The sequence below is a fragment of the Kitasatospora sp. NPDC085464 genome, assembly GCF_044541955.1.
Classification (GTDB): Bacteria; Actinomycetota; Actinomycetes; order Streptomycetales; family Streptomycetaceae; genus Kitasatospora.
The window spans coordinates 57,672-113,689 of sequence record NZ_JBITTM010000016.1 but is presented as its reverse complement, the minus strand read 5'-3'; the positions used below and the strand labels follow the sequence as shown (position 1 = coordinate 113,689).

At 71.9% G+C, this 56,018-nt stretch carries 53 protein-coding genes and 1 pseudogene (2 of these 54 cut by a window edge); 26 read left to right on the top strand and 28 right to left on the bottom strand.

Going from position 1 to position 56,018, the window contains the following annotated elements; all coding sequences use genetic code 11:
• Nucleotides 1-1,177: the 5' portion of a hypothetical protein gene (locus tag ACIGG8_RS16530; protein WP_396548626.1), read on the bottom strand. Its footprint begins 446 nt before the window's first position; only the first 1,177 of its 1,623 coding nucleotides appear in the window; the start codon lies at nt 1,175-1,177; the stop codon falls past the left edge of the window.
• A gap of 270 nt (nt 1,178-1,447) precedes the next feature.
• Between ACIGG8_RS16530 and ACIGG8_RS16525 the strand changes: the two genes are divergently transcribed.
• Both ACIGG8_RS16525 and ACIGG8_RS16520 read left to right on the top strand, forming a co-directional pair.
• On the top strand, nt 1,448-1,639 hold the full coding sequence (locus tag ACIGG8_RS16525; RefSeq protein ID WP_396548625.1) for a hypothetical protein: 192 nt from the start codon (nt 1,448-1,450) through the stop codon (nt 1,637-1,639).
• A 51-nt stretch (nt 1,640-1,690) separates the two neighbouring features.
• Nucleotides 1,691-2,878: a cytochrome P450 gene (locus ACIGG8_RS16520; RefSeq protein WP_396548623.1), complete on the top strand. Its 1,188-nt coding sequence runs from the start codon at nt 1,691-1,693 to the stop codon at nt 2,876-2,878.
• Between the two features lie 54 nt (nt 2,879-2,932).
• Here ACIGG8_RS16520 and ACIGG8_RS16515 read toward each other — a convergent pair whose 3' ends face one another.
• A complete protein-coding gene (locus ACIGG8_RS16515) occupies nt 2,933-3,355 on the bottom strand; it encodes a RidA family protein (RefSeq protein WP_396548621.1) in 423 nt (140 codons plus the stop codon).
• A gap of 112 nt (nt 3,356-3,467) precedes the next feature.
• Entirely contained in the window at nt 3,468-4,076 is a 609-nt protein-coding gene (locus ACIGG8_RS16510; protein WP_396548620.1) for an HD domain-containing protein, read from the bottom strand.
• Nucleotides 4,077-4,147: 71 nt separating this feature from the next.
• On the opposite strand from ACIGG8_RS16510, the gene ACIGG8_RS16505 reads away from it, so the two are divergent.
• A complete protein-coding gene (locus ACIGG8_RS16505; protein WP_396548619.1) occupies nt 4,148-5,128 on the top strand; it encodes a GlxA family transcriptional regulator in 981 nt (326 codons plus the stop codon).
• 143 nt (nt 5,129-5,271) lie between these two features.
• On the opposite strand, the gene ACIGG8_RS16500 is transcribed toward ACIGG8_RS16505, so the two are convergent.
• Both ACIGG8_RS16500 and ACIGG8_RS16495 read right to left on the bottom strand, forming a co-directional pair.
• Nucleotides 5,272-5,997, bottom strand: a complete 726-nt coding sequence (locus ACIGG8_RS16500) for a DUF1326 domain-containing protein (protein WP_396548617.1) — start codon at nt 5,995-5,997, stop codon at nt 5,272-5,274.
• Nucleotides 5,998-6,123: 126 nt separating this feature from the next.
• The gene (locus tag ACIGG8_RS16495) at nt 6,124-6,876 is read right to left on the bottom strand and encodes a type IV toxin-antitoxin system AbiEi family antitoxin domain-containing protein (protein ID WP_396548616.1); all 753 of its coding nucleotides are present in this window, start codon (nt 6,874-6,876) and stop codon (nt 6,124-6,126) included.
• 325 nt (nt 6,877-7,201) lie between these two features.
• On the opposite strand from ACIGG8_RS16495, the gene ACIGG8_RS16490 reads away from it, so the two are divergent.
• Together ACIGG8_RS16490 and ACIGG8_RS16485 are read left to right on the top strand one after the other, a co-directional pair.
• Nucleotides 7,202-7,372, top strand: coding sequence for a hydrophobic protein (locus ACIGG8_RS16490; RefSeq protein ID WP_350524502.1), 171 nt, complete (start codon nt 7,202-7,204; stop codon nt 7,370-7,372).
• A gap of 325 nt (nt 7,373-7,697) precedes the next feature.
• Nucleotides 7,698-8,306 carry a hypothetical protein gene (locus ACIGG8_RS16485; RefSeq protein ID WP_396548614.1) on the top strand — a complete coding sequence of 203 codons (609 nt, stop codon included), beginning with the start codon at nt 7,698-7,700 and terminating at the stop codon, nt 8,304-8,306.
• A 175-nt stretch (nt 8,307-8,481) separates the two neighbouring features.
• Here ACIGG8_RS16485 and ACIGG8_RS16480 read toward each other — a convergent pair whose 3' ends face one another.
• Nucleotides 8,482-9,213, bottom strand: coding sequence for a hypothetical protein (locus ACIGG8_RS16480; RefSeq protein WP_396548613.1), 732 nt, complete (start codon nt 9,211-9,213; stop codon nt 8,482-8,484).
• Between the two features lie 167 nt (nt 9,214-9,380).
• Nucleotides 9,381-10,469, bottom strand: a complete 1,089-nt coding sequence (locus ACIGG8_RS16475; RefSeq protein WP_396548611.1) for a hypothetical protein — start codon at nt 10,467-10,469, stop codon at nt 9,381-9,383.
• Between the two features lie 290 nt (nt 10,470-10,759).
• Here ACIGG8_RS16475 and ACIGG8_RS16470 point away from each other — a divergent pair, with 290 nt between their 5' ends.
• The 4 genes from ACIGG8_RS16470 (at nt 10,760) to ACIGG8_RS16455 (ending at nt 14,322) form a co-directional block, all read left to right on the top strand.
• The gene (locus tag ACIGG8_RS16470) at nt 10,760-11,698 is read left to right on the top strand and encodes an oxygenase MpaB family protein (RefSeq protein WP_396548609.1); all 939 of its coding nucleotides are present in this window, start codon (nt 10,760-10,762) and stop codon (nt 11,696-11,698) included.
• Nucleotides 11,699-11,881: 183 nt separating this feature from the next.
• Entirely contained in the window at nt 11,882-12,313 is a 432-nt protein-coding gene (locus ACIGG8_RS16465; RefSeq protein WP_396548608.1) for an SRPBCC family protein, read from the top strand.
• 81 nt (nt 12,314-12,394) lie between these two features.
• Nucleotides 12,395-12,670 (top strand): hypothetical protein, encoded by a 276-nt coding sequence (locus tag ACIGG8_RS16460; protein WP_396548606.1) that lies wholly within the window; start codon nt 12,395-12,397, stop codon nt 12,668-12,670.
• Nucleotides 12,671-12,672: 2 nt separating this feature from the next.
• Nucleotides 12,673-14,322: a DHA2 family efflux MFS transporter permease subunit gene (locus tag ACIGG8_RS16455; protein WP_396548605.1), complete on the top strand. Its 1,650-nt coding sequence runs from the start codon at nt 12,673-12,675 to the stop codon at nt 14,320-14,322.
• 84 nt (nt 14,323-14,406) lie between these two features.
• On the opposite strand, the gene ACIGG8_RS16450 is transcribed toward ACIGG8_RS16455, so the two are convergent.
• From ACIGG8_RS16450 to ACIGG8_RS16435, 4 genes are all read right to left on the bottom strand, one after another.
• Nucleotides 14,407-14,805, bottom strand: a complete 399-nt coding sequence (locus ACIGG8_RS16450; protein WP_396548603.1) for a bleomycin resistance protein — start codon at nt 14,803-14,805, stop codon at nt 14,407-14,409.
• Between the two features lie 529 nt (nt 14,806-15,334).
• Nucleotides 15,335-16,225: a type I-E CRISPR-associated protein Cas6/Cse3/CasE gene (locus tag ACIGG8_RS16445; protein ID WP_396548718.1), complete on the bottom strand. Its 891-nt coding sequence runs from the start codon at nt 16,223-16,225 to the stop codon at nt 15,335-15,337.
• Between the two features lie 740 nt (nt 16,226-16,965).
• A complete protein-coding gene (locus ACIGG8_RS16440; protein ID WP_396548602.1) occupies nt 16,966-18,408 on the bottom strand; it encodes a hypothetical protein in 1,443 nt (480 codons plus the stop codon).
• 11 nt (nt 18,409-18,419) lie between these two features.
• Entirely contained in the window at nt 18,420-23,624 is a 5,205-nt protein-coding gene (locus ACIGG8_RS16435; RefSeq protein WP_396548600.1) for a hypothetical protein, read from the bottom strand.
• A 1,256-nt stretch (nt 23,625-24,880) separates the two neighbouring features.
• Here ACIGG8_RS16435 and ACIGG8_RS16430 point away from each other — a divergent pair.
• The 3 genes from ACIGG8_RS16430 to ACIGG8_RS16420 all read left to right on the top strand — a co-directional run bounded on the left by ACIGG8_RS16430 (nt 24,881) and on the right by ACIGG8_RS16420 (nt 26,368).
• The gene (locus tag ACIGG8_RS16430; protein ID WP_396548598.1) at nt 24,881-25,117 is read left to right on the top strand and encodes a hypothetical protein; all 237 of its coding nucleotides are present in this window, start codon (nt 24,881-24,883) and stop codon (nt 25,115-25,117) included.
• A gap of 256 nt (nt 25,118-25,373) precedes the next feature.
• Nucleotides 25,374-25,916 carry a hypothetical protein gene (locus ACIGG8_RS16425; RefSeq protein WP_396548597.1) on the top strand — a complete coding sequence of 181 codons (543 nt, stop codon included), beginning with the start codon at nt 25,374-25,376 and terminating at the stop codon, nt 25,914-25,916.
• A complete protein-coding gene (locus tag ACIGG8_RS16420; RefSeq protein ID WP_396548596.1) occupies nt 25,913-26,368 on the top strand; it encodes a hypothetical protein in 456 nt (151 codons plus the stop codon). The genes ACIGG8_RS16425 and ACIGG8_RS16420 overlap by 4 nt, the downstream gene beginning before the upstream one ends.
• A 47-nt stretch (nt 26,369-26,415) precedes the next feature.
• On the opposite strand, the gene ACIGG8_RS16415 is transcribed toward ACIGG8_RS16420, so the two are convergent.
• Entirely contained in the window at nt 26,416-26,832 is a 417-nt protein-coding gene (locus ACIGG8_RS16415; RefSeq protein WP_396548595.1) for a hypothetical protein, read from the bottom strand.
• A 201-nt stretch (nt 26,833-27,033) separates the two neighbouring features.
• On the opposite strand from ACIGG8_RS16415, the gene ACIGG8_RS16410 reads away from it, so the two are divergent.
• Complete coding sequence (locus tag ACIGG8_RS16410) at nt 27,034-27,555, top strand: GNAT family N-acetyltransferase (RefSeq protein ID WP_396548593.1); 522 nt, start codon at nt 27,034-27,036, stop codon at nt 27,553-27,555.
• A 40-nt stretch (nt 27,556-27,595) separates the two neighbouring features.
• Here ACIGG8_RS16410 and ACIGG8_RS16405 read toward each other — a convergent pair whose 3' ends face one another.
• Nucleotides 27,596-28,744 carry a Tim44-like domain-containing protein gene (locus tag ACIGG8_RS16405; protein ID WP_396548592.1) on the bottom strand — a complete coding sequence of 383 codons (1,149 nt, stop codon included), beginning with the start codon at nt 28,742-28,744 and terminating at the stop codon, nt 27,596-27,598.
• A gap of 830 nt (nt 28,745-29,574) precedes the next feature.
• Here ACIGG8_RS16405 and ACIGG8_RS16400 point away from each other — a divergent pair.
• Together ACIGG8_RS16400 and ACIGG8_RS16395 are read left to right on the top strand one after the other, a co-directional pair.
• Nucleotides 29,575-29,697, top strand: coding sequence for a hypothetical protein (locus tag ACIGG8_RS16400; RefSeq protein ID WP_396548590.1), 123 nt, complete (start codon nt 29,575-29,577; stop codon nt 29,695-29,697).
• Nucleotides 29,698-30,000: 303 nt separating this feature from the next.
• Nucleotides 30,001-30,465, top strand: a complete 465-nt coding sequence (locus ACIGG8_RS16395) for a hypothetical protein (protein ID WP_396548588.1) — start codon at nt 30,001-30,003, stop codon at nt 30,463-30,465.
• Between the two features lie 156 nt (nt 30,466-30,621).
• Here ACIGG8_RS16395 and ACIGG8_RS16390 read toward each other — a convergent pair whose 3' ends face one another.
• The 7 genes from ACIGG8_RS16390 to ACIGG8_RS16360 form a co-directional block, all read right to left on the bottom strand.
• The gene (locus ACIGG8_RS16390) at nt 30,622-31,050 is read right to left on the bottom strand and encodes a hypothetical protein (protein WP_396548587.1); all 429 of its coding nucleotides are present in this window, start codon (nt 31,048-31,050) and stop codon (nt 30,622-30,624) included.
• 215 nt (nt 31,051-31,265) lie between these two features.
• Entirely contained in the window at nt 31,266-32,288 is a 1,023-nt protein-coding gene (locus ACIGG8_RS16385) for a TolB-like translocation protein (protein ID WP_396548585.1), read from the bottom strand.
• Nucleotides 32,289-32,408: 120 nt separating this feature from the next.
• The gene (locus ACIGG8_RS16380; protein WP_396548584.1) at nt 32,409-33,677 is read right to left on the bottom strand and encodes an MFS transporter; all 1,269 of its coding nucleotides are present in this window, start codon (nt 33,675-33,677) and stop codon (nt 32,409-32,411) included.
• A gap of 3 nt (nt 33,678-33,680) precedes the next feature.
• The gene (locus tag ACIGG8_RS16375; protein WP_396548582.1) at nt 33,681-34,577 is read right to left on the bottom strand and encodes an alkaline phosphatase family protein; all 897 of its coding nucleotides are present in this window, start codon (nt 34,575-34,577) and stop codon (nt 33,681-33,683) included.
• Nucleotides 34,578-34,757: 180 nt separating this feature from the next.
• Complete coding sequence (locus ACIGG8_RS16370) at nt 34,758-36,095, bottom strand: S8 family peptidase (RefSeq protein WP_396548580.1); 1,338 nt, start codon at nt 36,093-36,095, stop codon at nt 34,758-34,760.
• Between the two features lie 289 nt (nt 36,096-36,384).
• Nucleotides 36,385-36,549, bottom strand: a complete 165-nt coding sequence (locus tag ACIGG8_RS16365) for a hypothetical protein (RefSeq protein ID WP_396548578.1) — start codon at nt 36,547-36,549, stop codon at nt 36,385-36,387.
• 290 nt (nt 36,550-36,839) lie between these two features.
• The gene (locus tag ACIGG8_RS16360) at nt 36,840-37,880 is read right to left on the bottom strand and encodes a helix-turn-helix domain-containing protein (RefSeq protein WP_396548576.1); all 1,041 of its coding nucleotides are present in this window, start codon (nt 37,878-37,880) and stop codon (nt 36,840-36,842) included.
• A gap of 269 nt (nt 37,881-38,149) precedes the next feature.
• On the opposite strand from ACIGG8_RS16360, the gene ACIGG8_RS16355 reads away from it, so the two are divergent.
• Together ACIGG8_RS16355 and ACIGG8_RS16350 are read left to right on the top strand one after the other, a co-directional pair.
• On the top strand, nt 38,150-38,899 hold the full coding sequence (locus ACIGG8_RS16355) for a TetR/AcrR family transcriptional regulator (RefSeq protein ID WP_396548575.1): 750 nt from the start codon (nt 38,150-38,152) through the stop codon (nt 38,897-38,899).
• Nucleotides 38,896-40,272, top strand: a complete 1,377-nt coding sequence (locus tag ACIGG8_RS16350) for a carotenoid oxygenase family protein (protein ID WP_396548574.1) — start codon at nt 38,896-38,898, stop codon at nt 40,270-40,272. Before ACIGG8_RS16355 ends, ACIGG8_RS16350 begins: the two co-directional genes overlap by 4 nt.
• Before the next feature lie 37 nt (nt 40,273-40,309).
• Here ACIGG8_RS16350 and ACIGG8_RS16345 read toward each other — a convergent pair whose 3' ends face one another.
• Complete coding sequence (locus ACIGG8_RS16345; protein ID WP_396548573.1) at nt 40,310-41,161, bottom strand: LysR family transcriptional regulator; 852 nt, start codon at nt 41,159-41,161, stop codon at nt 40,310-40,312.
• Between the two features lie 95 nt (nt 41,162-41,256).
• On the opposite strand from ACIGG8_RS16345, the gene ACIGG8_RS16340 reads away from it, so the two are divergent.
• Together ACIGG8_RS16340 and ACIGG8_RS16335 are read left to right on the top strand one after the other, a co-directional pair.
• Nucleotides 41,257-41,988, top strand: a complete 732-nt coding sequence (locus ACIGG8_RS16340) for an SDR family oxidoreductase (protein WP_396548572.1) — start codon at nt 41,257-41,259, stop codon at nt 41,986-41,988.
• 355 nt (nt 41,989-42,343) lie between these two features.
• A pseudogene (locus ACIGG8_RS16335) lies at nt 42,344-42,742 on the top strand (hypothetical protein); the annotation flags it as partial.
• A gap of 67 nt (nt 42,743-42,809) precedes the next feature.
• Here ACIGG8_RS16335 and ACIGG8_RS16330 read toward each other — a convergent pair.
• Entirely contained in the window at nt 42,810-43,481 is a 672-nt protein-coding gene (locus ACIGG8_RS16330) for a hypothetical protein (RefSeq protein WP_396548570.1), read from the bottom strand.
• Nucleotides 43,482-43,888: 407 nt separating this feature from the next.
• Complete coding sequence (locus tag ACIGG8_RS16325) at nt 43,889-44,314, bottom strand: hypothetical protein (RefSeq protein ID WP_396548568.1); 426 nt, start codon at nt 44,312-44,314, stop codon at nt 43,889-43,891.
• A gap of 534 nt (nt 44,315-44,848) precedes the next feature.
• On the opposite strand from ACIGG8_RS16325, the gene ACIGG8_RS16320 reads away from it, so the two are divergent.
• Complete coding sequence (locus ACIGG8_RS16320; protein WP_396548566.1) at nt 44,849-45,484, top strand: hypothetical protein; 636 nt, start codon at nt 44,849-44,851, stop codon at nt 45,482-45,484.
• Between the two features lie 178 nt (nt 45,485-45,662).
• Complete coding sequence (locus tag ACIGG8_RS16315) at nt 45,663-46,415, top strand: hypothetical protein (protein ID WP_396548565.1); 753 nt, start codon at nt 45,663-45,665, stop codon at nt 46,413-46,415.
• Nucleotides 46,416-46,722: 307 nt separating this feature from the next.
• Here the strand turns inward: ACIGG8_RS16315 and ACIGG8_RS16310 are convergent, their stop codons facing one another.
• The 4 genes from ACIGG8_RS16310 to ACIGG8_RS16295 all read right to left on the bottom strand — a co-directional run bounded on the left by ACIGG8_RS16310 (nt 46,723) and on the right by ACIGG8_RS16295 (nt 49,974).
• Nucleotides 46,723-47,307 (bottom strand): DUF4240 domain-containing protein, encoded by a 585-nt coding sequence (locus ACIGG8_RS16310; protein WP_396548563.1) that lies wholly within the window; start codon nt 47,305-47,307, stop codon nt 46,723-46,725.
• A 42-nt stretch (nt 47,308-47,349) separates the two neighbouring features.
• The gene (locus ACIGG8_RS16305) at nt 47,350-47,604 is read right to left on the bottom strand and encodes a hypothetical protein (RefSeq protein ID WP_396548562.1); all 255 of its coding nucleotides are present in this window, start codon (nt 47,602-47,604) and stop codon (nt 47,350-47,352) included.
• A gap of 54 nt (nt 47,605-47,658) precedes the next feature.
• Nucleotides 47,659-48,816 (bottom strand): glutamate--cysteine ligase, encoded by a 1,158-nt coding sequence (locus tag ACIGG8_RS16300; RefSeq protein WP_396548560.1) that lies wholly within the window; start codon nt 48,814-48,816, stop codon nt 47,659-47,661.
• A gap of 294 nt (nt 48,817-49,110) precedes the next feature.
• Nucleotides 49,111-49,974 (bottom strand): SDR family oxidoreductase, encoded by an 864-nt coding sequence (locus tag ACIGG8_RS16295; RefSeq protein ID WP_396548558.1) that lies wholly within the window; start codon nt 49,972-49,974, stop codon nt 49,111-49,113.
• Between the two features lie 87 nt (nt 49,975-50,061).
• Between ACIGG8_RS16295 and ACIGG8_RS16290 the strand changes: the two genes are divergently transcribed.
• Nucleotides 50,062-50,790, top strand: coding sequence for a TetR/AcrR family transcriptional regulator (locus ACIGG8_RS16290; protein WP_396548556.1), 729 nt, complete (start codon nt 50,062-50,064; stop codon nt 50,788-50,790).
• A gap of 141 nt (nt 50,791-50,931) precedes the next feature.
• Here ACIGG8_RS16290 and ACIGG8_RS16285 read toward each other — a convergent pair whose 3' ends face one another.
• On the bottom strand, nt 50,932-51,645 hold the full coding sequence (locus tag ACIGG8_RS16285) for a hypothetical protein (protein WP_396548555.1): 714 nt from the start codon (nt 51,643-51,645) through the stop codon (nt 50,932-50,934).
• Between the two features lie 177 nt (nt 51,646-51,822).
• On the opposite strand from ACIGG8_RS16285, the gene ACIGG8_RS16280 reads away from it, so the two are divergent.
• The 4 genes from ACIGG8_RS16280 to ACIGG8_RS16265 form a co-directional block, all read left to right on the top strand.
• A complete protein-coding gene (locus ACIGG8_RS16280) occupies nt 51,823-52,536 on the top strand; it encodes a TIGR00266 family protein (protein ID WP_396548554.1) in 714 nt (237 codons plus the stop codon).
• A gap of 413 nt (nt 52,537-52,949) precedes the next feature.
• Entirely contained in the window at nt 52,950-53,459 is a 510-nt protein-coding gene (locus tag ACIGG8_RS16275; RefSeq protein WP_396548552.1) for a hypothetical protein, read from the top strand.
• 106 nt (nt 53,460-53,565) lie between these two features.
• Entirely contained in the window at nt 53,566-53,799 is a 234-nt protein-coding gene (locus ACIGG8_RS16270) for a transposase (protein ID WP_396548551.1), read from the top strand.
• A 254-nt stretch (nt 53,800-54,053) separates the two neighbouring features.
• Nucleotides 54,054-56,018 carry the 5' portion of a bifunctional lysylphosphatidylglycerol flippase/synthetase MprF gene (locus ACIGG8_RS16265; protein WP_396548716.1) on the top strand. 168 nt of this gene lie beyond the right edge of the window, so 1,965 of the gene's 2,133 nt are visible here — the first part of the coding sequence; its start codon is at nt 54,054-54,056; its stop codon lies beyond the right edge, outside the window.

Below are 56,018 nucleotides of genomic sequence, written 5' to 3'. Positions count from 1 at the left end.
CAGCGACCGTGGTGGCGCCACAGGAATCGATTTCCTCGACCTTGCGGACGAATTCCCGCGGAGCTCCTCCCGCCAGCACGCACGCGGTGCGCACGGCTTCAGGGCTGCTCAGGCCTCCTCTCGCCCGGATTACCTCGACCGCCAGACTCGGTACGAAGACGTCCAGGCAGAACACCTGATCAAAGCAGTTGTCGCTGTCGAATCCGCCCGACGGTACGGCGGAGCCGTAGGCACCGGAGTATGCGGCGCCCTCCGATAGCGCCACGATGACGAAGGCCCGCGGGATCTCCAGAACCCCTTCGACATGGCGGATCAGATCGGCGACATCTGTAGGGTTTCTCATTTTGTCGAGTTCGTCGATACAGATGACCAGTTCTCCGACGACGCCACTGACTTCCGAGGCAAATCCGCGAAAGTTTTGGACGAGTCCGCTCAGTGTCGACGGCCGTTCGACGAGATCCATCTCAGAAGCGTGTCTGAATCTGGCGATCAGGCCTGCACGGCCCGCTTCCGCGCCGATTTCAGAAGTCTCCCTGAGACTGGTGACATATCTCATCTGGCGCCGCGTCTCCACCGCCCGGCACCGGACGCGGCCCGCACCGTCCCGGAACTCTCGTCGATAACGGAAGGCAACAATCAAGAGCCATGCGGCAATTCCCGCCGGAAAGAGCGCGAGAGCTATTCCGTCGTAGCCTATGTCCAGCCATGTGATCCCGGAAAAGAACGAGCCGTTTACGTTGAGCGCAACGAGCGCCAGGTAGAGAAGCAGCAACCCGAATGCTGTCAGGATGGCGATCCTCCGACGTACGAGACGAACCGGCCGTCCGGAGCGAGCGTCGTACCACTCCTCGAAGGCGGTCGCGAGGGTCTCCGTGAGAGACGCCACGAAGTCCATGGGGGGATGATCGCCCTGCCCTTGGAACGTGACCCCCAAGCCGCCCCTGTCGTTCGCCCATGCCGACGCCCTGAACATCATCCAGGTCTTTCCCGTGCCGCGAGGCCCGGCAATGGCGTAGTTCCCCCCGCCACCACGCTCCAGAACATCCGACAGACGCCGCCAAGCCGCATGCTCGACGAATGATCTCGGGTCGAACGAGGTGAGAACATTGCGCCCGCCCTGCCGGTCCAGCCGCCCCGGGTCTTCAGCGATATCCGTCGGCCGGTGTCTCACCGCCATGATGCCTCCCTATGGACCGGCTGCGGCCGCCCGAACCCGGCGCCGGCCCCGTCACACCTGTCTGCCAAGGCGAAACAGGCATCGGCAGTCGGGACTCTGGAAGGAGTGGGAATCCGTCGTCATGGCCACGTCCACTTCTACTGTCTCATCGTCCACCCCGGCCCCGAATGACTGCAAGACGTCGTCGACTGGGGGCGGCCTCCTGGGGCCGGGCAGACGGGAAGCGCCGCCCCGCTACCCGCGGTACCGGGTGGAGGCGTGGTGCCAGTCGTGGGCGCCGCGGACGGTGGTCTGCAGTGCATCCGTGCAGTAGCGCCGGAGCAGGTCGCGTTCGGCCGGGTCGAGGTGGCCCGTCACCGTGTCGCCGAGCAGGGCCCGGTGGGCACAGGTGAACAGTTCCAGGGCGTCGGCCTGGTGGCCGATCCGGTCATCCGCCAGAAATGGGGAGGCATCCCCGTTTGATAGGGTCGACCCACATCCGGGGATCCATCCCCGTTTCCAGAGGGGACGAACATGCCTGCTCCGACGCTCCAGGACCTGGCCCCCGCGGGCCTCGACGTCACCACCGACCCGTACCCCGTCTACGCGGCGCTCCGCGCGAAGGGGCCGGTGCACCGGGTGCTCGTCCCGGGGGCCGGCGAGGCGTGGCTGGTCGTCGCCCGTGACGAGGCCCGGGCCGCGCTCACCGATCCCCGGCTCAGCAACGACATCCGGCACTCCTCCTCGTGGGCCGACGACGGCGGCCACGCCATCGGCGTCAACATGCTCCAGAGCGACGCGCCCCGGCACACCCGACTGCGCGGGCTGGTCGCCCGGGAGTTCACGGCCGGCCGGATCCGGGCGCTGCGCCCGCGCATCCGGGAGATCGCCGACACGCTGCTCGGGGCGCTGCCCGCCGCCGCGGGCTCCGTCGACCTCGTCGCCTCGTACGCACTGCCGCTGCCGATGACCGTCATCTGCGAACTGCTCGGCGTACCGGAGACGGACCGCGACGGCTTCCACGTCTGGTCGACCGAGCTGGTCGCGCCCAGCTCCGCCGAGGCCGCCGGCGCCGCGGTCGGTGCCATGACCGACCGCCTCACGGCGCTCATCGAGGAACGCCGGAGCGACCCGCGCGGGGACCTGCTCAGTGCGCTCGTCTCCGCGCCGGCCGACGGACTGTCCGCCGAGGAACTGCTCGGGATGGCGTTCCTCCTCCTCGTCGCGGGCCACGAGACCACCGTGAACCTCATCTCGGGCACGGTCCTCGCCCTGCTCACCCACCCCGAGCAGTTCGCCGCCGTACGCGCCGATCCCGGCCTCGTCGACGCCGCCATCGAGGAGACGCTCCGCCACGACGGCCCGGTGGAGTCCACCGCGTTCCGGTTCGCCAACGAACCGGTGCGGATCGGCGACACCACCGTCCCGGCAGGTGACAGCGTCCTGGTCTCCCTCGCGGCGGCCTCGCGCGACCCGCGCCACTTCCCCGATCCGGACCGGTTCGACCTCCACCGCAAACCCGCCGGGCACCTCGCGTTCGGCCACGGGATCCACCACTGCCTCGGCGCCCCGCTCGCCCGCGTCGAAGCCGCCATCGCGCTCCGCACCCTGATCGAGCGACACCCCGGTCTCGCCCTCGACGCCGACCCGAACGACCTCGTGTGGCGGCCGAGCACCATGCTGCGGGGGCTGACGCGCCTGCCGGTGCGGCTCCGCGGCTGAGCGCGCAGGTCCGGCCGGGCTCCTGGGCCCGGAGGCGGGCCCAGGAGCGGCGGTCTACCGGGACGCGGCGGGATACGCGGCGGTCGCGCGGATCTCGACGAGGAGTCCCGGGCTGGCGAGGCCGCTGACCCCGATGATCGTCCAGGTCGGGTAGGGCGCCTTGACGAGGCGCTGTTTGGCCTCGACGAAGCCGGGCAGGTGCCGGCGGATGTCGACGTGGTAGCTGGTGACGTCGACGAGGGCGGACGTGTCGAGGTTCTCCAGTCGAAGGAGCTCCTCGATCTTCCGGATGGCGATCTCGGTCTGCTCTTCGATGGTGTCCGGGATGGTTCCGTCGGCTCGGCGACCGATCGTTCCGGCGATGAACAGGAGGCCGTGCGCGCGGACCGCGGCGGAATAGCCGAAGCTTGCGAAGGCGCTGGTGGTGTGCCCGAAGACCGGGTTGTCCTCGGGAACCGCGACGGTGTGGACGGTCATGTGCAGTGCTTCCTTGCTCTTGGTTGACGGGGTCGTGGAGTCCTGGGATCAGTTGCCCCAGCGGGACGAACGGCAGGCGTGCTCCAGCCGGGTCCGGCCGAAGGTCTCGCGTTCACGGAGGAATTCGCCGGGGCTGGTGTACCGGGGTGCGTTCTTCGGGTTTTTCGCGGCCTGCGACGATCGCGTCGGTGAGCGAGCGGATCATGTCCAGCCGTGGATAGGCCGCGTGCACGGCGTCGGCCTGCTCGTCGGTGACGGCGTCGACGTGGTCGGCGCCCAGCGGGCCGCCGAAGTCGAGTGCGACGCCTTCGCGGACGAGCACGCACAGAGTGCCGCGGCGTTCCGCGATACCCGGGGAGGTGTGGAGGGCGATGGCCTGCCAGACCTGGTCGGCATCGGTCGCGGGTACGCCGCGGTCGACGAGGAACGCGGCGGCCCGGTCGGCGCCTTCGACCTCGAACCGCTGGCTGTGCGGGCCGTCCGACGCCATGCCGAGGTCGTGCATCGCGCACGCGGCGAACAACAGGTCGTCCTGGTAGTCGTGGCCGACGGCCAGGCCGAGGCGGCCGGCAACCAGCCGGGCGAACAGGTAGCTGCGGATGCTGTGGTTGAAGACGGATGGCGTTTCCACCGGTCGGATGAGGTTCATGACGGCGTCGGCAAGCGGTGTGCCGGGCAGCGTGATCAGGCCGTCGGTCGCCTCGTGGGTAGGTGCGGTCATGTCTTCAGCTTGGCCGCGACCGTCCTGACCTGGTGAGAGGCAAAATTTCCCATCTTCGATAGGATCTTGCCATGACAGTGCATCGAGTCGCGGTCCTGGCGCTGGACGGGGTCACCCCACTCGACCTGGCGATCCCGGCGCAGATCTTCACCACCCGGCCGGAAACCGCCTACGCGATGGACTTGTGCGCACTGGAGGCGAAGGTGGTCACCAGCGCGGGTTTCGCCCTGGTCGCCGACGGGGGGCTGGAGCAGGTGCGCGCCGCCGACACCGTGATCGTGCCGGGATTCGACCCGGTCCTCCCGTTGCCGGACGCCGTGCTCGACGCACTGTCCGGAGCCCGCGAGCGGGGCAAGCGTGTGGTGTCGATCTGCACGGGCGCCTTCGCGCTGGCCGCGGCGGGCGTCCTGGACGGACTGCACGCCACGACCCATTGGAAGCACATCGACGAGTTCGAACAGAGCTTCCCGGCCGTCATGGTCGACCGCGACGTGCTCTACGTCGACGAGGGCGACGTGCTCACCTCCGCCGGGGTGTGCTGCGGCATCGACCTGTGCCTGCACATCGTGCGCCGCGACCTGGGTGCGGAGGTGGCCAACCAGATCGCCCGCGGTCTCGTCGCCGCCCCGCACCGGGACGGCGGGCAGGCCCAGTACGTGCCGGCTCCCGTCGCGGTGGCCGGTGAGGCATCGCTGTCCGGTACCCGCGGATGGGCCCTGCAGCGGCTCGGCGAGCCGCTCACGCTGCGCGTGCTCGCCCGGCACGCGGGCCTCTCGCAGCGCACCTTCATGCGCCGCTTCACCGACGAGACGGGCACGACCCCGTTGCAGTGGATGCTCAACGCCCGGCTCGGCAGGGCGCGGGAACTGCTGGAAACCACGGACCGCTCGGTGGAGCAGGTGGCGCGGGACTGCGGGCTGGGCACGGCAGCCAACCTGCGGCTGCACTTCCGGCGCGCACTGGACACCACCCCCACCGCCTACCGTCGCACCTTCGCGCACTCGGCGTCACGCAGTCCGGCCGGTTCACCGGCAGGCCCGCGCCCGGACTGAGAACGGCCTGGCCAGGGCTGCTGGTTGCCCCATGAGCGCCTTGCCATGGCGCCGGGTCTTCTCCAGGAACACGGTGCCGGCCGGAGCGGCCATCCAGGCCGGCTCGCCGGGGCGAGGGCCCGTCGAGCAGGCGGTGGCGACGTTCAGGCCGCCCAGGAGAACGGCGCCGAGAAGGCGTTCTTCCCTTCGTTTTCGAACACGAGACCGAAGGCGTTCACCCGCGACCTGGTCGCGACCCCGGCCGCGAGGGTGTCCGCCGGGAAGCCCACCCCGCTGACCCTGATGCCCTTGCCGGTCGCGTCCAGAGGTGAGACGAAGTCCTCGACTTCCATGTCGACCGCGTCGCCGATCCTCACCCGGTGACGCCGGCCGTCATCGACGTAGTCGATCCGGACGACCTCCATCCCGAGCATCTCGCCGACCAGCGGGCTGAGCCCCTCCATCGGGCCACCCCGCTGACCGGAGAAGACCGCCCCGAGCGCCTCGGCCTGCTCCGGCGAGGCCGTCTCGTCCATGAACATGCCCATGCGCCAGTTGCCCTCGCTCATGAGCTGCGGGGTGTCGGCCACGACGGCGACCGTCAGGCCGCTCACGTCGACGTCATCGACCTGACCGGAACCGATGTGGAAGGCCAGGAGCACATGGCAGCGGTCGTAGTCCGCCGGAGCCGTCAATCCGGAGGTGGAGCAAGGGCACACCATGTTGCAATTGCAGTTCTCGAAATACGTCCCCTCGATTCGCCACGTCATCGGAAGATCCTTCCCGAGGCACACTTCCCATGCCCATTTTCCGCTCCCCACGATCACCCGGCAACGCTGGGCACTGGCCGCTGCCAGGAACAGCTGGGTCCCCGGTGTCCGCCACAGCATCGGACTCGTCCATCCGTACGACTGTCTGCCGTACCTCATCGCGGTCTGCCACACCGGCCCGCTCACAGACGGCTCCCGGCATCTCAGGCTCGCGAACCGGGCCGTCGGCAGGGCTGGGCCCGCGGGTCAGCCGTCCAGTTGCGCGTACAGGCCACGGCCCGGGCGCTGCGCCCGGCCGGCCTTGGCCAGGCGCTCCAGCATGGTGCGCACCGCCTTCACGTTGTCCGCCGACTCCTCGATTCCCAGCCGGGCGGTCACCTCCCGGGCGCGCAGCGCTTCCTGGGCGTCGGCCAGCACGGCCAGAACGGTCTCGGAGGTGGCGCCGGTCGTTCGCCGCCCCGGCACGGAAGCAGCCGTTTCGCTCATCTCGGGGGACGGTTCGACGACGGTCCGCGCCGGCTTGGTGTTCCGCGGCGCGGCCGTCCTCTTCGCCGCGGTGCGCTTCCGCGCGCCGCCGGCGGTCTTCTTGGCGGCGGCGTTCTTCGCGGGCGCAGCCTTCTTGGCGGTGGTCTTCTTCGCGGGCGCCGCCTTCCTGGCGGTGGTCTTCTTCGCCGTCTTCGTGACCGCGTCCGTGCCCGTGGCGGTCTTCTCGGCCTGCTCCCGGCCCCGGTCCGGCACGGCCCCGGCTTCAGCCGCCATCTGCTGCGGCTGGTCCCCGGCGATGGCGTCCGCCTCCGCCCGGACACTGCCCACCGGCGTGATGTCCGGCGAGGCCGGCGGTTCAGCCAGGGCCTGCAAGCTCTGGATGGCGCCGCGTACGGCGTTCTCGCGCGCCACGGCGGCGGTCAGCTCGTCCTCCAGGCGCCGCCGCCGGGCCTCGATACCGGGAAGCTCCGCCTCCAGCTGGGCGATGGTCTCACTGAAACGGCTGTCTGCCACGGTTCCTCCGCTCCTCGGCCCACGCGATCTGTCACGGGGCCTGGGGGATCTTTACCCCGCCGCAGCGTCCGCCAACAAGAAACTGCACCGAGTCGCGGCCTGCACCGACACTCCCCCTCTCGACCGGTACTCCCGGCGTCCTCCAGGGCGAAGCGGGTGTCCTTCGGGCGCCGGAGCCCCGCCCCGGAGCAGCCGGTGGGTGGGCGGGTTCCGGCCATTGTCCGGATTCGCAGGCCGCTTCGGAGGCATACATCCCGCCGATCGGGTCACCAGCATGTACGTCCTCGACAAACAACAGACAACAGACGAAGGAGATGACCGATCCATGGGTGCTCTTCTGCTCGTACTGCTGCTCGCCGTGGTGCTCTTCGGCCTGGGGTTCGCGCTGAAGGTGTTGTGGTGGGTGGCTCTGTTCGTCCTGGCGGTGTGGCTCCTCGGCTTCGTGGTCCGCACCGTCGACGATGCCGGCGGCCGCCGCCGCTGGTACCGGTGGTGACAACCGCGTTTGCACGGCGGTGACTTCGGCACCGCCGTCGAGGAGGAACTCCCGGTGCCGTACCGTGCCGACCGTCCGCCCGGAACGGCGCGCGCCGTCCCCGCCTGCCCCCGCCCGCGCCCCGCCGCCGACCACGGCACGCTGCGGTGGCCGACTCCCCGGCCACGACGCGGAGGCCCGGGGTCCCGGCGTGACCGGCAGTCAAATGACTGATGCGGGCCGGGGAGGACGTCGGCGAGCGTGGTGTGCGCCGGGCGGTGCCCGGCGGCGGATGCGTCCGGCGTGCCGCGCATCCGTTGAGCGATGAGAACGTAGGAGTAACGGAATGGCAATCAGTCATCGGCCCGGCGGGACCTGGAAGGCGGCCGTGGTCGCCGGGGTCGCGGCCCTCGCCGTCACCGGCGGCGTCGCCGCGCCGGCCGACGCGGCGCCCCAGGCGGGCCCGGCTGCGGAGCGCCTGGACCTCGGAACCCAGGCCCTGTTCAGCGAGGTGGAGCTGGGCGACCCCGCCCAGCCCCGCGACCACCCGGCCGGGCGCGCGGTGCTCCCGCACCGCTGGATCGTCAAGCTGGGGTACGGCGCCGTGACCGCCCTGAACCAGAAGACCCACAACGGCTGGCAGCGAAACTACAAGGACTGGCCGGTTGCCATCGTCGGCAACACCATCCAGGGCAAGGAGGTGACCGTCTACACCAAGATCACCAACTTGGTCTACGGCGAGGGCGGCGTCATCGGCGCCCAGACGGCCCCGACGGGACAGGTGGCGGTGGCGCACAACACCATCGTGGCCCAGGGGAACGTCAACATCGTGACCGAGATCGTGAACGTCCACCTCATCAGCCCCCAGTGGCAGGACGTCTACAGCGGCCAGTGCCGCGCCCAGGAGGACCTCCGGAACGCGGTCAAGGCACAGCTCGCCTGCACGCTGGGCTGAACCACGGCCCGGCGACGCGAGAACCCGCGACCGCGACGGCGCCGCACGGTCGCACCACCGGCCGGTGACGGTGCCGAACGACCCGAGCGCCCCGGGTCACACCCTGGGCGGTGACGTCCTGGCCGAGCGCCACCCGCTCCCGCGTGGTGGCGCTCCGGGCCGGGGCGCCCGCCTGTCACGAAGCCGTCGGCTGTGGGCTCATCGCACGCTCGTACAGCTTCTCCCGCGCCCCCTTGAGGAGTTCGGCGGCTTTCTTCCGCGACGCCTCCTCCGCCTTGTCGAGCGCGCCCGGGTAGTCCGCGGACATCCCCGAGCCCGCGCCGTAGTCGATGTCGACCGTCAGGCTCAGATTGCCGTCGCAGACGGCCGACTTGAAGGTCAGTTGGTCGACCGGCCCGGGGATGGTGTCGGTGAGCGGGTGCCGGACCGCCGACTGGTAGCCCTCCTGGCCGAGCCCACCGCCGTCGGTCATCTCGAACTTCCGCGTCTCGGTCGGCTTGGGGCCGTCGAGCGGGGACTTGGCGATGTCCGCATCGACCTCCAGCCAGTGGCAGGCGTGGGCCGCCTCGAAGACCACCGCATCGACGGTCACCCGCCAGTCCTCAGTCGCCGGACCGGCGTCGTAGCTGCAGCTGAGCGTCGTGGACGGGTCGCTCTCGATCCCCTCGCTCGTCACCGGTATGGAGCGCCTCAGCTGTCCCGGCAGGCCCGGATCGCCCATCACCGCACAGAGGTCGCCGACCGTGCGGTACCAGCCGACTTGCCTCGCCTTGCTGTCACTACTGCTACTGGCACTGGCACTGGCACCGCCGCCACCACCGCCACCACCGCCGCAGCCGGTGAGGAACACGAGGCCGGCGGCCACGAGGACGGCTGCGCCGGTACGGGAGGTTCGATTTCGACTCATCACAGCGCCAGGCTAAGCCCACACCCTGTCAACGCCCCCGCCCGGGAAGGCGATCACCGCCGCCACGCGGGCTTCACCCGGCGGTCGGTACACGTCCCGGTCCCGCGACGGATCGTGGCGCCGGGGTGCCCGGCGCGACGGATCGTGGGGCCGGGGTGGCCGGCCCCTCAGCAGGCGGCCATCCACAGGGCCACCGGCATCGGGACGGCGGGGTTGCGGGCGGCGTCCTCGGCCGTGGCGGGGTCACGGAGCAGGGCGGCCAGGGTCGCAGCGGGCAGCGCCGGGTGGCGGGCGGCGACCCGACGGACCGTCGGGTCGGGGTCGTCGAGCAGGGTGAGGGCCGAGGCCGACGGCAGGCGCAGGTCCTCGGCGGCGCGGGTGCGGACCTCCCGGTCGGGGTCGGCGGCGAGGCGGGCGGCCAGCGCGGGCGGCGCGGCCGGGTCGTCCAGGGCGAGCAGCCGCACCCGGGGGCGGGGATCGTCCGCGTGGCGGCGCAGGCCCTCGCGCGGGAAGTTGGGGTGGTTGCGGGGCCGGCCGGGGAAGGTGAAGCTTCCGGACCACCAGCTCCACACGTCCAGCAGGGTCTCGGCGGGGGCGTCCGCGCAGGACTCGGTGAGGAAGAGTCGCACCACCCGGTCCTCGTCCTGCCCGAGCCGGGCGGCGACGTCGGCGGGCAGCCGGGGCGCGCGGGCCACGCTGCGGCGGACCCACCGGTTCGGGTGGGCGGCCAACTGCCGCATCGCGTCCGGGTCGTGGAACAGCGCGCCGACCCACCAGAGCGCGTACGTCCGGTCCTCGGCGGGGATCTCGGGGACGGTGTCGGCCAGCGCGGCGATCTCCGCGGACGTTCGGGGCGGCACCGCGTCCGGACCGGGCGGACGCTCCACCCCGACCCCGGTGCGCTCTCCGCGCGCGGCGAAGTCGTCCCGCAGCTCGCGCACGAGCGCGAGCAGTGCTCCGCCCGCCCCGCGCCCGGCGAGCGCGTCCAGCAGGCGCTCCCACTGCCCGGGTGACAGCGCCCCGGACTCGGCCACCCGCCCCCACACCCTCCTGGACGGGTGCAGAACCGCCGCGTCCAGCACCGGCGCGGGCAGCCCGCTCCGGTACAGGAAGTGCAGCTCGTCGCCCTCCAGCAGGGCGAGCAGCACCTCTGCCGGCGCGTCCGGCCGGCCCCCGAGCCCGGACCGCCACTTCCTGCGCAACTCGGCCCCCGGCTCCGCCCCCGCCAGGAACATCTCCCACACCCCGTCGCTCATCGGGCCAGCCTAGGCAGCTCGCCGGACGGGCGGGGAGCCGGGCCGGGGCGGTTCCACCGGTCTCGGTGCAGCAACGCTGCGAGTTCCCGGCCCGGCGGCAGGAGCGCATGATCGGATGCGGCGACACCGGAAGGAGGGACGCCGATGATCATCGAACCGGTGGCGGTGGACCCGGCCCGGCCGGTCGGCAGTCCGCTGCTGTCCCCGTACTGGCGCCATGTCCTCTTCCGTCACCCTGTGTCCGGTCCGCGGCAAAGGTCCGGGACGCGCACGGCACCGCGGGGCCCGCGATGAACGGCAAGCCGTCCGGCCCGGCGGTGGTCCCCGCAGCGGGACTGTTCACACCCGACTCGGTGTCCTGGACCGTGCACGCCGACCCGTCCATGGTCCTGGGCGGTCTACGGGCCCTGCTCCTGCAGGCACTGCACCCCCTCGCCATGGCCGCGGTGGCGCAGCACTCGGCGTTCCGCGAGGACCCGTGGGGCCGGCTCTACCGGACGGCGCACTTCGTCGGCGCGGTGACCTACGGCAACGGCGGCGAAGTCCGCGAGGCCGTCCAGCGGGTTCGGCTGATCCACGAACACGTGCGCGGGACCGATCCGGAAACCGGCCGGTCCTACCGGGCCGACGACCCGGAGCTGCTGACCTGGGTCCACTGCGCGGAGGTCGGCTCGTTCCTGACCGTGGCGCGGCGCAGCGGGCTGGCCCTCGGCGAGGCCGAAGCGGACCGCTATCTCGCCGAGCAGGCGCGGGTGGCTCACCTCGTCGGCGTTCCGCAGGACTTCCCGGTTCCCACCGGCGTGAGGGACCTGGACGCCTACATGGTGTCGGTGCGCCCGCTGCCGCGGGTGACGCCGGCCGCTCGGGAGGCGATGCGGTTCGCCGTGCTGCCGCCCCTGCACGGTCGGGCCCGTCTCGCCGGCCCGCTTCGTCCGGCCTGGGCGGCGCTGGTCGGCTGCGCGGTGGGCCTGCTGCCGCCGTGGGCGCGCCGCATGTACGGCCTGCCCGTCTGCCCGGCCACGGAGCCCCTGGTGACGGCGCAGGCCAGGCTGCTCCGGCAGGCTGCCCTGCGCCTGCCCCGGTCCTGGCGGGAGGGCCCGCACCTGGCCGCGGCCCGGCGGCGGCACGACCCGGACCTGTGGACGCCCCCCGGTGAGAACGTCCCAGGACCCGTGAGAACGTCCAAGACCCGAACGTCCAAGGCCCGTGAGAACGTCCAGGGCCCGTGACGGCCTGGGCGCGAGCGCACGGCCTGGGCGCGAGCGCACGGCCTGCGCACCGCCAGAAGACGGCACGCCGGGGCCGCCGGTGTCCCGGGTGCTCGGCCACGGCAGCCATCCGCGGAGGCGTCCGCATCGAACAGGAGGGCGGCGGCCCGCAGACGCCGCGGGCCACGACGGAGAGGCGAGCTGATGATCAGCGTGGAACGCAGCATGGTGGTCGGGCGCCCTGCCGGGGAGGTGGTGGGGTACCTGGCGGACTTCGGCAACACGGTGGAGTGGGATCCGGGCACCGTGGCCTGCGTGCGCCTGGACCCCGGTCCGCTCGTGGCGGGGGCGCGCTGGCGCAACACCTCGCGGTTTCGAGGGCGGCAGACCGACCTGGGCTACCGCCTGGAGGAGTACCGGCCCGACCGGCTGGTGTTCGTCGGACGCAACCGTACCGTCACGGCCACGGACGACATCACGGTCCGCGCCTCGGAGGGCCGCACGCTGGTCGTCTACCGCGCGTCGCTGCGCTTTCACGGCCTGGCTCGCCTCGCGGCGCCGTTCCTGCGGGCCGAGTTCGAGCGTCTCGCGGACGCGGTCGCCGAGCGGCTTCCCCGGGTGCTAGCACAGCGGTGACCCACGGCGCCGTGCCCGGTGCGTGCGGGTCGGACGCGCGCCGGGCGCCCCCGGCCCGGTGAACCGCGCGGCAGGCATCCCGTGAGTGTCGCCCGCTCCCGCCGGCCGGACTCGGCCGACCTGGTGGATCTGATCTGCCGGGCGGTGGCGGCGGGCAACGGTCCTCTGCTCGATGTGCTGCTGGTGATCCTGGACGCCGTCGCCGACACCGACATGCTCGACCGGCTCACTGCGGCGCTGACCCCGCAGCCGCCCGCGGGGCACGCGGCCCCGCCCGGCGGGTGCGGGCCGCGGACACCGCCGCCCGCACCACCCACCTCCCTCCCGTCGGACCACCGACCCGCCAGCGAGGAGTGACGATGAGCAGCACCGCCCGAGCGAACACGTCCGACCCGGCCGGCGCCACGGCCGCCGGTCCGCGCCGCTGGTGGGGTCTCGTGGCGATCAGCCTCGGCGTGGCCCTGATCATCGTCGACTCCACGATCGTCAACGTCGCCATCCCCAGCATCGTCGACGACCTGCACATCACCTCCAGCGACGCCCAGTGGGTGCAGGAGACCTACACCCTCGTCTTCGCCGCCCTCCTGCTCCTGGCCGGGCGCACCGGCGACCGCCTCGGGCGCCGCCGTGTCTTCCTGACCGGAACCGCCGTCTTCACCGCCGCCAGCCTCGCCGCCGCGACGGCCACCGGCGGCCCCGCCCTGATCGGCGCCCGCCTGGTCCAGGGCGCGGGCGGCGCGATGATGCTCCCGACATCGCTGGCGCTGATCAACGCCGGCTTCCGGGGGCGGCAACGCGCGCAGGCCTTCGCCGTCTGGGGCTCCACCATCGGCGGCACCGCCGCCCTCGGACCCCTGCTCGGCGGTTACCTGACCACCCACCTGTCGTGGCGCTGGGCCTTCGCCATCAACCTGCCGCTGGGGGCCCTCGTCGCCGCCGGTGTGCTCGTGTTCGTCACCGAGAGCCGCAGCGAACGAGCCGAACGCGGCGTCGACCTCGCCGGGGCCGCCCTGTCGGTCCTCGGGTTCACCGGCATCGTGTTCGCCCTGATCGAGGGCCGCACCTACGGCTGGTGGGCCCCGCTCAAGCCCTTCCCGCTGCTCGGCCGGCACCTCTCGCCCGTCCCCGTCGCCCTGGCGGGCGGGCTGGCCTGCCTGGTGGCCTTCGTCGTGGTGGAACGGCACCGCAACCGCCACGGCAGGACCGCGCTCCTGGACCTGCGGCTCTTCTCCATCCCCTCGTTCCGCAACGGCAACATCGTGGCCGGCATCGTCAGCCTCGGCGAATTCGGCATCCTCTTCTCGCTGCCCCTGTGGTTCCAGAACGTCCTCGGCTACTCGGCGTTCGACGCCGGCCTGGCCCTCCTGCCACTCGCCGTCGGCAGCTTCGCCGCCAGCGGCCTGAGCGCCGTCCTCGCCCCCCGCATCGGCACCCTGAACCTCGTCATCGCCGGCATCGCCTGCGAGCTGGTGGGTGTCGCCGGCATCGGCCTCGTGCTCTCCCCGCACGGCAACGGCTGGCACGTCACCCCCTTCCTCCTCGTCTACGGCATCGGCGTCGGCTGGGCCACCGCCCGGATCACCGGGATCGTCCTCACCGACGTCCCCGTCACCCAGTCCGGCCAGGGATCGGGGATCCAGAGCACCACCCGCCAGATCGGCTCCGCCCTCGGCATCGCCCTGCTCGGCACCGTGCTCTTCACCACCCTCTCCTCCGACCTCACCCACGCCCTGCGCACAGAGGGCCTCCCGCCTGCCCGGGCCCACGCCATCGCCACCGCCGTCCAGCGCAGCGGCGGCACCGGCATCCGGCCCCTCCTCGACCGGAGCGCGACCCGCACCGCCGGCCAACGCGCCCAGGAATCCTTCACGTCCGCGACCTCCCTGGCCGCCTACACTGCCGCCGGCGCCCTGACCCTGGGGCTGCTCAGCGCCCTCCGCCTCAAAGCCACCCTGCCCCGAACGGCGGCCGACCCCACTCTCCCGAACACCGCCGCGCCCCCGCCATGACCACATGACCACACGACCACGGCGTCCTCGCGTCCACCGGGCGTACGGGTAGCCGAAAATCACGTGGTCGCGATGCCGTTGGCCTCAGCGCTGCCTGCCCGGGCTGCCGATGCGCAGCAGGTTGCCGCTGCGGTCGACCAGCGCGAACTCCCGCATCCGGTAGGCGGTGTCGACGGGCGACGTCAGTCGGCTGCCGGTGGCCCGGTCGGTGGGCACGCCGAGCCGTGCCCAGTCGCGGTGGAGCGCGTCCGCGTCACGGACCTGCAGGTAGCAGCTGCCGGCCGTGGCCAGCGGGTCCACGTCGGGATCGTGGCGGAAGTGGAGTTCGAGCGTGCCCCGGACGACGATCAGGTAGCCGTCCTCCCCGTCCCAGCGCCCACGCTCCTCGAAGCCCAGGCGGGAGTAGAACTCCGAGGTCTCCCCCAGGTCCCGACTCGGCAGGACCGGCACCGCGTACTCGACGCACTCCTCGCGCTCGTCCATGACGCCACCCTAGGGCAATCCCGACTCGGACCCGTGGTGAATACGCGTCAGACGGCCTTCACCTGCAGGAGAGGGCCCCCAGGGAGTCGCACCAGCAGGCGGCCGACAGGGCTGTCGGGGTCCCCGGCCCAGCTGCCCGCGGACGTTCCGACCGGCCGTCCGGGTCACCCGGTCAGTGGCTGTCAAACTCACCGACGTGGCTCTCGAACCCACCGAAGGGCGCTCGCCAGGAACGAGTACGCGACCTCCACCAACGGCCTGGACCCGGCTCCCATTCACGCCGAGGCGGCGCGGCGAAGCGCCTCGAAGGTCTCCGCCTGCTGGTCCGCCAGCTAGGCGAAGCAGCTGGCGGACACGGGAGCGCCGGTCCGCAGGGCGGTGGCTCCGTCCGCCAGCGCGGCCGCGTCGAAGGCCAACACCGCACCACCGTCGTCAAATACTGCTCCCGCGAATGCGCCCGCGCCCAACGCGACCTCCGCCGCCGACGCCGTGCCACCGGCAACGCCTGGAACAGCAGTGCGGAGAACGGTCAGAAGAGCTGTGGCAGGAGCAGGCCGCACGAGTACGAACGGCCATGGCCTATGCCGTGTGTCAGCGCAGTCACGAACGCCGCCGGGTCAGTGACCTCCAAAGTCCCACTGACCTCGGCACGATCGATGTGGAGTCCCTTGCATGAGCCCTGGGTACTCGTGGCAGCCGGCACGCTTCGCACGCTGAGGCCATCCGAGCCGGGCTGGGCTCCGATCCGTACGATGCCTCGCAAGTCATGCCGGGGTTCGTCAGGCCCCTGTAGCCGCTTCGTGAACCACTCACGAGCGGCTTCCGGCCCTTTCCGGCTGACCCGCCTACCCCGCCCCGACGGCTGACTCACGTGACTGACGGGCTGGATGACAGTACGAAAGGCGAATACATCCCCCTCCACGAACCTGTGGCTGACGGTACGGACAGCAGGCCCTTCGGCCAGCGCGCGGCGCGGGATGTTCGTCCAGTCCGGTGCGACCCGCGACTGGACGACCAGACGGAGCAGATTCGCGTCGAGGTCCACCGTCCAATCAGACAGGACCTGCAACGAGGACCTCAACCCTCGGTGCCCGTGACTCCAACCAGTGAAGCCCGACATCACCGTGCGGCTCAAATTCCTTGCATCAAGCAAAAGTTGAGCACCATGCGAATGTTCGAGATCAAGCACAAGAATGCTGTGGCATGCAGTGAAGTTCCGGCCTCGCAGGCCAGCCGACGATCGCCCTGTTTCGGGCCGGCCACCCTTCAGGGCACCCTCCTGTGATTTCCACGGGCGGTCCTGCTCGCCACAAGCAGCCTTCCACAGCTCGAAGACCCGCTTCGACTGAGCATCCAGAAACCCCTCCCAGTCACCGGCACCGGCCCGTGACCGCTCCGCGAGGAAGCCCGCCACTCTCATGACGGGATCACAGCGTGGCAGCCGGGCCTTCGTGAACACGTTATGCACTGTCGTATGCCCGACGCCTGCGCCCTCTGCCATCTCCCGCACCGACGGACCACCTGCATCACGGTGAAGCGCACGCAGCATCTCATTCAGCTCACGCAGTGCTCCCGGCGGCAAGACAGGCATACCCAGGATCCCCGACCTCCCCACGCCTACCGACCCCCCTCATCCAGCTCCTGCCCTACCGGCCGACCATCACCAGCCGCGCTCTCCCGAGTGCCAGCGCCCACCGAACGTCTGCGCCGCACCTGCACGGCACGCCATCGCAGACGCACCCAGCGACCGCAGCCCAGAATCCCCGCAAGCGCAAGTCCAGCAACAACCTCATTCACGATGCCCATTCAGCCAGACTGCCGTCCCACCCAGTCCAAACGGACAGCCGCGGACAGCACAAGCCCGCCAGCCAGTGCACCCCACGCCGCGGACGACGCGACCTGACCCCCTCGACTCCTCGACCTGCCGCCCTCACCAAGGCTCCCGGCCCCGCAACCACGCCAACCACCGCTACAGCCCAGGACACCCACCCAGCACCCCGCGTGTACGGGCTTGGACCGCTGGGGTTGGCTCCAGCATCGGCCGTGGCCTCAGGATGCCTCCCCCTACCACGCCGGTCACACGGTTCCGCACGGCACTCTGCCCGTGGAGACCGGCGCACCCGTGCGCGCGTGGTCTTCAGCGGGGCACATGCCGCCGATTTACGAGCTGAGGTGTTCGTACAGCTTCGCCAGGGGCCCGGTACCGAGCGGTTCTCGATGAGAGAGGCAGTTGCGGGCCTCAAGCAGGATGGCGAGCCGGGCACTCTGAGGGAGGGTGAGCCGAACGTGTCCGGCCCGCTTGGCACGGGCCAGCATGTTGAGTTCCATCCCGCGCAGCAGCTCGGCGACGTCGGTGGCGGCGCCGGCGGGTTGGGACCGGCGCTCAGGGCCGTAGCTGGCGGCCATCTGCTCGGCGGGCAGGAGGGCGGCGGGCAGGACGGCAGTCACCAGGACCTCCCGGGCGTCGTCGATGAGCGGGAGCAGCGTGCGGCTCTGAGCGAGCCAGACAAGCGTGTCCAGCGACAGTTCCGTGCCGGGGGCGAGCATGGCCGCGGGGTGAGGCCGCAGGTGTCCATCCCAGGAGTCCACGGTGCCCGCGTTCCACGGTCCACGCAGGGACGACGGGGGCCGACCGGACAGGCCGCCCGTACGCGGGATCGCGGGCGTCGGCACGGCGGGTGCGGGATGGGCCGCGCAGGCGGCGGCGAGGGCCTTGCGCAAGGTGTCGGGGCTGCCGTCCCAGTGAGCAGCGAGGTGGGACGCGTGGCCTAGGAAGGGCCCGCACACCTCGACCACGGTGGCGAGGGTGACGGCTTCCTCGATCCGTTGGCGGGCGGTGAGGGCCGAGCGGGAGCGGCGAGGCCGGTTCACGGTAGCGATCGCCGAGGTGTCGACCCGGCTCAGGGCGCCCCACCACCAGTGGACCGCGATGTCCTCGCTCGCGAGCCGGTCGGGGTAGGCCGCGGGCAGATGGTCGGGGGTGGCGGTGACGAGGAGTTTGGGGCGCTGGTGGGGCGGCAGGCCCGCTTCCTTCGCCGCGGCGGGAAGACGCAGCAGGAGGTGGGCGATCGCTTCGGGGTCGTCCTCGCGCGTGGCGTTGACGACGTAGACGCAGCCGTCCGTGTGCGGGCTGGTGGTGAGCCGCTGGTACAGGTCTCGCGCGGTGGGGTGCGTGTCGAGAAGGCTTTCCAGTCGGGTTTCGATGCCCCGGGAGCGGTCGGGAGCTGTCCGGGCACGCGGGATGAAGGGCTCCGGTGCGGAGCTCTCGTCACCGAATGCCGCGGCCATGATGCCGGCGACGAAGCCGTCCTCGGCATCCAGGACCGGGAGCTGGCCGGACCACAGGTGTTCAGGTCCGGCGGCTGCTAACGGTTCGTGGGGGGGCTGAGCCGTGTCCTGGTCGACGGGGTCCGGCGGCGGCACCGTACGCCAGTGCGACTGGCCGGCAAGAAGGTCCCCGAGGAGGGGTTCCGGGTGGGGCATCGTCGCAGGGAACAGCAGCAGGCAACTGCTGCCGGCGTCCAGGTCGTCGGCGACGTGACGCAGCCAGAGCCTGGCCCCCGGCAGGGCGGCGAGGTCGTGGTGCTCGACGGCGTGAAGCATCGCAGCGGTCGTCACGGGCGGGCCGCGAGGGCTCGGAAGGTCACCGGGTCCAGCGCGATTCCGTTCTCCCCCTGGTCGAGGACGCCGAGGTCCGTCAGCCTGCGGACCACGTCCAGGATCCGGTCCTCCGGTACGCCGATGACGTCCGCGATCCGCGCGGGCGTGTCCTCCTCGGGTGCGTCCAGGAGTTCGGTCCAGTGGGTGAGCAGTTCGGCGAGCTCGGTGTCCAGCCCGACCCGCTGGAGGTGTTGGTGGGCGAAGTCGGAGGTGGCGGTATGGGCGCGGATGCGCGTGAGCGCGGCCTCCAGGGGGGTGTTGGTACGGGAGACCTGGTGGATGGTCAGTTCGACCAGCTCGGGCCAGCCGCCGGTGGCCTCCACCAGCTGTCGGCGGCGCTCAGGGGTGTCGAAGGGGCACTCCGGCCAGGCGCGCAGGCTGTCCGCGGTCCACCGCTCGGGCCGGATCGCGTCGCCGATGAGGTCCGTTCGGGCGTAGACGCCCATCGGGTCGACCAGTATCACGGCGGACCTGACGGCCGGAGGCGACTTCTTGCGCGACCGTGTCGCGGCGGTGTGCTCCTGGAGCCGGGCAAGGGCGTCGTTCAGTTCGGCCTGGCCACGGTTGCGCATGTCGACCAGAACCAGCTGCGGGGTCCGTACCTGGGCCTGCTCGGCGAGGTGCGCGGACAGATCGGGGCCGCTTCGGCTGACCGTGATGCCGCGGGCGCCGGCGTAGACCTCGACCGCCTTGATGACACGGTTGGGGCCGAACGCGTCCGTCGCGCACACCGCGCTGACTCCCTGGCCGGTCACGGTGTGCAACTGCTCCTCGGTCAGCGGGCTGAGCATCTGGACGCCCCCGGCGCCCTGGCCGAGCAGGCGCCGGGAGAAACGCGGGTTGTACTCGTAGGGGAGGCTGAACTCGGTCTCACGCAGTTCGAGCTCCAGCGAGTCCCGGGTGCCGAGCATGTTGACGACGTTGGGACTGCGCACCGCGAAGGTGGGGTTGTGGCCCGGCTGCTGAACCAGCACTCCCAGACCCACCAGCTCCTCCAGGTAGATGCGCACCGCGGTCACGGTGAGGCCGCGGAAGCCGTCCGGCCAGTGCCGGCGTGCTTCCTGGAGCAGCTCCTCGGGCTGGTAACCGAGCCGGTGCCCGTCCTCAAGGCTGCGCAGGGCCATCACCAGGGCGAGCACCCGGTACCGGTCCTCCAGGTTGATGGTGATGCGCAGCCGCTCCGCGATGTACTGGTGCACCTTGGGCGAGGCGCTGACGGCGCGCACGTCGGCGGCGGTCACGGTGATGGGCCAATGGGCGGCGGCAGCAGACTTGGCCCGCAGGGCCGAGACGAGCTGGTCGCAGAAGATCTGCACCAGGGACGCCTGGTAGTTCGTCGCGGCCAGCACCCGCCACACCAGCGCGGGGTGCTCGAAGACGAAACCGAGCGCGGCCATCGGCTCGGCCACCAGACGCTGCGCCTCGGAGGACCGCAGCGGGCCGACGAGAACGTCGGGACCGCCGTGCAGGGTGGTGACGTTGGACAGGTGGCTGAAGCGCTGGACTTGGTGGAGGCCTGCGAAGACGACCTTGAAGCGGCGCTGGCTGAGCTCCATCAGGCCCTTGAGCCGCTGGACGTTGGGGAAGATGCTCTCGCCTCCGCGGCCGCGAGCGGAGCGGGAGTCGGCGGTGAGAAAGGCGTCGGCCTCGTCGGCGAGCACGAGGAGTCGGCGCTCGGGGTTGGCCGTGATCCACTTCTCGATCTGACGGGCGGCCACATCCGGTTTGGCGTCGGCCGAGCTCTTGGCGTCAAGGACTCCGATCCGCTGCAGTTCCCGGGTGAGTTCGTACCAGATCCGCTCGGCCGGCTCGGCCTCGCCGATCCCTCGGGCCTTCAGGTCGATGTAGACGGCGTGCCGGTTCGGCGCGGTGGGGAAGGAGGCCTCGACCCGCCGCAGGAGGGCGGACTTGCCCAGCTGTCGGCCGCCGTAGAGAAACAGCCCTCCGAGGGGGTCGACGACCTCCGTCATCTCCTCGCGGCGCCCGTAGAACACCTCCGGCGGGACCAGCCCGGCCACGAACGGCGTGTAGGGGTTGAAAGCGGTCCACGGCAGGGTCACGCGCTGGGTAGCTCGGTAGGAGCGCGGGAAGCGGGCGGCGATCCAGCCGAGCACGGCGGGGTCGACGACCAACGCCTGGCGCATCCCGGTCCGGGCACGGGCCACCAGCTCGCGTCGGCCGGCCAGGCCCATCGGGTAGAGGTAGAGGATCAGCGTGGCGCCGTTGTCGTACTCGTCCAGCAGGTCCAGCACGCTGCGCCCGACCTGCTCCTCGGACACGATGACCACGCTGTACCGGCCGTTGGCCGCGGAACCGAGCGGGGCGACGTACCCGGGGCGGGACTCGCTGACGCGCGCACGCACGGTTCCCCGCACCTGACCGAAGCGGCGGCGGCCGTCGTCGACGGGCGCGAGGGAGCCCTGCTCGGGTTCCAGACCCAGCATCCGCAGCACGGGCTGAAGGTGACGCTGCCACTCGGAGCCGCGCAGCGTGGAGTCACACAGCGCCTCCCACGCCTCCAGGGCAGGGCGCACGCCGTCGGTGAGTTCCCCCTCGGCGTAGTGCTCGGCCCACGGCAGGGCGCTGAAACCCTGCTCAAGCCGCGCGGCCTCCGTCCGCCCATCCAGGCCGGCCATGAACTGCGTCAGCTCGATGCCCCAGTCGGAGCTGTTCCAGTCGGGCAGCGGTTCGCCGCGCTTGGCCAGGTAGACGAACTCCTCGGCGGTGACGGTGTCCTGGTGCGCCAGTAGTTCCTCGAACCGGGCGCGGTCACGCTGGGTGAGGTCCAGCTCGGCGATGTCGGCGCGGAGCTTGACGACGTACTCGCGCACCGCGTCGCGCAGCTGCTCGGCGAGCGCGAGGACCTGCTCGACGACAGCGCGGTACGCACCGGCGGGCTGGGGCTGCTCAAGGCGGATCAGCTCGCCGCTGAACTCCCGGGCAGTGGCCGGGTCGAGTGTCTGCTGGGTGCGCAGCTCGGCGAGCAGGCCCGAGGCGACGGTGTGTTCGGTACGCAGCCGCGCGGCCCATTGCGCGCGGGCCGCCTCGATCGTCCTGGCCTGGTCAGCGGGCCGACCGTCGGCGCCGCCAGCGGCCGGGACCGCGCCTTGGGCGAGAGCGGCGGCCAGGGCCTCGGCGAGGTGAACGTCTCCGTGCTCGCAATGCTCGCGCACGGCCGCGTCGGGGTCGATGCCGTCGAGCAGCGGCGCCAGGGCCGCGGTAAAGCCCTCGGCCCCGGCGGCGGGACTTCCGTCGGCGCTACGGGGCAGGGCGGTCAGAGCGAGCAGGGGCTTGATGCTGGGCTCGTGCTCGCGCAGGTCGCCGCGGAGTCCTTCGGAGTCGTCGGCGACGACCAGCGGAGCGGTGTGCGGACCCTCGCCGCGCAGCCACTGGCCGAGCAGATCGAGCATCGCGCCGTCGACACCGGGCAGCGGCGGCGCACTGGTGACGGCGGCAAGCAACGGGCTCAGGGAGGTGGCAACGTCGGCCCTGGTGGTGGCCTGCGAGACCGCCACGTTCCGGGCGCGGGCCAGCAGGTCTTCCACCGCCGTGATGGCCCGCAGCAGTGCCCGCTTGGCCTTGGCCTCGATGGACTCCTTGGCCTGCATCGGGCTGGCCACGAGGGCGTCGGCGGCCTCGATCAGGCGCTCCCCCGAGTCGCGCCGTCCGAAGAACTCGGCCGCTTGGTCGAGGTCCTGCGGGCTGGCCTCACCATTCGCCCAGTCCACGATCGTGCCAAGGGTGACGCCCAACGGCTGCCCTTCCGAGACCAGACGGGCCAAGACCTGGGTGGCCCGCTCGTAGCCGATACGGCGCCGGGGCAGCTCCGCGAGGAGGCCCTCGGCTTCCTCGCCGAGCTGCTCCCGGGTCACACCGGGGAGCGTGGAGTCGACCAGCCATCCCCCGCTGGGGTCGAGGCGGCGGCAGTGCCGGACGGTCTGCGTGGCGGCGTCGACGAGGCGGGCCCAAGGCTCGGGCAGACCCGCACCCGGGTCTCCCTGGCTGAGCATGTCGTTGGGCCACCCGGCCACCAGGCCCGCCCGCAGCGCCGCCACCGTAGCGGCCACCTGAGCAATCCGATCGTCCCGAAACTCCGCGGCGCTGCGACCGAAGGCAACCAGCACCGCGGTGGCGGCGGACTCGTCGTCGCAGGCGAACGCCGCTTCAGCGAAGGCCAAGGTGTCGGAGCGCAGCGAGGACTCGTCCGAGCCCCGGGTGAACCAGTAGGCCTCCGCAAGGCGGCCCTGGCGGATGAGGGTCTCGACCGGGAGCCTGCCCTGCATGGGCTGAGACCACGACTGGTAGGCGACGCGCTCGCCCAGTTCCGGGTCCGAGGATTCGAGCTCAGCACGTTCCGCGCTCACTTCGGGTGCTTCGGCCGGCTCCGGCGTGCGCTCGGGCTCCGGCTCGGGCGTGGCAGGGAACTCCTGGGCCGACTCCGGCTCCGGCTCGGGCTCTGCGGTGGTGGGCTCCGGCGCGCTGGAGGTTCCGAGGGCGTCGTCGGTGGTGATGTCGGGGCCCGCGTTGGTCTCCCGCTCCTGGCTCTGGAGATCCGGTCCCTCCACGGCCGCGCCGATGTGCGGGGCCGACTCCGACGACATGTGGGTGTCCTGGACCTCAGCCAGGTCCTCGACCGTCACGGCATCGACCTGCAGGTGCCGGCCGGTCGCGTCGTCCTCGGCCACAGATCGCTGGTGCGGCAGAGCCGGACCGGCATCCACGGGCCGCTCCCCCACGAGTTCCCCGAGCTGTTCGGCGATCCGGTCGCGTAGCTGGGTCAGATGGGCACGGGCGATCTCGTCCTCCTCCTGGCTGAGGAGATCGGCGTACATCCCGTGCCGGGTCCGGAGCTCGGCGATGCGGGCCTCGCGGGTACGAGCGTCCTCCTCCACTGCGGCGCGCTCAGCCACGATCCGGTCGAGGTCGGTGAAGTCCCCGTCCACGGTCCATCGGGTTCCTGCCGCTTCCAGCACGTCGCGCAGCGCAGCCCGGGCACCGGCATAGGCGGACAATGCGTCCTCCAGAGACGGCTCGACAGGCCGTCCGGCCTCGGCGAGGTCCGCGAAGGCGCGTAGCCGGACCGCCAGCTCGCTCGCGGTCTCACGCAACATGTCGACGGAGAGCGACAGTTCCGCAGCGGTGGCGGGCTGGTTGTTCACCTGATCGTCGCTCTCTGGCTCGGAGGTCGGGGCGGAGGGATCGGACGGGGTGGAGGGACCGGACGGTTCCCTCGCCGTGTTGGCGCAGCGGCATTCAACCGGTTCGCCTGGGGTGTCAGCGCATGCCACTAGATCAGGCAGCTGTTCTCCACCCGGTCCCAGGACCGACGGCTCAAGTTCAGCCAGGGCGTGAAGGTAGGCACGGGCCAGAGTCGGTTCGAGGGCTGACAGCATCTGCCTCAACTGTTCCGGGCCGGGAGTGAACGTCTCCCGTTCCGGGTAGTCGTAGCCCTCAGCCAGCAGACGGGCCGCGTACCCGCCGGCCTGGTGGGCGATACGCCGCAGCCTGGCGAGCGGCGCGGTCGCGAGGAAGGCCCGCGCGGCGCGCAGCTCGCGTCGTCTCCAGCCGTTTTCCCGCGTCCTGCCTTGCGTGCGGATACCCGCCGCGACAGGGAGCTCCGTCGGGATCTGCAGGAGGCGACTGAGCTGGTCATCCTCCAGCCCCATTAGCCAGCCTCGCAGCTCGCTCACATCTGATGGCACGGCCACGCAGTCTGCCAGGTCTCCCCGCCGCTGCGCACGAAAACCAATTCATTTGCGGTGAACCGAATTTCGCCGCGCACGTGCGAGGGCGGGTCGAGCAGCCCGACGCTCACGGCCTCAACCCGGGCCGCCCCGAATTCGGGGGATCGCGTTCAGCCGCGGCAGGATTGGGTTACCTCGTGGCGGGTTGCCGCCGGTCAGGGTGATGGCCAGCGGCGTGCCGCTGCCGTCGGTGATCACGTGCTGCTTCGAGCCCCGGTCGAGCGTGGTCGACCGGGGCTCGGTCCCGTTTTGGGCCGCCGCGACGGGCCTGGCGGTGCGACCGATCCTGCGAAGCGGCTGCTACCGCACCGACAGCAGCCGCTCTGTCCGGCCTCACAGGTCATCCGAAACCGACCACGACGGTCACTTCCCCGCGGCCTACTCAACGAGCCGATGGGCTACGGATCTTCCACCGCCCGGTCGGGGAGCACCGGGCGCGGGCCGCCGACGGTGTTCGGGGCCCGGCGCCAGCGGGCGAGGGTGCACGGCACACGGTTGCGGTGAACGAGAACGCGCCGGCCTTCTGGGCGCCAAGGAGATCGCCTTCGCCACCGGGCTGATCCACTTCTACGACAGCCACGCGACGGCCACCGCGGCCAGGCTGCGCAACCAGAGCTACGTCGTCCTGGTCCAGGCCCTCGCGGAGGCGGCTCGCTTCGATCCGGGCGCACGTGAGCAACAACCTGCGCACCAGGGCGAACCGGCCGGTCCCCGACGCCCTGGTCACCTGGGAGAACCAATGGTCGGCGGTCTCCCGCTGGCTCCACCGGGTCATGCAGGACCCGTCGACCCCGCCGTTCGAGATCAACGGCACCACCTACCGGCCCCCGCAGCCGCTGCTCGGCAGCCCTGTTCCGGGCTACCCGAACCGGATCGGCTACCTCCTCACCCTCGGTTCCTCCCGGTGAACTGACCCGGAGCGCCACAACGGGCGGCCCCGCGCGGGGCCGCCCGTCGCCGCTCCCGGGGTGAACACGCCGATCCCGTTCATCAGGCGGGTGATGTCGGGGTCGATCTGCGGCGGTTCGACGCATCGGGTGAGCAACAGTCAGATGACCGATGCTCCGCATGCATCCGACCGGGGAGAGTCGGGGTCGACGGCCAGCGGGCGGACAGCCCCCGTGGTCCGTCCCCCCCGTGGTTGTCTCTTTCGAAGGAATACGCATGATGTCCCTCCGCGCCAGGTGGCGCATGGTCGCCGTGACCGCGATGACCGCACTCGCCGTGATGATGTGCTCGACCTCCCCGGCGTCCGCCGCCGTGTTCGGCGAGAGCACCACGTGGGCCAACGAGATCGAGGACAACGTCCCCGTCAGGGCGAACGGATTCATGGGCGAGGCCCGTGCCGACAACGGCGACCTCATCCAGGTGTGGCGCGGGTACGACAACCCGGGCATGTACATCTCGCTCGACCACGGCCGCCCGATCCGCATGGCCGGCGAGACCAATGCCAGCCCGCAGGTCGTCTACATGGGCGGGGCCCAGTTCGTGCTGTTCCACACCGGCACGAACGGGTTCGTCTTCTACATGGTCCTCACCGTGAACCAGGGCAACAACGGCCGGCGCTACCTGCGGTTCGGCAGCTGGCAGCAGGTCCCGAACGGCGCCCGGACGACCGACGGCCGGCCCGTGGCCTCGCCGCCCTGCCCCACAACAACGTCGCGCTGGCGTTCCACGGCGCCAACAGCGATGAGCTCTGGAGCATGACCTTCAACGTTCCGAGCAACATCTGGGGCGACCCGTCCCGCGTCCCGGGTGCGACCAGCCAGTCCTCTCCGGCGCTGGCCTTCAGCCCCGCCAACAACCTGCTGCTGCTGGCGTACCGGGGGCTGGACAACCGGGTGAACGTCATCCGCACGTACTTCCCCTACGCCAACTGGTTCGGGCGAACCATCCTCGACGGCGTCCAGACCGACTCGGAACCGGCCATCGCCATGGCGCCGGCCGGCTGGGGCCAGGTCGCCGTCCGGGAGCGGGGGTCGGGCGTCCTGCACCTGGAGGACGTCCAGGACACCGGCGGCCACGGCGGCTGGACCCGCGAAGCCATCGGCTTCGCCTCGGCGTACGGACCGCGGCTCATCATGGACGCCTTCCGGGCCTACCTCGTCGCCACGAACCTGAACGGGTACGTCCAGTGGAAGCAGTCCCGCCAGTACTGAGCGCGGCGGGTGCCCCAGGCCGGCACCGGAGAACCCGGCCGCGGGACTCATTCCTCCTCGTAGTACCGGTCGTACCCGGAAGAGAGCTCCTCCACCGAGAAGCCCTCGAATGCGCCCAGGGATTCGAGCTCGCGGAGTCGGGCCAGCGTTTCGGCTGCGGATGGTGAGGGGTGGGTCGACAGGTGGGTCTTCGTCGCTCCGAGTCCGTGGCCGAGGAGGAGTTCGACGTCGATCGAGCAGGCGGCGTCGAAGCCGGCTTGCTTCGCGCTCCAGATGAGGAGGGCGTCGTCGGGGTCTCCGCTGTTGAACAGTTGGACGCAGCAGAGCTTCATGAGCTCGGTGTCGCCCTCGCCCTGGGCGTGCTTCTCGCGTTCCGTGTGCTCGCCGAGCAGTGCGCGGATCTCGTCGAGGTGCGTGCGGTCGGGGCTGAGGCCGAAACGGCGCAGGCCGGCGTCCTCGTCCATCGGGTGGTCTCTCCTGGTCGTCCGGCAGTGGCCGTGGCCAATCATCGCTCATGGCACCGGCCGCGGCCGGGGAGCCGCAACGCGCCTGCGGGCGGCGGGGGTTGGCGGGGCAGGGTCCGGAGCCCGGCAGCGTGGGGGCGGGGCGCTTCGGGCTGCGGCCCGGTGGTGGGCGTGGCGGGGTGGGACCGTAGTGTCACCTGCATGGAGAAGACCGTCACGTACCTGGAAATGACCGACCCGGGCCAGCTGCGGCCGTCGCCGGCCGTGGATGCGCTGGGCCTCGTCGCGGCCGACGGGGCGTCCCCGGGGGTGCAGGCCGTGCAGGCGCGGGTCGGGGCGCCGCACGGCTGGCGCAGTACCGCCCGTACCGCTGCCGACTGGGCGGCGCACCTCGCCGAGCATCCCCGGCGCCGGTACTGGCTGCTGACGTACGGGGGAGAGCCCGCCGGGGTCGCCAACCTGGAGCCGCATCCGGGCGGCGAGGTGGAGATCACCACGTTCGGGCTCGTCCCGGAGTACGTCGGGCGCGGGCTCGGCGGCTACGCGCTGACGCTCGCGCTGCGCCAGGCGTGGGCCACCGAGCCGCTCGGCGCCGGGGCCGTGCGCCGGGTCTGGCTGCACACCGACACCGAGGACCACCCGAACGCGCTGCGCAACTACGAGAGCCGGGGCCTGCGCGCGTACCGGACCGAGACCGTCGGCACGGCCAGGGAAGGGTGCTGAACCAGCGGGCGACGGCGGGGGTGGCGGCGGTGGGGTGTGGTTACTGCGTGTCGGCGTCGATCACGGTCCAGGCCTTGGCCGAGGTGTCGTCCAGCCGCAGGTCGAAGGTGAAGGCGATCGGCCTGCGCTTGTGGGCGTCACCGCGCAGTACCTCTTCGGTGCGGCGGTCGACTTCGTAGTAGACGCCCTGCGCGTCGACCGCGACACGGAAGACGACCGGGTCGCGTGAGACCAGCGACCGCACCGTGACCGAGGTGACGGTGGCCTCGCGCAGGACGGTCCGGCGGGCCGTGCGGACGGCGGTGAAGTCGAGGCTGCCGTCGTTCATGACCCATTCCTCAAGGAACCGCTCGACGGCGACCTCCAGAACCGCCCTGTCGAACCGGCCGTCGAGGACGCTCAGATCGCCGGCGGCACGGTCGGCGTCCGTGCTCCACGAGATGTTGGTGAGGGAGAGGATGTCGCTCGCCCCGGTGACCGTGCTCTTCTGTGCGACCTCAAGCACCGCGTCCCGGGCGACCTCCTTCTGGTCCCAGCCGTCGGTCTCGATGGCGTTGCTCAGGTGGTGGGCTCCCTCGGTGGCCTGCTCGATCGAGGACACGATCCACTCGCCGGCCGCACTCTTGCGCAGCGTCCAGTACTCGACCGGGCGCGTCGAGCCGTCCTTGCGCACGGCCTGCCGGCCGTCGCCACGGCGTACGTAGTCGCGGAGCGTCGCGGTGATCCGGAAGGTGACGGTGTCGTTCACCTCGCCAGCCCGGTTGGCGACGTCGACCAGCTCGACGACCGGACCGTCGACGATCTCCACGACGTTGACCTCGCCACGCGACTCGTAGTCGCGCAGTTCCTCGGCCCACTTGCCGTACAGCACCGGGGACAGGATCCGCTGCAGCGTCGCGTGATCGTGTCCGGTCCACGCCCGCTGGGCCGTCACGTACAGCCACACCGCGCGCTGCTCCAGCGCCGCGCGGTCGAAGGTCGCATCGGTGTCGGCGATGGCATCGACCCGGGCCGAGACCTGGGCGGAGCGCTCGCGCGCCTGCTCGTCCGCACGGTGCGCCGTACGGTCCGAGACCGTGTTCAGGCCGCCCGCAAACGCCGCCTTGCGGCGCCGGGACCTGAGCCAGAGGATCAACAGGACCACGGCCACGATCACCAGCACGGCGACGAGCCCGCCGCTACCGGCCACGAAACCGGTCCCGAAGCCGACTCCGGAGCCACCTCCGGACCCGTGGAAGCCGCCGCCGCCGTGGCTGCCCCCGCCACCGCCGCCACCGCCGAACCCGTGACCGCCACCCCCACCGCGGGCATAGGCGACCGTCGGGCTGCTCAGCGCGACGGCTCCCGCGACCACACATATCCACCGGCGGACGCGCACCGGGGCCTCCCTCCAAAAACCGCAGACCTTCCAGGCGAACAAGCGTACAAGCCGAGGGTGTACCGGAAACATGGAGACCCACAGGTCACTGGCAGCGGGCAACGGCGGACCCACCAGGGCAGGGATCCCGGCATCGGAGGGGTCGCCGGCCGGCCCGGCCCCTCCCACATCGCGTCCGGGCGCACCGTGCGCTTGCCGTGGACCGGTGTCTTGCAGCGCGGGCAGATCAAAAGCGCCGACGACACATTTCGCATACCTATACGAACCATGGCACGCTGGTCGCAAGTGATAGTGCTCTACAGAGGAAAATCACCCATGACCCATGGAGCCCACCCCCACGCTCCTACCGTCCGCGCAAACATCGACCGGGCCCGCGGCTGCGAAGAATGCCGCAGCTGGGGCACCGTGATCACATCCGAGGGCCGCCACGAGCTGTGCCCCAAGTGTCAGCACCCTGATTGAGCACGCGACCTCCGCTCCCCGGCCGGCGGCCTCCCGGCCGCCTCCGACGAATACGGTCGGTGACCAACCCACCCCCGCACATCCCGGCCCAGGAACTCCTTCACAAGCCCCCTGAGCCGGAGAGGGATCACCCGGGGCGCTCCCCGGCGGGAAGAAGCCGGCGCGACCGGTTCCCGACCGTGCTCGCCGACCCAGCCGAGGCCGAGCAGGAGCCGGGCCGGCGGGAGTTCCTGGAGGTCTTCCGCTTCTCCTGCGGCCTGCTCGAAGAGGAGCCCGAGGCCTCAGGCCAAGCCGAATCCTGACCAAGCTGACGTGCCTGGCTGCGGACTGTGGTCCTCGCTGCGGCGGCCGGCTCGATGCGGTCGTGCTCGCCCTCGTGGCCGAGGATCGACAGCAGGTCGCCTTCGGCGAACCGTCTACGCCGCAGCCATGAGCACACGGCGAAACCCTCGACATCGAAGATCCCTCACCCCCCTCTGCCGGCCCCGGCGCCCGTCGCCGGACCGCACCCGGCCGCCACCTGTGCGCTGTCGGTGCCGCGCTCTAGGATCAACTTCGCGTGCCGAGCACCGGTGCGACACCTGGACGCAGCAGGGGGGACCACGATGGAGCGGACGAAGACGCACACGCTCACCGCAGCGGCCGGAGTGCTGGGGGTGACGCCGGCGTTCGCCGGGGCGGCATCGGCGCAGCCCGCCGACCCGGCACCGGCCTCGGACGAGCCCTTCGGCCGGCCGGGGACGGGCCAGATCCTGCCGCCGGCCCCGGACGAGGACACCATGTTCTCGATCCCCGACTGGATCGGGAACGGCGGCGCGGTGACGGCCTCGGTCATCGAGACGCTGCCGATCGCCGTCACCGTCGGCTGCCAGGGCGGCGGTTCGGTGCAGGTGCGCGTCGGCGGTCCGGCTCCGGCCGACTTCACGGTGCAGTGCCCGGTGGACTCCGTCGGCGTCGGCTCGGTGGACATCCCCGCGCGTCCCGGCCGGGACTTCCAGTTCACCGTGCACACCTCGGACCCGTCGATCCACTGGGGCATCAACGCCCTCCAGATCCGCCCCGCCGACTGACCCGGAGCGTCCGGGCCCGAGCCCGGGCCGGCCTCCGGGGCCGAGCGGACCCGAGACAGGGGACGGGACGCAGCCGCCGCGTGGCGAACCGGGGCAGGCCGACCCGGCAGGCCGAGGCGTGCCACCGAGCGGACACCGCCGGACGGCGGGCCGGGGTCAGCTGCCGGCCGGTCCCCTCAGGGTGGCGTCGCGGCCTCCGTCGGTCAGCTCCGCCCACCGCTCGTACTCCTGGCGCACGTACGGCCGGGCCGATGCCTCCCACGTGGACAAGGCGGGCCCGGCCGGGCCCAGGACGAACCGCCCGTCGGCCAGGTCGAAGGCGAGCAGCTCGTACGCGGCGCGCGCGGCCTCGGTGATGTCGCTCTCGTCACCGCTCTGCAGGGCCAGGCGGTCGGCCAGAGCGGCCCGGCGCAGCCGGAACTCCCGCTCCAGGGAGGCCCGCGGGTACTCGCCGTCGTGCCTGAGTGCGGTCCGTAGCCGGGTCACCGCCGCGTCCTCGGCCACCGGCCCCAGCGCAGCGGCGTACGCGCTCTCCGGCGCCGGGGCGTCGAAACCCTCGCCGGCATGTGAGTGGTGACCGGTCACGTGTGTCATCTCCTCGGGTCATGGCTGAAGTCCGGTGCGTACCAATCCCCTTGGGTGCCGGAGATGGTCCGCCCTCGCTTCGCCGGGGCGCCAGACTACCGTCTGCGCACGCGTGATGACGGCATGTCTACCGGGCAGTAGGGACCGGGACCCGGCACCCCGCCACGCAGGGCACGGACTGCGCGCATCGGGCGGCGGCGGCTCCGGTCGGTTCGTCACCGCACGACGGCGGGGGCGAGGGCTGCGGGGGCGAGCACGGTCGGGGTGCCAGTGCCGTCGGCGGGGACGGTCCACAGGTCGCTGCCGTCGTCGCTGGGGAGGGAGTAGGTGAGTGTGCGGTCGTCGAGCCACAGGGCCTGGTCGTCGAGGGAGCGGTCCTCGGCGGTCGCGGTCTCGGCCATGGTCGTCAGGTCGAGGACGTAGAGCCGCCAGGGCGCGTCCTCGCTCAGGCCGCGGACGCGTTTCTTGTAGGCGATGCGGGTGCCGTCCGGCGACAGGGACGGGCACTCGACGTTGTCGTGCAGTGTGGTGAGGGTGTGCCGGACGGCGTCCCCCGCCACCAGGTGGGTCCGTCCGCCCGTGGCGAGGGTGGCGTAGAAGTGCTCGTCGTCGGCGAAGGTGACGCCCCAGACGTTGGTGTCGGCGGCCCGGTAGGGCTTTCCGTCCAGGGTGACGGCGTAGGTCTCCAGGTCCTCCTGGAGGGTCCAGGTACGGGTGTCCAGGATCGAGGTCCGGGTGGAGAAGTCGGTGCCGGCGTAGGAGTCGCCGCCGACGAAGACCGTCCAGGCGACGAGGTTGCCCGAGGGTGACACCCGCGACCGGGTGGGGATGCCGGCGAGGTCGTAGTGGCGGCGCTCGTGCAGGTCGGCGTCGAGGACGACCGCGCGGTAGGTGTCCGCCAGGACGCCGTGGACGGCCTGGAGGCAGATCCCGGTACCGGCGGCGGCGTGGAAGCGCAGGCAAGCGGGCGTCGCCACAGTCCGGGTGCCCCGGGGATCGTCGAGGGGGACCGCGGCGAGGTGGTCGCGCTGGGTGCCCCAGGTCATGCTGCGGAACACCAGCCGGGCCCCGTCGCGGTGCGGGCCCAGGCTGACGGCGCCGGCCCGGGCCGGCGGCCCGTCGCCCGTCCGGCCCGCGCCCCGGGCCTGGTCACCGGCGTGCAGGACGGTCCACACGCCGGCCGCCGCGAGGACGGCGGCGGCGGTGCACAGGACGAGGAGACGGCGGCCGAAAGTCATGTACGGGTCCTCTTCGACAGGGTTCTTCGACGGGCAACGGGCGGACGGCGGACGGGGCGGGCAACGGGCGGACGGGGCGGGCAACAGGCGGACGCGGAGGAGCAAGCGCAGGGCGGGTGGTCAGTCGGCCGGATGCGCCCCGCCCTCGGTGGCCCGGCCCACCAGGCGGGTGGCGACCGCGACGGCGGCGGTGAGGGCCCCGGCCATCGCGGCCAGGGCGACGGTGTCGCCCCAGCGGCTCCAGAGCGCGCCGACCGCGATCGAGCAGGCGAAGCGGCCGGCCGCCTGACCGGTGCCGACCAGGGCGAGGCCCGCGCCGCGCCGTCCTGCGGGTACGGCGCTCGCCGCGGCAGCGGCCAGGACGCCGTCCGTGGCCGCGTAGAAGAGGCCGTGCAGGGCGAGGACGACGGCGGCGAGGACCGCGCCGCCGCTGGGCCGGGCGAGCAGCAGGCCGTAGCCGGCCAGCAGGGCGCCGTGCCCCAGGACGAACAGGCGCCGGCGCCCGATCCGGTCGGCGAGTGCACCGACCGGGACGGCGGCCAGCAGGTAGACGGCGGCGGTCCCGAGCGGCAGCAGCGGGAACCAGGAGGCGGGGAGGTCGAGTCGGCGCTGGAGCAGCAGGTAGACGAAGGAGTCGCTGACCGTGGCGAGGCCGAGGAGGGCGGCGCCCGCGGTGATCCTGCGCAGCGCCGGGAGGCGGAGCAGCTCGCGCAGGCGCAGCCGTGCCACGACGGCCCGCGGCGCCGGGCGCAGGCTGCGGCCGGGGACGAGGAGGACCAGGACCAGCACGCCGAGGGCGGCGACGTACGAGCTGACGAGGAACACGGCGTGGAAGCCGCCGGGGGCGCCGCGCAGGAGGAGGAACGCGAGGAGGGGGCCGCTCAGGGCGCCGACGGTGTCCATCGCCCGGTGGACGCCGAAGGCGCGGCCGCGCTGCTCGGGCGGGGTGGCGAGGGAGATCATGGCGTCGCGGGGCGCGGTGCGCAGGCCCTTGCCCACCCGGTCGACGGCGAGGACGAGGCCGATCAGCGGCGCCGTGCGGACGAGGAGGAGCGCGGGGCGGCAGAGCGCGGAGAGGCCGTAGCCGGCGGCGGCGACGGCCTTGTGACGTCCGCCGCCGCGGTCGCCGAGGAAGCCGCCGAGCAGCCGCAGGACGGCGGAGGCGCCGTTGAAGACGCCGTCCAGCAGGCCGAAGCCGAGCGGGGTGACGCCGAGGGCGGTGACGAGGTAGAGCGGGAGGACGGCGGTGACCATCTCGGAGGAGACGTCGGTGATCAGGCTGACCGTGCCGAGGGCCAGGACGGTGGGGGCGATCCGCGCGGACCGCCCCGGCCCGGGGGCCGGGGCGGCGGCGGACGCCGCGGGGCGGCGGCTGTCCGCGAGGTACACGCGTCAGCCCCAGACGCCGGCGATGTCGGTGGCGTCGGCGGCCTTGCCGGCGTGCTTGCCGACCCCCGCCAGGTCCTCAAGGGTGCGGAGCATGTCGTAGTGGTTGTACTTGGTGGTGGGCGCGCTGCCGGCCTTGACGGGCTGTCCGTACAGCACGGTGGGGATCTGGTTGCCGCTCTGCTTGTCGTCCTCGTCGTAGGTGACGACCAGCAGGCTGTTGTGGGTCTTGGCCCAGGAGGCGTACGCGCCGAGGTTGTTCTTGATCCAGCTGTCGCCGGTGCCCACGGAGCAGTTGTGCATGTCGCTGCAGAGGTTGGGGGTGACGAAGGAGACCGTCGGCAGCTTGGTGAAGTCCGTGGGGAACTGGCCGAAGGTGTGGCCGGTGCTGGTCGGCACGTTCTTGAACGCGAACCAGGGGTTGTGCTTCTGGGCGTAGTTGCCGCTCTTGCAGGTGGTGGAGCCCTCGCTGGGCAGCGACTCGTTGTAGCTGCCCCAGGTCTTCCCGGCCGCGGTCAGCTCGGAGGCCAGGTTGGCGGCCGACATGGAGCCGACCGTGTAGCAGTCGTCGCTGGTGATGCCCTGGGTGCTGCCGGAGAAGACGGCGAAGTAGTTGGGCTGGCTGGGGTGGGTGATGCCGTAGGAGGCCTTGAGGACCGCGCCGCCCGTCGCGAGCGAGTTCAGGTACGGCGCGTCCTTGCTGCCGATGATCTGCTTGTAGGCGTGGTTCTCCATCATGACGACGACGACGTGGTCCGGCTTGGGCACGGCCACCGCCGCGGAGGCGGAACCGATGCTCACCGTGGCGGTGGCGGTGCCCGCCGCCAGCGCCGTCGGCAGGGCGACGGCGAGCAGGAGCTTCTTCCGGGAACGGCGGTGACGACGGGGGGTGACGGCGGACATGCGTGTCTCCTGTCTGGGGAGGTGGGTGGGGAGGTGGGACGCCGACCGGTACCGGAGCGTGGTGTCCCTGCGCCCGGGACCGACGGGGAACGGGACACCCGGATTGCCGGTACCGGCCCGGGCTACGGAGGCGGCGGTTGCTTCAGGGGCCCCGAGCCGTGGTCATCGGCGAGGCTCCGGCTACCCGGCGGCGTTTGCCGGCCCGCCGACGTAGAGGAGCCGGTTGGGGGTGCCGGTCCCCGCGTTGCCGATCTTGCCGGGGGTGGCGGCCTTGATCAGCGCGTCCTGGACCTGGGCGGGGGTGGCCGTGGGGTGGGCCGACAGGTAGAGGGCCGCGGCGCCGGCGACGTGCGGTGCCGCCATCGAGGTGCCCGTCAGATTGTGGCTGTCGTTGTCGCCGGTGTTCCAGGCGGAGGTGATGCCGGTGCCGGGGGCGAACAGGTCGGTGCACGTACCCCAGTCGGAGTCCGAGCGGCGCTGGTCGTCGGACGTGGAGTTGTTCACCACGATGGCCTCGCCGATGTCACCGGGCGAGTTCCTGCACGCGTCGGCGTTGCCGTTGCCGGAGGAGACCACCCAGGTGACCCCGGAGGCGATGGAGTTGCGGATCGCCTTGTCCTCGGCGGCGCTGACGCCGCCGTTGATGCTCATGTTGACCACGGCCGGCTTGACGGCGTGCTTGGTGATCCAGTCGGCGGCGGACACGATGGCCGAGGTCGGGATGGAGTCGTTGCAGGGGGTGACGCGGACGGAGACCAGCTTCACGCCCTTGGCCACGCCGTAGTCCCTGCCGCCGATGGTGCCCGCGACGTGGGTGCCGTGCCCGATGCAGTCGGCGCCGTTGCGGCCGTCGCCGACCAGGTCCACCCCGATGACGGCTCGCCCGCCGAACTGGGTGTGCGTGGTGCGCAGTCCGCTGTCGACCAGGTAGACGGTGACGTTGGAGGCGGTGTTCGGCGCGGTGTAGCTGTTGTCCAGCGGCAGGTTGCGCTGGTCGATCCGGTCCAGACCCCAACTGGCCACCGAGGAAGCCCGGGTGGCCTCCGGAGCCGACCCCGAGTGCCGGACGCTGTCCTGCTCCACGGACTCGACCGCCGGGTCCGACGCCACCGACTTCGCCTGGGCCGGTGTCATCTCGGCGACGTAGCCCTGCAGCGCCGTGTCGAAGACGGTGCGGACGGAACCGCCGTGGGCGTTCGTCAGCCGGCCGGCGACGGAGGCGGCCGACGTCTGCGCGGCCTGCACACCGTGGGCGGTGGCCGCCCGGCCGGCTTCTGCGGCGGCTCCCTGGGCGACGTCCGAGGACGCCACCGCGCCGTCCTTGAACACCACCAGGTAGCGGCCGGCTATGGGTTCTGCAGCCGTCCGCGCCTCGTCGGTGGAGTGCGGGGCGGCGTTCGCCGGGCTGATCACCACGGCGGCCGCTGCGGCGGCGACGACGGTGGCGGCGACGATCACGGTCGTCGGCTTCGTCCCGCGGGCGTGACGGCGGGTGCGGCGGGTGCGGTACAGGGACAAGGCAACCCCTTGGGGGAGTGCGGCGAGGGTTCGCCGGTTCGGGAACGCAAACGGGGGACGCGTGTCGGCCGACGACGAGGAGGCTGTCGCCGTTCGAGCGGATCCATGACGGTCGGGCTCATCCGGCCTGCGGCACGCGGGTGGGGACGGCGGGTGGGGACGGCGGGTGGGGACGGCGGGCGGCCCGGGTGGCGGTGCGGGGCGTCGGGTCGCGCGGCCCCGGGGCGTTGTCCGGAGGTGGGGGCGAGGGCCCGGGGCCTTTGCGACTGGCCTGCGGAAGCCCCGCCCGTCACGCCCTCTTCGCCACGGAGCTCACGTCGGACTCCGACCGCTTCTCGCCGGACTCCGACCGCTTCTCGCCGGGCAGCGAGGCGGTGGAGGCCTGGGCACCGGCGGGGACGAGCGCGGCGACGCAGACCACGGTGCCGGCGCCGGGGGCGAACTTCTTGGGCATGGACGTTCTCCTGCTGTGGGGTCAGGGAGGTGGTGGTGCTGAGCGGGGGCTGCTCACCCCGGCCCGGTCGTCGGGGGCACGATCGAATCCCGGGGAACGGGCCCACCCACCGCACCGTGCGGAGGATTCGCGCTCCGGCCGGTGGGGGGCCGTGGTGAATAGAAATACCGTCAGAAATGCTCCGCCAGGCGCCACTTGCCGCCATTGGCGCGTTGTGGCCACAAAGGTCGGATACGGCCGGTCGCGCGGCGAGTGCGGGCACCCACCCACCGGAACCGCTCCCGACCTGGTCAGATCCAGCCGTTGCGCGCCGCGTGCAGCGCCATCTGGAAGCGGGTGACCGATCCGGCGCGGGAGTTGAGCTGTTCGAGGTGGCGCGAGAGGGTGCGGCGGCTGACACCCAGCAGTTCGGCGATGGTGTCGTCGGTGACCCCGGTGGCGAGCAGCTCGATGATGCGCCGGTGGATCGGGGCGAGTGCCGACGGCACGCGGCCGCTCAGGTGCATCGGCAACGCCGTCCGCCAGGACGCCTCGAACAGCCCCGTGAGCGCGGACAACAGGCTCGACGGACGGACCAGCAGCAGGGAGTCGTTGACCTCCGCCTCGACGAACGACATCGACACGATGGCCAGTCTGCCGTCGAAGATGGTGAGCTTCACCGGCACGGTGGGCAGGATCCGGGCCTGTTCCCCGGCAGCGATGCACGGCTTGATGTTGACGGCGTAGTAGGCGGCGTCCTGGACGGCGGACCTGGAGTACACGACCCGGTACGCCACGCCCTGCCGGAGGTTCTCGATCTGGATCGGGTTGGCCGCCCGATTCGTGTGGTAGGGCGGCGAGTCGAAGCGCAGGACCTCGCTCTCGGCGGCCGCTTCGATGGTCTCGATGCGCTCCACGATGGAGTCGCCGGTGACGACCTCGACCAGGTTCTCGGTCGGTTGGGGACTGACCGAACGCCGGTACCCGCCATAGGCGTTGACGGCTGCCTGCTGGGCCTCGCGGAGCTCCGCGGCGCGGCTGTGCGCCAGGAACTCCAGGGCGACGGTGGGCTCCACGGGCACGTGCCGACGCCCCCCGGTCTCCGAGACGGTGACCAGGCCCAGTCTGCGCAGCTGTGCGAGGTCCTCGTCGAGTGCCGGGTCCCCGTCCGGGCCGCGGTCCCCGGTGGCTTCCCGGTCACGCCCCGGGTTCCGGGCCGGATTCCGGGCCGGATTCCGGGCCGGCTCCTCGCCGTCGCCGGACCGGACGGCGAGCAGCGCCGCGTAGGCCTCCGCTTCACGGCGCGTCAGTCCCAGACGACACAGGTGCGTCGGCAGGTCCTCGTCGGTCATCAGCGTTCCTCCCGGTGAGGGCAGGCCGACTCGCGCGGGCACCGGAAACGGCACGGCCGCTCCGGCCCGTCGCTGCCGGCTGCGTGCGGTGTGCCCGGCATCGTGACACGTACCAATCGGTAGGTGTCGGGCGGGACCACCCCGAGCCAAGATCCACACCGGGCCCGACCGAGATCCACACCACCGGCCGAACCCCGGACCAGCCCGGCATCCGGAAGGAGGCCCGCACCCGCGAACTGGCGGACCTCGCGCACCGTACCCACGGTCAGGTGGCCGTCCCGACCGCGGTGTTGCTCATCCTGGTGGCCGTCTTCCTCACCCGGTGCCTGCGACGCGGCAAGTCGCCCCGGCTCAGGGTAACGACGTTACCCATGGGATACAGTGTTACCGTGAACACGCCCTACCAGGACGCTCAACGCGCCGGCCAAGCAGCCGTACGCACCGTGATCCTCGACCACGCCATCGACCTGCTGGTCACGGAGGGGCCCGCCGCGCTGACGATGCGGCGGATCGCGACCGGGATCGGCGCCTCGACCAAGGTCCTGTACACCATGTTCGGCGGCAAGGAAGGGCTGGTCGACGCGCTGTACCGGGAGGGGTTCGCCCGCCTGCGGCGCGTGCAGCAGCAAGTCCCGCGGGCGGAGGACCCGTTGACCCACCTCAACGACCTCGCGGCCGCCTACCGCGCACACGCACTGGCCGAACCGGCCTACTACCGGGTGATGTTCGAGCAGGCGATGCCCGGCTTCCGGCCGAGTGCCGAAGCCCTCGGCGCGGCCGAGAGCGCCTTCGACGGCTCCGTGGCGGCCGTTCAGGCATGCATCGACTCCGGCGTGTTCGGGCCGGGAGACGCGCACGAGATCTCGAAGCTTCTCTGGGCGGCGGCACATGGGGCGGTGAGCCTGGAGATCGCCGGCCACTTCCCGCCGGAGGCCGCGGCTCGCCGCTTCACCACACTGATGGCGGCGGTGGGACACGCGTTCCTCGCCGACGAGCAGGGACAAGGACGGACGTCATGACGATCAACCGCTATCTGTCGGGGAGTTTCGCGCCGGTCACCGAGGAGGTCACCGCGTTAGACCTGCCGGTCACCGGCCGGATCCCGGCCCACCTCAACGGCCGCTACCTGCGGAACGGCCCCAACCCGCTCGGCATCGAGGACCCCGCCGCCCACATCTGGACGCTCGGTGCCGGCATGGTGCACGGCGTCCGCATCCGCGACGGCCGGGCCGAGTGGTACCGCAACCGCTGGGTGCGCTCATCGGCCGTCACCGACCGGCTGGGGGAACCACGGCGTGGGACTCCCGTCGACGAGCGGCTGGACATGGCGCCGAACGTCCAGGTCGCGGGGCTCGCGGGCCGCACGTTCGCCCTGTTGGAGGGCGGGATACGCCCGTACGAACTCAGCTACGACCTCGACACGGTGGGCCCCTGCGATCTCGGAGCGACTCCTGAGGGCTACAGCTCCAATGCCCATTCCGTCTTCGACCCGCACACCCGGGAGCTGCACTCGCTCGCCTTCCTGTACGGCTCGCCGCACGTCCAGCACATCGTGATGAACGAATCCGGCACGGTGGTGCGGACCACGCTGATCCATACGCCCGGAAATCCCTACATGCACGACTTCGCGCTGACCGAACACCACGTGGTCCTCTTCGACGCACCGGTGGTGTTCAGTGCCGCTCAGCTGCCGACCGGAGTCCCCTTCGTCTGGGACGAATCCCACCAGGCACGGGTGGGAGTGATGCCGCGCACGGGCGGCGAGGTGCGCTGGTTCGAGGTCGCCCCCAGCCTGGTGGGCCACACGCTCAACGCCTACGACGACGGCACGGACGTGGTCGTCGACATCGTCCGGCACCCCGAGGGCTTCGACATCAGGGACTTCGGCACCAGCCGTCCCACTCTGGACCGCTGGCGGGTCGACCTGGTCACCGGAAAGGTCCGCGAAGACCGGCTGGACGACCGCATCCAGGAGTTTCCCCGGGTCAACTCCCTTTGCGTCGGACGCCCTCACCGATACGGGTACTCGGCCGCGGTCGAGCTCTACGCACCGCCCACCGGTCCGGGCGACCCGCGGCCGAACGAGGGGTTCAGCAGTGCGCTGCTCAAGCACGACCTGGTACGCGGTACGACCGAGGCACACGAGTTCGGCCGGTTCGGGGCCGTGGGCGAGGGCGTGTTCGTCCCCGCGGAGTTGCCCGTCGCCGAGGACGACGGATATGTGATGGCTTACGTGCACGACCCCGAGCGCGGCGCGGCGGATCTGGTGATCCTCTCCGCCCGGGACTTCACGGGCGAGCCGGTCGCCCGCGTCCACCTTCCGGTGCGGGTCCCCCTCGGCCTCCACGGCAACTGGGTCCCGGGGGACCCATGGAGCGGCGCCCGTCCCTAGGGACCGTCTTCAGGTGATCAGCGACCGGACGGTGGAGCTACTGGAGGCGTGTCGCGGTCCGGACGAGGTCGGCGACGGCCCTGGACCGGCTGTGCGGCGGCCAGGCGATCACGGTGGTGACCTTCGGCGCGTCCAGTACGGGCACGGCAGCGAGGTCGTCGTGCAGTTGGGACCGGCAGGACTCCGGTGAGACCGAGCAGGCCCGGCCGAGCGCGACGAGCTGCAACAACTGCGCGTGGTCGCGGACCTGGGGGCCGGGCCCGGGCGGGTAGGTGCCGTCGGGGTCGGGCCAACGGGGCAGGGGCAGACCCGGGAGCCCGGTGATGTCGGCCATGTGCACATGGGCCCGGGCGGTGAGCGGATGCCCGGCCGGCAGGACCACCACCTGGCCCTCCGTGCCGAGTTCCTCGATGTGGAGCCCGGCCGTCGAGTCGAACGGCCGGTGCAGCAGCGCCACATCGGCCTGACCCTGGCGCAGGAACCGCCCCTGCTCGGCCGGTCCGCACAGGATGACCTCCACGGGCACCGCACCGGGTTCGGCGGCGTACGCGTCGAGCAGGTTCGCCAGCAGTTCACGGGACGCGCTGGCCTTCGTGACCAGGATCAGGCCGGGGCCGTCGGTCGCGGAAAGGGCCGCGCGACGGGTCCGGCGTTCGGCGGCCTCGACCGCTCCCAGGGCCGCCCGGCCCTCGACCAGCAGCACCGCGCCGGCCTCGGTCAGCGCGACGGTTCGGCTGGTCCGATCCAGAAGCAGTACCCCGAGCCGCCGTTCGAGCTGCTGGATCGCCCGTGACAGGGGTGGCTGTGCGATGCCGAGGCGCTGGGCGGCACGCCCGAAGTGCAGCTCCTCGGCGACAGCGACGAAGTACTGCAGTTCCCGCGTCTCCATGCGGTCACGCTACCCCGGATCAATACCCGGACGGTATCGGTGTCCACCCGATCGGTCTTGGACCACGGCCCCGGGTCGGGAGCAGCATGGTTCCCATGAGCGAACGAACGATCGCGCTGGTGACCGGCGCGAACAAGGGAATCGGCTACGAGATCGCCACAGGCCTGGGCGCCCTCGGCTGGAGCGTCGGAGTCGGCGCCCGCGACACCCAGCGCCGCCAGGCCGCGGTGGACCGACTGCGCGCGGCCGGCGTCGACGCGTTCGGTGTCCCCCTGGACGTGACCGACGACGCGAGCGTGACCGCTGCCGCACGGCTGATCGAGGACCGTGCCGGGCACCTCGACGTGCTCGTCAACAACGCCGCCATCACCGGCGGCATGCCGCAGGAACCCACCCGGGTCGATCCCGCCACGATCCGAACGGTCGTGGAGACCAACGTGATCGGCGTCATCCGCGTCACCAACGCGATGCTGCCGCTGCTGCACCGCTCCGCCTCACCGCGGATCGTGAACATGTCCAGCAGCGTCGGCTCCCTCGCCCGGCAGTCCGGAGCCGATGGCGAGCAGGCGATCGGCCCGGTGGCCGCGGCGTACTCGCCGTCGAAGACGTTCCTGAATGCCGTCACACTCCAGTACGTCCGGGAGCTGAGCGGTACGAACATCCTGATCAACGTCGGCTGCCCCGGCTACGTCGCGACCGACCTCAACGGCTTCCGCGGGGTGCGCACCCCCGAACAGGGCGCGGCGATTGCCGTCAAGCTCGCAACACTGCCCGACGGCGGCCCGACCGGCCAGTTCTTCGAGGACGCCGGCGCAGTGCCCTGGTGAGGGGCAGGGCGGCCGTCCCGCACTGGTTCCCCCGCCCTTGCCGTGCAGCGGACCGGAGCCGTCCCTGACCGCCGGTCAACCAAAATATGACGCAGGCCGACTGCCGGCAGGTTGCCGGCCGGCGCGGGTCCCGGCCGGTCGGGGACGTCGGTGGCCACCGGCGACGAGCCCGCCGCACCCTCACTCGCACGGGTGACGCACGGACTGGCGTCACCCGTGTCGGGGGCGGGTGCGCGGGAGGCTTGCCGCCCGCGCACCTCGGTGGAAGGTCTGTGATGGCGTTCGGCGTCCGCTCCGAGCTCGCTTCGATCCGGTTGGCGCCGGGGGCCGGCCGGTGCTGGGACACACCCCGGCCATGGTGCGGGATCCGCTGGCCTTCCTGGACGGACTACCCGGTGACCGGCCGTTGCTGCGGCTGCGGTTGGGGCCGAGCACCCTGGTCCTGGTCTGCGACCCGCAGCTGGTCCGCCAGGTCTTCCTGGACGACCGGACCTTCGACAGGCGCTCGCCCACGCTGGCCGAGTACCGGCACCTGCGGCCCGTCGTCCTGGGCGTGCGCCCGCTGCACGAGCTGTACCCGCTCATCCACGAGCGGCCCGTACCCGCGCACCTGCTGGGCCACCCCGTGGTCGAGGCCCTGGGCGCCATGATGGTCAACTTCCACGTCCTGGCCAACGACGTGCACTCCCTGGCCAAGGAACTGCGCGGGGAGAGGCACCCCCTCAACACCGTGCTCGTCCTGCGCGCCGAGAGGGGCTTGACCCCACGTGCACGAAGCCGACGGCGCACCGGCCCGGGCATCAACTCGCCCGAATCGATCGTCAGTAGTGTGACCAGTAAGGGTCGTCGGTGGTCGGGGGCACGACGGTCAGCTGGTGCGAGTAGTCGTCCAACCGGTGGCCGGGCTGGGAGGGGTCCTTGCCGTACACCTCGGTGCCCGCGTTGTGGACTCCGTCCATGAAGGCCTGGAGGCTGACCCCCGGGGTGTCCATCTCCAGGGTGACGAGGACGCCGTCGGGTGAGGTGGCGGAGATCTGGCGCTCATCGGTCGGGAAGGTGTCGGTGTTGGCGCCGACGAAGTTCTGGAACTTGCCGACGGTGTAGCCGTGCGCGGTCCAGTACTGGGCGAGCTGGTCGGCGAGGACCTTGTACTTCGACCGGTCGATCCGGGCCTGGAGCGACCACATGCGGTACACGTGGGAGGTCGGCATCGGTTCGCCGTCCCAGTGGTCCGGGTCGCGGACCACCCAGTACCAGCCGTCGGAGTGCGCGACCTGCGGGGTGATGGCGCCCACCGAGCCTTCGAGGGCGCTCTGGATACTGTCCCGGGCCTTCCCGGCGTCCGTCCCGGGCTCGTCGTGCCTGGCGATCGGGCCATGGCCGTGGTCCCAGGCCCAGTTCGCGGTCGCGACTGCGCCGATCAGAAGGAGGGGGAGCACCATGCCGAGAACGACCGGCCACCTGCGGGCCGTCGTGCGGTCACCGGTCTGCATCTGTGTCGTCCCCCGTGTCGGCCGATCCGCTTGCGTTCTTGATCACGCTACTGACGTGCAGTACCGCAGTCCTGAGCACGTGTACTCAGATCCGGGCTCAGGCCGAGGCCTGCAACCACGAGCGTCGACGCACCATGGGGGCGCGTGAGCCGGGCGTTCGGACCGGCATTCCGGCATTGCCACCACAGGTCACCGCAAGCACGGGCAGGTGACGTGACCCCTGACGTCCGTCAAGAGCACGCAGCATCAAGTGACATGGCTGAGAACAGAGGAGGGCTCCGCGCTCCGAGGGTGGCGAGAGCAGTGCAAAGAGAATCAGGTCCTGTCCGGAGTCCGGATCCACCTACGTGCAGTCAAGAGCAACGGGATTGCGCCTCCGCCGCCCCGGACTACCCGCAGCCGGTACGTCACCACTCCCTGCCGCGCCTGACCAGGACCGCCAGCACCACCACGGCGGGCACTCTGATCAGCAGGGACACGGCAAACGCCACGTAGGAATCACCGTCGCCCCCCATCGTCATCACGTCGATCACGGTACCGATCAGCATCAGGGTCACGCTCGCGGCCGCGGCCCACGCGACCATCCGCGAACGCCCCGTCAGGAGAAACGCGGTGACGATCAGTGCGGCGCACTGGAGCAGGTCCTCCGTGCCGATCCACATCTCGGGCCAGGTCCCGAGCCACGTTTGCCCCGCCGCGTTCGACCCGAACAGCGCCACCACGACCAGTGCTCCGCCCAGCACCCTGCGCCGACGCGCCGATTGCGGCTCGTCGGCCCCCAGCCGGTCGAGCAGGTCACGCAGCGGCCGGTCCGCACGTATACGACTTCCCATGACCGGCACCATATCGGCACGCCACCGCGGCCCGGGCGCCCTTTCCGGCTGCACCCCCGCCCGGTGGCGCAGCGTGGCCGCGGCCACGGCGGTGACGGCGGTGGGCAGTTGGGCGATCCAGGCCGGGTGGTCCGTCGCAACCGGTACATAGCCCAGCTGGGCGCCCGAGAGCTTCGCGACGCAGCGGCGGGCACCGCACGCCCTCGGAGGGCCCGAGCGGAAGCCGACGCGGCTTACCCCCACACCCGGACGCCGCGGGCAACACCAACCCGCACCGGCCGGAACAACGGGCCCGAGCCCGGCGGGTAGCCGGCGCCGAGCGGACCCGAGACGGGGGCGGCGCGGAGGCGCCGCTCGGCGGACCATCGCGACCAGTCAATAGATCCGGTCACCGGAGGCGGCCCGCGGCCGAAGCAGCCCTCGGGGCCGCCTGCCCGCCGGCGGACGGGCCCGCGCGTCTCGCAGGGAACCTGCCGGGGCCGGCGGACGTCCGGGGAGACGTACCCGATTCCCCGGACCATCGAGGAGCCCGCCGTGTCCGACTTCCTGCCGCCGCCCGCCGAGTCCTGGCTGCTGGGCGGAGTGACCGCCGTGCTGCAGGAGGGCATAGGGCAGCAGCTGGGGTACTGGGTGGAGCCGGGCGGCGTGCTGAGCCACGACGACGGGAGCGGCAACGGCTGGCGGCTGACCTGGCTGCCCGGAGGCCGGGCCGTGGTCAGCGGCTTCGACGTCGACTTCAGCACCGCGCGCGACGGGCAGGAGCTGCTCGCGGGCGCGCCGCGCTGGGTGCCCGCGCCGGCGGACCGGGCCGGGTTCTGCTTCTGGTGGGAGCCGGGGGACGGGCAGTGGCGGTGCGCGCCCGGTGTCACGGACCCCGGCGCGCGCCTGACCGGCTCGGCGACGAAGGCCGAGGACCTGCTGGCCGACCGGGTCCACGAACGCGTCCCGGAGGAGGAGGACGAGTGGGCGTATGTCGCCGGGTTCTACCGGCGGCTGGAGGAGCTGCTGGACGCGGCCCGGGCGCAGCGCCTGACCGTGGAGGAACTGACGCCGGTCCTGGCCTACCTGGCCGATCCCGAGGATCTGCGTCCGGCCGCTGCCCTCGCGCTCGCCGCGCAGGCCGGCTTCACGCCGGGTACTCGCGAGCCGCGGAACCCGGCGGGAGCCTGACGCCGCCACGAAGTGTCCTGGTGAGCGGCTACGACCCCGATGACAGGAGCCCGCAGGACGTCGCGCGAGCGGTCAGGGGGTCCGGATCCGCGTCGGACGCCGATGCAACAGTCGGTACACCAAGGACCGCCGGGCGGGCTCCCGATGGCCTCTGCTCAAGGGCCGATAGGCTGACGGTATGACAGGAGTGCTGGAGTTCGGCGTGCTGCTGGCGCGCCTGATGGAGCATCGAACGATCGATGTCTCCGTGCTGTCGACGGCGGCCGGCACCGGGACGGAGGAGCTGCAGGCCGTACTCGACGGACGGGCACCGACCGAAGGGCTGCTCAGGGCCCTCGGACCGGCGCTCGGGCTGCACACCGCCGACCTGTTCGTCCTGGCCGGGCAGCCGGTACCCGACGACCTGACGCCGGTCACCCGCAATCCGCACTGGTCGGTCAGCCATGTCGTCTACAACACGATGGTCATGCCCACCGGGAACCGGCGCCTGCTGCTGGACGCGATCCGGGCGCAGCCCTTGGTCCGGCGGGAGGGAAGGGGTGGTGTCGACCGGCCGCACCACCGGTACGAGCCGGGCTTCGGCGCGGTGCTGCTGCAGCTGGCGCACAGTCGCAACCTCACCTGGCTGTCTACGGCGAAGGCCCTGTACGCGGTGACGGACGGGCGGATCTACCTGGCGGCGTCCACGATCGGCGGGGTGGGCCGCGGCAGCGTCGAAGCGACCCCCGAGCTGGTGGCCGGTTTCGCTGGCGTGCTCGGCATTCCTCCCGGCGATCTGGCCGCGCTCGGCGGCATCCGCCTGCCCGACGACCTGCCACCGCTCCACTCCCGGGCCGCCGACGTGGCCGCGGTGATCTGGGAGACCCGACGCCTCACCACCGCCCAGCTCGACGCGGTCGAGCAGCTCTCCCGCCACCTCGCCGGCCGCTGACCGGCCGGCCCCGCCAAGGCCCCGGAACCACCGACGCCCACGGCCGGACCTGGACTCGCGCATCAGGCCGGCGGAACAGCCGGCCCGACCCGAGCGGACCTGGAACATGACTCCTCATGAACAGCACCTCAAGTGCCATGGGTGACCGCCCGCTGGTCGGACCAGCACGGCATTCGGGCCGGGTCGCAGGCTCCACTGCCTGAGCCGGACCCGCACGGCGGGTTCGGTGAGGGCATGAAGCAGCACCCGAACGCGCCTGCCGGTCAGCCTCACCGGCACCGCGTAGCGGTTGGTGCGAACCACCTCCTCAGTCGTCGTGGGTGAGGAAGAGTCGGGCCAGTCGGGGAAGGCGCGCATGCATCTCTGAGGCGTCGTCGAAGTCGAAGTCCTCGCCCATGTCGGCAGGCTCCCGGTCGGTGCGGGGTCCGCAGAACCGTGCGTAGTCGTCGTAGAAGCTGCCGTCGGGTTCTTTGCCGCTGATGCGCTCGTAGGCGTAGGAGGCTGCGTAGTTGACGGTCTCGTTGAACAGGGCCTCGTCGTCACCTTCGGCTGCTGCAGCGATGACATCCGGATTCTCGGCGAGCACGTCAGGTGTGGTGGCGGCCCGGTCGTACCAATCCCGGCCCTGGGCGATGAGTCCGGCGCGGAAGTCCATGAAGGCGTCGTCGGAGCATCCTCCACCGATGAGATAGCCGGCGGCCCACATGTCCCAGCGGTGGATCGCCCCGTGGAGCTGATCAAAGCACTGCTGGTATTCGAGGATCGTCTGCTTCGACATCGCCGCGAGCCGCTCGACCAGGGCCGATGTGAAGGCCTGGGCCGGGTCGCCGGGTGCCGAGGCTGCGTCGGTGCGGGCTCCTTCGATGACGGCCCAGAACTCGTCGAGGTTCATGGCCGGACCCTCTCACCCGGTACTGACAAACAGGTACCGCGGCTACGCCGAAGCTGTGCCGGCCACCCAGGACCGCCAGACATGGCGGGTGTTCGGCACGTCAGGGCGGTCAAGGAGCCAGTGCACGTACCCTGCCTGGCACCGGGCCCACGGACTGTCCGAGTCGACTGCACGATCGAGCCGGTCGCGCAGGTCGGCGCTGTCGACGGCCCGGGCGACCCGTACGTATTCGCGGTCCTTGCAGCGGTACGCACGGTGGACGACGATCTCGACCAGATCGATGAGCTTCGCCTTCACCGCGTCTCGTCGTCGCGCCGTCACGCTCCGGCTGCCGCGCTCCGGCCACCCCGCTCAGGCCGCCGCGCTCTCCGCCGCGATCATCGCGATCAGTCCGGAGCGCCCGTGTTCCGCCAGGTGCCGACGCTGGCGTTCGGCGCCGTTGCCCTCGTCCAGCAGGCGGTCGACCAGCGGGACCACCGCGCGGGTGTCACCCAGTTCGTCCATGACCGGACCGAGCGCGGCCAGCATGGAGGCGACGAGCTCGCCGGTCGGCCGGGAGAGTCCCGTCGCCGGGTCGTGCAGGGTGCCGTCCATTCCGTACCGGGCGGCGTGCCAGCCCGCGCCGTCCAGGCTCTCCGGCGTCCGCTCCGGTGCGGGACGTCCGGCGGCCGCGTCCCGCATCGCCGTGACGACCAGCGCGCGCACCAGCCCGGCCAGCATCACCGCCTCGTCGGCGCGCAGTTGGACGTCCATCGCGCGCAGTTCGATGGTCGGGAACTTCGCCGAGAGCCGGGCCTGCCAGTACAGCTGGCCGCGGTCGCGGATCAGCCGGGCGTCCAGCAGGTGGTCGATGCGGCGGTCGTAGTCCTCCGCGTCCGTGAAGTACGGCGGGATCCCGCTGATCGGCCAGCGGCTGAAGACCACCGTGCGCCAACTCGCGTAGCCGGTGTCGGAGCCGTACCACAGCGGCGAGTTGGCCGACAGCGCAGTCAGCACCGGCAGCCAGGGCCGGAGGCGGTTCAGCACCTCGACACCCGTCTGCGGGTCGGGCACGGCCACGTGTACGTGCATGCCGTTGATGAGCGCCTCGTCGGCCAGCCGCGACATGTTCTGCCTGATGGCGCGGTAGCGCGGGGCGTCGACGATCGCCGGGGGCGTGGAGGGGGCGTACGGGGCGGTGCCGCACGCGGCGAGCCGGCAGCCGGCCGTCTCGGCGGCGGCCGCGAGCGCGTGCCGCAGGCGCAGCAGATGGCCGCCGACCTCGGCGAGGTCCCGGCAGACCGGGGTGGCCACCTCCACCTGCGCCTGGAGCAGCTCGTTCTGCAGCTCGGTGTGGTGCACGGCGGGGTGCAGTCCGGCGGTCTCCTGCACCGCGTCGACGTGCGGCAGCGGCAGACCGCTGTCCGGGTCGAGCAGCAGGTACTCCTCCTCGACGCCGATGGTCGGACGGCCGCCCGCATCCAGGGTGAGCCCGCCGTCACCGCCTGTCATGCCGGTGCCAGTGCCCATAACTGCGGGTTACCCGCCCATCCGATGGCCAACCGGCGCAGGCGCAGCCCGGCCGGCCGCTTCGGGGCGCCCGGCCCGTTCGCGGACCTGGAGCCGGCGCGGATCGTCCGGCACCGGGACGTCACGTGGCAGTGTCGACGTCACGTGGCGGTGTCAGTGGCAGGGGCTACGCTCCCCACACCCTGAGGAAACCCTGGAAGACCGCCCCTCGACTTCGCCTACAGGAGGCGGTCTTCCGGCCGCCCCCGCCGACATCACCGGCGGAGGGCGCGTGGACATCGGCTCCCTCGGGATCTATTCGGCCCAGGCGCGCGTCAGCAGGGCGCCGAAGGTGGCGGGCTCTCGCCCGATCAGCTCGGCCAGCGTCGAGTCGACGGCGGAGAACTCGCCGTTCCGCGCTGCTGCGAAGATGCTCACCATCAGGTCGGCCAGCGGGGCCGGGGCGCCGTGCGCCAGTGCCTGCTCCCGGAAGGCGTCGTCGGGGACGACGGTGCGGGTGAAGGGCCGTCCGGTGGCCCGGGACGCGGTCTCGGCGATGGCGCTGAAGTCGAGCGTCGCCGCGCCGGTGAGCGGCGGGGTGGGCCCCTCGAAGCGGCCCTCCTCCGCGGTGAGGATCGCCGCGGTGGCCTCGGCGAGGTCGTCGTGGCCGGTCCAGGCGACGGGGCCGTCGGCGGGGAGGGCGATGTCGCCGGTGTGGCGGGCGGACTCCAGGAACAGCAAGGCGCTGGCCGTGTAGAAGCCGTTGCGCAGCGCGGTCCACGGCAGACCGGTGGCGCGCAGCAGGTCCTCGGTCCGGGCGTGGTCACGGCATGCCTGGAAGCGGGAGTCGTGGGCGGCGCCCGTCTGGCTGGTGTAGAGGATGCGGCCGACGCCGGCCTTCACGGCTGCGTCGATGGCGGTGCGATGGCCGCTGACGCACTCCTCGCCCGTGCGGTCGAGGGAGACGAGGAGCACCTGCTCGGCCCCTTCGAAGGCGTGCACGAGCGAGGCGGGGTCGTCGAAGCTGCCCTGCCGGACACGAACGCCGCGGTCGGCGAGGTCCTGGGCCTTCCGAGGGTCGCGGACGCTGACGCCGACGCGGTCGGCGGGGACGCGCTCCAGGAGGCGTTCGACGGTGCGGCGGCCGAGCTTTCCGGTGGCTCCGGTCACGATGATCATTGGTTCCCCCAACGGTGTTTCCAGTGGAATCACTTTGACAGTAACACTGGAATATCGGTGGAATCAAACCTCCGATACCATCGATCCATGGTTACGCGTGACACCACCGACAGCCCTCGTCGCCGCATCGTCGAGGCGGCCGTCGAGCTCCTGGAGAACGGCGGCCCGGACGCGATGAGCACCCGCGCGGTCGCCGCCGCGGCCGGAATGCAACCGCCGGCGATCTACCGCCTCTTCGGCGACAAGGAGGGGCTGCTTGAGGCCGTCGCCGAGCACGGCTACGCGCAGTTCCTGGAGAGCAAGCGCGCGCTGCTCGACCCCGATCCGCAGAACGCGGTGGAGGACCTGCGCCGCGGCTGGGACGTAGTGGTGGAGTTCGGGATCTCCCGCCCGGAGCTGTTCGCGGTCATGGACAGGGCCACCGGCCGGGAGGCGGACACGGCACACCGCGCGGGCCTGGAAATCCTCCACGGCCGGGTGCGCCGACTGGCGGCCGGGGGATGGCTGCGGGTCGACGAGGAGCTGGCCGCCCAGATCATCCAGGCCACCGGCCGAGGCGCGGTCACCACCTGGCGCTCCACCCCGGCAGAACGCCGCAACCCGGCGCTGCTGACCACGCTCCGCGAGGCCATGGTCGCCGCCGTCACCCGCGCGGAACCGACGGTCCCCGCCGCGGAGGCCGGCCCCGCCGCGGCGGCCCGCGCGCTGCGCGCCGCTCTCCCCGACGACGCCGACGTCCTGAGCGAGGCCGAGCAGCACCTGCTGCGCGAGTGGCTCACCCGCCTGGCAGCGGACAGGGCCGCTCCGCATGCCTGATCGCACGTCAGGAGCCCTCGGGCCGGTCGGACCTCCCGAGCAGAGCTCGTGCGACGGCGGGTCCGCATCGAGGGACAGGGGCCGGACGGGCCCGCGGCCCGACTGTCAAGCGCGGCCCGGCGGTCAGGCGCAACCCAGCGGTCAGGCGCGGCCCGAACCGATCCAGACCCGCAGTGGACCGACCGCCTCGAAGCCGTGCCGCAGGGCGGCCACCAGATCGTCGTCGCCCTCGTAGCCGACCAGGGGCAGGGCGGGGAACAGCCGGTGGACCGCCTCCAGCACGACCGGCCAGGCCGCGTCGACGCCCCCGTCCAGGGCGAAGACATTGGAGATGCCCACCACCCGGTCGCTGCGGCTCGCCACCGCACCGGCCACCACCCGGCCGTCGGGAGACCGTCCGGCGATCACGAAGGTAGTTGGGTCGTCGAGCAGTTCGGGCCGGAAGAGGTGCGCGTAGCCGGCTCCGTCGTCCCAGGCGAGCGCCCAGGCGCGCAGGGCGGCGGCGCTGTCCACCACCTCCCAGGCGAGGTCCGACGCGGTGGTGGGCGCGCCCGCCGGGCGGTGGACCCACTGCGCGTCGAACAGCACCCGGAAGCCGGCCTCGGTCAGATCGAGGTCGGCGAAGCTGTCCTTGACCGACGCCCCGGGGGCCGCGTTGTCGATCCTGGCGACCAACGCGGCCGCGTCCGCCCCGGGCAGCAGCGTCACCACGTCGGGGTAGTAGAGGGGTGTGCGGCTCGCGGCAGCCCACGCCTCCTCCCCGAAGGCGCCCACCGAGCCGTGCGATCGGCTCATCACCGCACACCATTCGGCGTTGTTGCGGGCGGCCGCCCGTACCAGGGAGTGGTTCGACATCGTCACAGGCGTGGATCATGCCCCGACCGCACCCGACCGGGCGACCCATTTCCGCGCCGCCACCCCCCTCCGTGACGCACTCGGCCTGCCGCCCGGCGGTCCAGCCCGGCGGGAAACCGGCAGCCCCCTGTGCCACGATGAGGAGGGCGCCCCGATCGCGGGGTCGTGGAGGTCGCGATGCAGGTCGAGACACGTCACCAGCCGGGGTTCGCGGTCGCAAGGTGCCTGCTCGCCCCGGGTGAGTCGCTGGTGGGACAGTCCGGTTCGATGTACCGCTGCGGGCCGGACCTCGACATCGAGGCGATGGCCCAGGGCGGCGTCCTGGCCGGCCTCAAACGCGCTGCCCTGGGCGGGAGTTCGCTCTTCCTCACCCGCTACACGGCACACGGCGGGGGCAGTTGGGTGGACTTGGTGCACCAGCTGCCGGGCGACGTGACCGCCCTGGAGGTCACCGGCGACCGCCCCGTCCAGGTCACACAGGGGAACTGGCTCGGATGCTCCGCCGAGGTGACGCCGCAGACGAAGTGGGCCGGCATGCAGAACGTGCTCGGCGGCGAGGGCGGTTTCGTGCTGCGCATGGAGGGCACGGGCACCGTGGTCCTGGGATGCTACGGGGCACTGGACGCCGTCGACCTGGGCCCGGGCGAGCAACTGACTGTGGCCTCCGGACACATCGTCGGCTACGACGTCGGCGTGGCACTCGACGCCCGCCGCATGGCGCGGGGCCGGACCATCCGGTCCCTGAAGACCGGGCAGTTCCTGGTGTGCGACCTGACCGGCCCCGGCCGCGTGCTGCTGCAGACCCGCAGCCCGGGCGAGTTGGTGTCCTACCTCCAGGAGAAGCTCCCCAAGCCCGCCGCAGGCGGGGACGAAGCCGGCCGCGACGACTGAGCCGGCGCCCCGCGCCAGCCCTGTTCTTGAGCGCCACTGCCCGTGACACCGCAGGATTGCAGCCCTGCTCGCAGCTTCCCTGCTCCTGCACTTCCAGTCGATGGCGCGCACCGCCATCTGGGCGGCCTGGCGGAACGGCTCATCCTCAAACCTCGCAGCAAGCTGCTCCCGTACTCGCACCGCCGGCGAACCGTCCGGGAACGCCGCGCCCGCCACCGCCGCTGTCAGCTCCGGGATCTCAGTCAGTTCCTGAGGCCGCATCGACATGCACATCACCCCACCGGCCACACGACAAGGAAGCGGAACGGGAACGGATCATGCCGGCAAGTCGACCAGCAGAGTCTGTTCGCTGGGACCTTTCCGCTCTTTTCGCTCGGAAATTCGCACGATGCCCCGGGTGGCATCATGAACGTATGGAGATGGTGGACTTGTTGGACCTTCTGACGCAGTTCGGCGCAACCGGGGATTTCGGGGGCTTTCGGCCGCTCGGGCCGTTCCCGGTCGCCGCTCGGGGAGAGCCCCAGCAGTCGGGCCGCGAGGCCGACCACCTGCCGTGGCCGCAGTGGTTCCAGTACGGGTGCATGTCGGTCGACGTCTGCCGGTGCTGGATCGTCAACCGGGTGTCCGTCCGGACGTGGTACGACACCGTCACCCTCCCTGTCGGTGAGCCCGGTGCGTACCGCGACTTCCCGGGTCCACCCGGCTTCCCGGAGCTCTCGGCCGCCTTTGCCGCCGCCGCTGTGCACTGGGAACGGCGCCGCGAGGCGCACTCCCTCCCGCAGTTCACCATGCAGACCACTGTTGCCGAACTCCCCGGCGTGACAGTCGACTTCATCTTCACCACCTACGACAACCCGGACGTTCCGACGCTGTACAGCGCCCACGCGACCGACCACACCCACCTCTGCCCTGACGGCCCGTGACTCGTCAGCGCACCTGCCAGACCAGCTGTTCGGCGAGCTTGGCCTTGGCGCTTCCGGCTCCGGGCCGCCTGCGCGGGGGCCCGGGCCGTGGGAGAAGACCGACACCTTGCAGGCCAAGGACGCCCTACGCGCGGGAGTCGAGGGCACGATCAGCCAGGCCCTCGACGTCACCGGCCCGCGGCAGGCCCGCTACCGCGGGCTGCCCAAGGTCAGCCTCCAACACGCCTTCTCCGCCACCGCGATCAACATCACCAGACTCGACGTCTCCGGCTACCTGACCGGCGGCACCCTCCCGCCGGACGGCGCGAGCTGCTCGCAGAACGCCCAGCCGTTCCGCTGAGACCCCGAAGCCCGGACCGCGTCGCCCCCCCCGCCCCCCGCCACTCCGATCCGTGACCGGGGCGACGCGGTCCGTACCGTCGACAGCCGATGCCGGCGAGCGGCGCCCGCCGGGCTGGGCCAACCGGATTGGTCTACGCTGTGTGAAGGGCTGCCGGTCGCGCTCCAGCCCCGGCGGGACCATCGGCACGGAGGTACGAGGTGCCCGCAGACACGAGCCCGCGGTGGCGGCGCACCGGATCAGCAGTGACCGCGATGGCATCGACGGCCCGGCGGCTGCCCTTCACCACCGGAACGGCCGTGGTCATCCTGCTGGTGGGTCTGAGCCTCGGTGGCCTGTGGAACTCACTGTCCGACCGCTCCTGGTACCCGGACGTGGCGTACGGTCTGCCCTCGTTCGAGGCCGGCCGCTGGTGGACGCTGGTCACCGGGTCGCTGCTGTGCGCGACCCCCGCCGACTACCTGCTCGTCACGCTCGGGATCGTGCTGCTCGTCGGGCTCGCCGAGGCCCGCCTCGGCACCCGGTGGGCCGCGGCGGCGACGATCGTCGGCCAGCTCGGCGCGGTGCTGCTGGCGGCCCTGCTGTTCCTGGTGCTGCGCCACGCGGACTGGGCCTGGGCCCAGGAGCAGGCGCGCGCCGTGGACGTCGGCCTCTCCGCGGGCGCGCTGTGCGCCGGAGCACTGGCCTCCGCCGCCTTGCCGTCGCCGTGGCGGCAACGCCTGCGGATGGGCCTGCTCACGTACGTCGTCGTGTGGCTGCTCTACGTGGGCGGCCTCGTCGAGGTGGAGCACGCGCTCGCCGTCACGGGCGCGCTGATCGCGACCCACTGGCTGAAGGTGCCCGGCGCGGCCCCGACCTCGGGCCGGCTCAGCCGGCGTGAGTGGCGGCTGCTGGCGGTCACCGGACTGGTCGTCATCGCGGCGATCCAGACGGTGGTCTGGCTGTCGCCGAGCCGCGGTCCGCTCGGGAACACCCAGGGCCAGGGCGGCTCGGGCTGGCAACTCCTGATCTCCCTGGTGCTGATCGCCCTGCTGGTCAACGGGCTGCGCGGCGGGCGCCGGGCCGCCTGGCGCTGGAGCATGGCGCTCTGCCTGGCCAACGTCCTGCTGGGCCTGTTCGTGGCGGTGGCCTACGTCGTCGCCCACATCGTGGGCACCGAGGTCACGGTCACGGGGGCGGCGGTCTTCGTGCCCGCGGCCGTCCTGTGGACTGCCGAAGCCGTCGTCCTGCTCGCCGGCCGGGAGGCGTTCCGGGCCAGACGCCCGCGCCGCAGGGAACGGCGGCACGCCCCGGCCACCCGCCCGCACCCCGCGGGCGCTCACGACCGGACCGCGGACACCGACCCGCAGGAGCGCGCCACCGACCCGCAGGAGCGCGCCACCGACCTTCTGGTGCGTCACGGCGGCGGCAACCTCTCCTGGATGACCACCTGGCGCGACAACTCCTACTTCTTCCCCGACGACGAGGACGAGGGCTACGTCGCCTACCGAGTGCACGCCGGCGTCGCCGTCGCCCTCGGCGACCCGGTGGGCGCCGAGCCGACCCGGGCCCGCACCATCGCCCGCTTCGCCGACATGTGCGACCGCTCCGGACTGGTCCCCTGCCTGTTCTCCGCCACCGGGCAGGCCGCCGGGGCGACCGGTCGACTGGGCTGGCGCTCCGTCCAGGTGGCCGAGGACACCATCATCGACCTGCCCGACCTGGAGTTCCGCGGCAAGGCCTGGCAGGACGTGCGCACCGCGCTGAACCGGGCCAAGAAGGACGGCGTGGAGTACCGGCTCGTCGCGCTCGCCGAACAGCCCCGCCCGGTCCAGTCCCAGGTCCGCGCGATCTCCGAGGAGTGGGTCGGCGACAAGGGCCTGCCGGAGATGGGCTTCACCCTCGGCGGGGTGGAGGAGGCCCTGGACCCGCGGATGCGGGTCGGCCTCGCGACGGACGGCGACGACCACATCCACGGCGTCACGTCCTGGATGCCGGTCTACGACGGCGACGGGCTCCCGCACGGCTGGACGCTCGACATGATGCGCCGCCGCGACGGTTTCCGGCCTGTCGTCGAGTTCATGATCGCCTCCAGCTGCCTGGCCCTCCGCGAGGACGGCGCCCGCTTCCTGTCCCTCTCCGGCGCCCCACTCGCCCGCACCGAGACCACCGAGGCCCCCACCGTGCTCGACCGGATCCTCGACCAACTGGGCGCCACCATGGAGCCGTACTACGGCTTC

Coding starts and splice junctions, on each gene's coding strand:
- ACIGG8_RS16520 (WP_396548623.1), top strand. CDS start 1,691: ATGCCTGCTCCGACGCTCCAGGACCTGGCCCCCGCGGGCCTCGACGTC.
- ACIGG8_RS16515 (WP_396548621.1), bottom strand. CDS start 3,355: ATGACCGTCCACACCGTCGCGGTTCCCGAGGACAACCCGGTCTTCGGG.
- ACIGG8_RS16510 (WP_396548620.1), bottom strand. CDS start 4,076: ATGACCGCACCTACCCACGAGGCGACCGACGGCCTGATCACGCTGCCC.
- ACIGG8_RS16505 (WP_396548619.1), top strand. CDS start 4,148: ATGACAGTGCATCGAGTCGCGGTCCTGGCGCTGGACGGGGTCACCCCA.
- ACIGG8_RS16500 (WP_396548617.1), bottom strand. CDS start 5,997: ATGCTGTGGCGGACACCGGGGACCCAGCTGTTCCTGGCAGCGGCCAGT.
- ACIGG8_RS16490 (WP_350524502.1), top strand. CDS start 7,202: ATGGGTGCTCTTCTGCTCGTACTGCTGCTCGCCGTGGTGCTCTTCGGC.
- ACIGG8_RS16485 (WP_396548614.1), top strand. CDS start 7,698: ATGGCAATCAGTCATCGGCCCGGCGGGACCTGGAAGGCGGCCGTGGTC.
- ACIGG8_RS16480 (WP_396548613.1), bottom strand. CDS start 9,213: ATGAGTCGAAATCGAACCTCCCGTACCGGCGCAGCCGTCCTCGTGGCC.
- ACIGG8_RS16475 (WP_396548611.1), bottom strand. CDS start 10,469: ATGAGCGACGGGGTGTGGGAGATGTTCCTGGCGGGGGCGGAGCCGGGG.
- ACIGG8_RS16470 (WP_396548609.1), top strand. CDS start 10,760: ATGAACGGCAAGCCGTCCGGCCCGGCGGTGGTCCCCGCAGCGGGACTG.
- ACIGG8_RS16465 (WP_396548608.1), top strand. CDS start 11,882: ATGATCAGCGTGGAACGCAGCATGGTGGTCGGGCGCCCTGCCGGGGAG.
- ACIGG8_RS16455 (WP_396548605.1), top strand. CDS start 12,673: ATGAGCAGCACCGCCCGAGCGAACACGTCCGACCCGGCCGGCGCCACG.
- ACIGG8_RS16450 (WP_396548603.1), bottom strand. CDS start 14,805: ATGGACGAGCGCGAGGAGTGCGTCGAGTACGCGGTGCCGGTCCTGCCG.
- ACIGG8_RS16445 (WP_396548718.1), bottom strand. CDS start 16,225: ATGAGAGTGGCGGGCTTCCTCGCGGAGCGGTCACGGGCCGGTGCCGGT.
- ACIGG8_RS16440 (WP_396548602.1), bottom strand. CDS start 18,408: ATGCTTCACGCCGTCGAGCACCACGACCTCGCCGCCCTGCCGGGGGCC.
- ACIGG8_RS16425 (WP_396548597.1), top strand. CDS start 25,374: ATGATGTCCCTCCGCGCCAGGTGGCGCATGGTCGCCGTGACCGCGATG.
- ACIGG8_RS16420 (WP_396548596.1), top strand. CDS start 25,913: ATGACCTTCAACGTTCCGAGCAACATCTGGGGCGACCCGTCCCGCGTC.
- ACIGG8_RS16415 (WP_396548595.1), bottom strand. CDS start 26,832: ATGGACGAGGACGCCGGCCTGCGCCGTTTCGGCCTCAGCCCCGACCGC.
- ACIGG8_RS16410 (WP_396548593.1), top strand. CDS start 27,034: ATGGAGAAGACCGTCACGTACCTGGAAATGACCGACCCGGGCCAGCTG.
- ACIGG8_RS16395 (WP_396548588.1), top strand. CDS start 30,001: ATGGAGCGGACGAAGACGCACACGCTCACCGCAGCGGCCGGAGTGCTG.
- ACIGG8_RS16385 (WP_396548585.1), bottom strand. CDS start 32,288: ATGACTTTCGGCCGCCGTCTCCTCGTCCTGTGCACCGCCGCCGCCGTC.
- ACIGG8_RS16375 (WP_396548582.1), bottom strand. CDS start 34,577: ATGTCCGCCGTCACCCCCCGTCGTCACCGCCGTTCCCGGAAGAAGCTC.
- ACIGG8_RS16365 (WP_396548578.1), bottom strand. CDS start 36,549: ATGCCCAAGAAGTTCGCCCCCGGCGCCGGCACCGTGGTCTGCGTCGCC.
- ACIGG8_RS16360 (WP_396548576.1), bottom strand. CDS start 37,880: ATGACCGACGAGGACCTGCCGACGCACCTGTGTCGTCTGGGACTGACG.
- ACIGG8_RS16350 (WP_396548574.1), top strand. CDS start 38,896: ATGACGATCAACCGCTATCTGTCGGGGAGTTTCGCGCCGGTCACCGAG.
- ACIGG8_RS16345 (WP_396548573.1), bottom strand. CDS start 41,161: ATGGAGACGCGGGAACTGCAGTACTTCGTCGCTGTCGCCGAGGAGCTG.
- ACIGG8_RS16340 (WP_396548572.1), top strand. CDS start 41,257: ATGAGCGAACGAACGATCGCGCTGGTGACCGGCGCGAACAAGGGAATC.
- ACIGG8_RS16330 (WP_396548570.1), bottom strand. CDS start 43,481: ATGCAGACCGGTGACCGCACGACGGCCCGCAGGTGGCCGGTCGTTCTC.
- ACIGG8_RS16325 (WP_396548568.1), bottom strand. CDS start 44,314: ATGGGAAGTCGTATACGTGCGGACCGGCCGCTGCGTGACCTGCTCGAC.
- ACIGG8_RS16315 (WP_396548565.1), top strand. CDS start 45,663: ATGACAGGAGTGCTGGAGTTCGGCGTGCTGCTGGCGCGCCTGATGGAG.
- ACIGG8_RS16310 (WP_396548563.1), bottom strand. CDS start 47,307: ATGAACCTCGACGAGTTCTGGGCCGTCATCGAAGGAGCCCGCACCGAC.
- ACIGG8_RS16300 (WP_396548560.1), bottom strand. CDS start 48,816: ATGGGCACTGGCACCGGCATGACAGGCGGTGACGGCGGGCTCACCCTG.
- ACIGG8_RS16295 (WP_396548558.1), bottom strand. CDS start 49,974: ATGATCATCGTGACCGGAGCCACCGGAAAGCTCGGCCGCCGCACCGTC.
- ACIGG8_RS16290 (WP_396548556.1), top strand. CDS start 50,062: ATGGTTACGCGTGACACCACCGACAGCCCTCGTCGCCGCATCGTCGAG.
- ACIGG8_RS16285 (WP_396548555.1), bottom strand. CDS start 51,645: ATGTCGAACCACTCCCTGGTACGGGCGGCCGCCCGCAACAACGCCGAA.
- ACIGG8_RS16280 (WP_396548554.1), top strand. CDS start 51,823: ATGCAGGTCGAGACACGTCACCAGCCGGGGTTCGCGGTCGCAAGGTGC.
- ACIGG8_RS16275 (WP_396548552.1), top strand. CDS start 52,950: ATGGAGATGGTGGACTTGTTGGACCTTCTGACGCAGTTCGGCGCAACC.